A 56,652-nucleotide genomic window follows, 5' to 3' on the forward strand; every position below is an offset into this window, starting at 1 on the left:
GATCATTCTGGATGGGGACTTTAGACATAGTTCTTAAAACAGTCTTGGTCGCGTTTCGTGAATAATCACAATAAGGTTTTATATTGTTTTCATAAATTCTATTGGCTGTATTTTCTACTTCTTGTGTAAACTCCTCTCCTTTTGATCGCCAAAATGCCTGTGCAGCCCTTTTCCATTGAGCTTCTGTAATTGTAATTGCCGCGGGAAAAACACGACAACAGTTTGCACGGTTTAGCGCACTTCTAAGTATTTCTTCTGTTTCTGGAGTTTTTTGCTGCAAAGGATGAAGAGCCGCAAAATGATCAGCAAATTCTACTGAACCCTCATCATCAATTTGGACAAGATAGCAAGCCCTCTGAATACCCTTGAGAACTTCCTTAACAAGTTCTGGATGATGATTAATAACATCACGGCGGGTGATAAGAGCAGTAATTAAAACCTCATCAAATTCGGTCGTACTTCCAACATTCAACTTAACTTGGTATTCATTATTATTAAACAAAGTCTTTTCTAATCCTACAAGATCAGGAGTAAGAACTATAACACTTTCCTGTCTGTTACCTTGAGTTAAAACCTCTATTTCTGTTTTTGGAGGAACCGATTGTGTTTTTTGTGGATTAATAGTTCTAGCTATTCGATGACTTGTTGTTCCTTCTCCATAAGCAACAATTTTGTCAAATTGATCTAAGTGCTGTAAGTTTTCTACTGTATGATTATCATGATCGACTGCCCAGAATGCGGCATTGGTCAATAATGCGGCTAAAATAACAATATCTTTAGCGTCATGTTGAGCTTGATATTCAAAAATTGAAGCGGGATCAGCAATGGCAAAGACAATATCTGAGCCATTGCTATTCATAAGACGCTCAATTACCTGTTTATCTGTTTTAGCTAAATCATTAGTATAACTAAATCTATAGTTATCTAGCTTACTAGACCAGAACTTATTACTCGTGGCGTAATAAAAGGGTAAATAAACAAAGTAAAAATCAATTTGTATAATTTTAACTTCTCGATTAACTTCTTGAAGTTTTGCCATAGGTATCTCAAAAGGTAATGATTACAAATACAAAATTAAGGACTTGAAGGGGTAGAATAGCGACAATCTTTTTCCGCTTTTTCCGCAAATGTATTATCAACATATTCTCCAAAAGGTTTAGGATTTTTAATATCTCCGGCTTGAAACCTTAACTTAATTGCCTTATCCCAAGCAGTTTGCTGAGTAATAGCATTTGCGGGAATAATTTTTTCATTGACTAGCCTTTTTAATGCTTCTTCTGCCACTTTAGGATCGACTTCTGGAAAGCGTTTTTGAAGGATTGCCAAAGCAGATTTAGGCTCTTTTCTTGCTAAATCTAAACTCATTTGAATACCACAAACTACCTTCTGAGCTAATTCGGGTTTTTCCTTTAGTGATTCAGGTGTTGCCGTTAAGCCTGTAAGAGCAAAATCTCCGTATAAACTAGCTAAAGAGTAGGCGATTTTAGCACCTCCAAGAACAGATTGAGAAACATTTGGTTCTAATTCTAATGCAATATCTACTTGTTTTGCTTTTAATGCTGTCAAAAGCGTTCCGAAGGCTGTTTCACGAATGTTTGGCTTAAGCCCACCATCTATAAACATCTGTCTTTGTAGAGTATAAGCTGTTGATGGTGCGGGAAAAGTTGCAACGGAATAACCGTTTAAATCCTGCGGTTTGCTAACCTTAATTTTAGGGTTGAGTGTCACACCCCAAAATGGTACACCGTTTACAATATTACCAATCACCCTACCTGGCTGTCCCCTAGATTCTGATACCGCTACAAACGTAGGATCGGCAACACCAAAACTTGCATTACCGCTAATAACAGCCGCCCAGGTTTTTTCATCACCGCCAGTACTGATCAGAGACACATCTAAGCCTTGCTTTTGGAAGAACCCTGCATCAATGGCAATGTAAAGAGGAGCATAAATAAAAACATCACCAAATTGAGCAATTGTGATTTTTTGAATTCCGCCCGTGTTTTGGTCTTGCCAAATACCCGCGTTTTGGTTTCGCCAGAGAAGAAACGATGACACTGGAATTGCAATTAGCGCAAGAACACCAACCACCTTAACCCAAGTCTTATTGATTAACTTTGTTTCTTTTGCCTTTGTTTCGTCGCCGTTGTGAGCCATGACTAGATATGAAAAAATTCTTAGTTGATCATACCGCCGCAGAAAATATTAAATTTTGTAACATAAAAAACTAAAATATCGATAAATTTGGGATTATCTAGGATAATTTTTGCTTAATCTCTCATGAGAATATTGTCAAAAATAGGAAAATATGAGATAATGTGCCGTTAAGATATGTAAACTCACTCAATTAACACTGTTATGGAACTTAAGAAAATCTTAAGATTTGCCGATGATGTGGTTTTGGCCAAGACAAATAAGCATTTAAATGATCTGCAACGTGATATTTTAGAAGAGACTTTACAGGGTAGTAAGTACAATAAAATTGCAGAAAGACATGATTGCACCGTTAATTACGTTAGAGAAGTTGCTGCTAGTCTTTGGAAAATCCTATCTGAGGAAGTCGGAGAAAAAATAACCCAGTCCAACATTCGTACTACTTTAGAAAGAGCCAGTTATTCAATCATTTCCTCAAACTTTTCTCCTAATTCCCAAACCCATATTAATATTTGTGGCAGTGACTTAAAATCTCTCAAAAATCCCCAAGCAAAGTTAACACAAAGACCCTACCTTGACTTAGATGATGCCCCCCACCGTAGCCTTTTTTATGGTCGTACTCAAGAATTAGATACTCTACAAAATTGGATATTACAACAACATTCTCATTTTATTATAATTGCGGGTATGACAGGGATTGGTAAAACCGTCTTAGCCCTTGAACTAATTGAACAAATTAAAAATCATTTTGATATTATTATCTGGCGTGATTTACAGGACTTTCCTGAACTCAAAAATTTAGAACAGGAATTAATTGAAATTCTTGCTGATGGACTACTAGCCTCGACAACTCCAAACGAAAAAAATACCAATAATCCGCTGCGTCACCTAGCTAAACTACTTCGACAACATCGCTGTTTAATCATCTTAGATAATCTGCAATCGCTTTTACAAGATGGACAACTCGCTGGTCATTATCAAAACTCTGACTATCAAGACTTTTTCAAATTTTTCAGCAAAATTAAACAAAGTAGTTGCTTTATTGTGAATAGTTGGGAAGTTCCTCAAGATATTGTTTATCTAGCCGAGAAGTACCCTGGCGTTTCTGTTTTTCCTCTTAAAGGCTTAGGTCAAGATGCAAAAAGTATTCTCAAGGAAAAAGATTTAAATAATTAAGAAAACTGGGATGAATTTATCACCCTTTATCAAGGTAATCCTCTTTATCTCAAATTAGTTGCCACGTTACTCAATCAATTATTTAATGGTCGGGTTACAATACCTCAAACTACAACTTGTCTATTGCCAGAAGAACTACAACTGATTCTCCGAAGCCAAATTGATAGATTATCTCCCCTAGAAAAAGAAATTTTAACCCATCTGGCTGTTAACGATACTCCAAACTCTTTGATCCAATTATTCGAGATATTTCCCCAACCTAAAAACCAGATTATTAATACCGTTCAATCCTTGATTAGACGCTCATTAATTGAGAACCATTCCACCACATCAAAAAATGAAAATAATTACACTATTGCTCCAGTTTTTAAAGAATACTTTAAAACGATAAATTATTAATTTTATTTTCTTGATATCGGCGATTTATCAATCATAAAAAATTATTTCGTTAACCTACCAAAAGCCTCTCCTAAGCTTCAGTTGAATCGCCTAGACAAACTCCAGGACAACTAAATGCGATCACTCTTCATCAATTAGAATTACAAAATAATTGGCAACTCGCCAGACAACAACCCTTACAAAAAATTCAACCTTTAAATTAATGACGTTACAGAAGCTGGGTTAGTAATGATCGATGAGTTGTAGGAGTTGTCGGTGAGTGGCAACGCAGGCTAAGGCATTATGTAAAAATAAGTTGTACAACTTGGCTCTACCAAACCTGTCATGTAAAACTATCAACAACTCATGCTTGTAAAGCTTGTATACTAAGGCTTTGAGTTTTTATTAGATTGATATTTATCAACTTGAGAGCCTTGCTGTGCAGAGAGGGAGCTTGAGGAATTTTCTACAGTGTAAGTTCGGAAGAACCTACAACTTTTATGTTAAATGTAGTGTGAATCTATATTTCCTATAAAAATTTTTCAGGTTATTCTTACACAAATACTAACAAGTTGATGAAGCGGACGGGCGGGATATCTTCGGGTTATTATGCCCAGCAAAAATATCAAAGATTTCCAAAACATTACTGATTGCGCTCTCTGGCAAGATATACATTATTAAAGCGAAACCGCTTGCTTTTATTTTTTTCAATAATAATTATAGATCTAAAACAATCTATTGGCCGCCCGAAAATTCCCCCCATAATCTTGAGATTTTTTTGATCAATTGGGACTCGATCGAGGATAATTAGAAAAAGTATTTTGACTCATAACCAAATCTAATCAAGAAGCCCAGTGACGATCCCCCCGCTAGAGTTGTTTGTATTCGCCACCGTTTTGTGCGGATTTTTAGGAACATTCCTGAAAAAAAACTTAATCATGAAGATTATCGCCATGGATGTCATGAGTACGGGCGTTATCGCCTACTATGTGGTGATTTCTTCCCGTGACGGTTTATTTACTCCCATCCTCAGTACAGTTAAACAGCAAGATTACGCCGATCCTGTACCCCAAGCAGTGATTTTAACAGCGATCGTCATCGGTTTTTCCATTCAGGCGTTAATGCTGGTGGGAGTAATGAAATTAGCCAAAGATAACCCCACCCTCGACAGCAGCGAGATAGAAAAAAATAACACACCATGAATACTTTAACGATCGCTTGGATAAGTTTACCCTTTTTGATCGGCTTTATCATCTATTTATTGCCGCGATTAGACAAATATCTGGCTCTCGCCGCCACTATTATCTCTCTCGCCTATTCTCTCCTTCTATTTAGCCAATCCTCCCCCATAACCCTCAACCTACTGGATAATTATGGCGTGAAACTGGTAGCCGATCAGTTAAGTGCCTATTTTATCCTCACTAATGCCCTAGTGACGATGGCGGTGATCCTTTATAACTGGGAAAGTAGCAAAACCGCCTTTTTTTACGCCCAAGCTATCATTCTCCACGGCAGCATTAATTCTGTCTTCGTCTGTGAGGATTTTATTAGCGTTTACGTTGCCTTAGAAGTAATTAGTATTGCCGCTTTTCTGGTGATTGCCTATCCTCGCAGCGATCGCTCTCTCTGGGTTGCCCTGCGTTATCTGTTTATCAGCAATGTGGCGATGTTATTTTACCTTATTGGCGCAGTTTTAGTCTATAAAGCCAATAATTCCTTTGCTTTTGCTGGTTTAAAGGGCGCACCTCCCGAAGCCTTGGCTTTAATCTTCATGGGATTATTAGTCAAAGGGGGAATCTTTGTCTCGGGATTATGGCTACCGATGACACACTCGGAATCGGAAACCTCCGTCTCGGCGCTGATGTCGGGGGTGGTGGTAAAAGCTGGCATTTTTCCCCTCCTGCGCTGTGCTTTAATCCTAGAGGATTTGGATGGACTAATTCGGCTTTTCGGGGTGCTAACGGCGATTTTTGGCGTACCCTATATGATTTTTGAAAAGGATAGCAAGCGGATGTTAGCCTTTAGCACGATCGTGCAGCTGGGTTTTATTTTGGCTGCCCCACCGGTAAGCGGTTTTTATACCCTTACCCACGGATTAGTTAAATCTTCCCTATTTCTATTAGTGGGAGTTTTACCCAGTCGCAATTTTAAAGAATTACAGCAACAAGCGATCCCTAATTCCCTCTGGATTGCTATTGTTATCGCCAGTTTTTCCATCTCTGGATTCCCCTTATTATCCGGTTTTGGGGCGAAAGCGTTAACGATGAAAAATTTATTACCTTGGCAAGAGGTAGCCATCAATTTAGCAGCCGTAGGTACAGCGATCGCCACTGCCAAATTTATCTTTTTACCCCACGCCGGTGGCGAAAGTAAACAGAAGCTAACTATCGGTTTCTGGATAGCAATAATTCTACTCCTTGCCGCCCTATTTTTAGCCAATGCCGTCTATGTTGAAGCTTATAATATCCCCAATATTATCAAAGCTTTAGCTGTCATTGGTGCTGGGTGGTGGTTATATCTGGGAGTTTTCAAAAAGTTATCCCTAAAATTATCGCGAGCTTGGGAACAATTTGATAATCTCGTCGGTATGATGAGTATAATGTTAGTTCTATTGTTTTGGATGGTCTTAGCATGATCGGACATATAATTCTGCGTTTAACTATGTGGTTTTTACTCACCGCTAATTTTACCCCCGCTAATATCATAATCGGGGTGGCTATTGCTTTTCTTTTGCCCCGTAATTTCGCCTCTAGCGAAACTTTAGGCGATTGGTTAAAGGTAATAATTAAAGTTTTTATGGCTATTCCCCAAGCTTATAAAGAAGCGTTGGAAATTATCTTTCGTCCTCACAAGGAAGAAGAAATTATTTTCGAGAGAATTTCTGGTAAACGTTCACCCAGATTAGCTTTTTGGGATATATTTCTGATTACCTTTACCCCGAAAACTATCGTCACCGAATACAAGGAAAATGAGGGTTATGAAGTTCATGTAATTAAACGGAGTTCCCAGGGATGAATATTGTTCTCATTGCCATGATTGTCGCTTTATTAATTCCCCTTTATGAAGTGGCAAGAAATGATGACATCTGGCAAAAAATGGCCGCCTTTGCCAGTGCTTCCAGTAAATCATCGATTATTATTCTAGTGGTGTCAGTTCTGCGGGATGATTGGATGATTGGAGTGGTAGCAGTGATTATTCTCAGTGTCGGTAATGCCGGTTTTATGTTATTAGCACAAATTCTTAAACGATTGAACGAATCATGATTGACATTTTCAGTTATATCTGCATCGCTATCGGAGTTTTTTTCTGGTTTTGGGGAACGGCGCATCTTTTAGACAAGCGCTCGGTATTATATAAATTACACGGTCTATCTGTCGCTGATACTTTGGGTTCCATGGCGATTATTTTCGGGCTACTTTTGAAAGTTCCCCAAAATTGGCCTTTATTATTATTGGCAATAATTTCCCTAGCAATTTGGAACACCATGTTAGGCTACGTTTTAGCTTATACTTCTAGCGATCGAGAGTAAAATTAAAGATGAATGAAAGTTATCTCTATGTTATTGTTGCCCTCTTGCCTTTAACTGCGGCGATGGTGATGTTACAATCCAATCCCTACCAAGCTTTAGTAATTCGCGGGGTTTTAGGGGCAATAGCCGCTTTAGTTTATGCTTTATTAGGGGCAGCAGATGTGTCTTTAACCGAAGCTTTGATGGGAACCATGTTAGCCGTAACTCTCTACGCGGTGGCGATTCGTTCCTCTTTAGTGATGCGTTTAGGAGTAATTGCCGAGGAAACTGATACAGTTTTAGAACAGTTAAAAACTCAACTACAAACGGTTTTAAGTAAACGTTTTATGCGTTTAGAATTAGTTGCCTACAGTGACAAACAAGCTTTGCAACAGGCACTTAGGGATAAAGATGTTCATGCCGTCTGTATCCGTCAAGACAATCCAGAAACTATCCCCTACGAAACCACAATTAGATTACCCTATCTCTACGATATTTTTAAAAATGAATTAACGGTAGCCAACACGATTTTAACCTGTATTGAAACCCCAAAATTAGAGGAGAAACACTAATGAAATGGATTTATACTCTAGCCGCCATTGCCTTCGCTGTCAAAATGGTAATTATTCCCAATACTGCCTCCTCTATATCATCCTTAGAAATTGTTGAATCGCTGGTGCGCGACGGTGGTGTTCCTAATGCGGTTTCGGTGATTATTTTTCGTAATCGTCTTTACGATACTATCTATGAAGTGGTGGTTTTTACCATTGCCATTATGGGGGCGAATTTTCTTTTAGCCACCGAAAAACCCGCCAGTAAAATCCATCAATTTACCGACCAACCTTCAATTATTTTAGCCCGTTTAGGGTCAACAATTGCCGCTTTAGTGGGCATTGAATTAGCTATCCGCGGCCATTTAAGTCCGGGGGGAGGTTTTGCCGCTGGAGTCGCCGGAGGTACAGCAATTGGTTTAATAGCAATTACCTCGTCTCCCGAATGGATGCAGGCAATTTATCGCCGTTGGCAAGCGGCAACATGGGAGAAAATTTCCGTCTTAGTTTTTATTGTTTTAGCAGCCATTACTCTATCGGGATTTGAGTTACCCCACGGGGAATTAGGGGCGCTATTTAGTGGGGGTATTTTACCGATACTAAACATTTTAGTCGCCGTTAAAGTAGCTTTAGGTTCCTGGGCAGTAGTCCTCGTTTTTATCCGCTATCGCGGTTTATTGTGAGAGGTTAATACCTATATTTATAGCTTTAGATTAGAACTGGGGATTAACGGATGATCATAACATAACTTGATGGTTAAAAAAATGCTATAGTAATTTTGTTGCCCTCCTCAAGAATCAATAGGTATCTAATGATTCTGGTAAAAGAACTTACAATGTAAAAATTATGATTAACGTTATTCGCAGTTCTTCAGCTAAACCTGTATTTTCTCAAAGATTAGCTAAATATTTTGAGGAAAGAACAGATGTAGAGGGAACATTGTATATAGGCTGTCCTATTATTGGAATTCCCCAAGGAGGATATGCAATTGATGCTCTAGTGGAGATTTAACTTCTGTTCTATTTAGCAAAAGTGGAAAATGTTTAGTTAGATATAGTTCAATTTCATTTAACTCTTCATTATTGCCAACTTGCCAAGTTATTCTTACAGGATAATCTTGATTAATTTCTTGTAATTGATATATACGATGATGATTTTTCCAGCGATTTAAAAGACTAACTGCTTGACCAATATAAAGAATTTTATTTTGAGAATCGATAGCAAACAAAATATATTGCTGAACAATCAGGAAGTTGATTTAGATTATCTAGTTCTACTGAAGACATTGCCAAAGAATCAAGCAACATAAACCTAGTTTTATTTTATTTTTAAGATAATAATTTTGTGTAATTGCTATCAACTATAACTCATTGTTGGCTTAATTTTTTAAGGTAAGGGTTTTAAAATTGCCGTAACCTTTATAGTGTATGCTTTTTAGCGAATAAGGTAAGCAGAACAGTGGCGATTTCTTAAACTCAAAATGTTTTTTTGTACCAACAAATATTCGAGTATAACACTCAATGCTTTTGCCAGACTACATTTGAGACAATTTATCAAATTTTCGGTTCCAGAAATGAGCCAACGGTGAGCGATAAAATTCATGTCAGCGAAGAAGTCCGTCTTACTCTCTCGACTTTACCTCGATTGAAAACTATTGAAAACTTTTGCCCAAAAGCCAAGTCTATCTTGGGAAAATTGCAACCGAAAAATTATCGAGACTTAAACAAGGCTCTCGAAGAAGCTTTTAGGTCAGTCTCCAAGAAAGACACCCGTAATTGCTGCAATCTCTGTCATTATACCTCATCTGTCCGAGAAAAACTGTAAGTATTTATGAAGTAAAATTTAAAATAAATAATGTCGTAGGTTAATAGAGCTAGAATACCATATAAGATTTAAGGGAGTGTTAACGGAATTATTCTAACCTCGATACCCGACAGGACTCCACCGAGAAGTAACTATTTTTTAGAGCCAGAAAATATAATGACAGAAATTTGGGGTTCCCTATTTATTTTTTTAGTCTGTCCCATAATCGGGGGACTGCCTCTGATCGACTGGATAAATTATGTCGTAACTGGACGTAAATTATCCCAATTAGGGACTGGTAATATCGGTGTAACTGCCGCTTTTTACCATGGGGGTAAATTAGTGGGAATTTTGGCGGTAATTTCGGAAGCAGCCAAGGGAATTATCGTTATTCTCCTAACCCGTTGCTTTTTTCCCACCGGCTCCACTTGGGAATTATTAGCTTTAATTGCCTTAGTCATGGGACGCTATTGGTTAGGAAAAGGTGCAGGAACTACTAATGTTTTCTGGGGATTAATCGTTCACGATTTTGCCGCTGTTTTTCTCACCTCAATTATTAGTGGGATTAGCTTTACTATTTTTCGGGAAAAATCTACGGGTAGATTGGTAGGATTATTTTTATTAGCTTTAATTCTCACCTTGCGCCGTCCCCACGATTCAGGTTATATTATAACTGCCATTGCTTTAGCCTGTTTATTAGGGGCAATTTTTCAAAAAATCGCCGATGATTTAGACTTACCTGAAGCAAGTGTTAACAATGAATCAAAAACTATGTTTCGTTTTTTTCGTGGAGATCGATCGATCCGAACTCTTGATGACAATCTGGCAGCTTTAAAAGTGGGACAAAAGGCCGCTACTCTAGCCGATCTTAAGCGTGCCGGTTATCCCATTCCTAGGGGGTGGATTTTACCAGCAGGGGATGATCCACAACCGTTAATAGAATCTCTTAATCCTGATATTAATCATCCCTTAGTCGTGCGCTCTTCCGCTATTGGAGAAGATAGTGAAACTGCTTCATCTGCGGGACAATATACCACAATTCTTAACGTTGTTGATCGAGAAAATTTAGCGGCGGCGATTTTAAGTTGCCAAACCTCCTATAATAGTCCTAATGCTGTTAATTATCGACTCGATCGAGGTCAAGAAAACACGGCCATGGCTGTGTTAATTCAAGAACAAATTCGAGGAGTTTTTTCGGGAGTTGCCTTCAGTCGTGATCCGATTAATCCTCTCAGTTTAGATGTGGTTATTGAAGCTTTACCCGGAGATGCCACCAGAGTTGTATCGGGAAGAATCACCCCCGAAAGTTATCGAGTTAATTTAGAAGAAAATATCATCATTGGAGAGGGAGATATTCCCCCGGCTATTATTCAACAGGTAGCTAATCTTTGTCGGGAATTAGAAACCCTTAAACATGGCATTCCCCAAGATATAGAATGGACTCATGACGGACAAAAATTATGGTTATTACAGTGCCGTCCTATCACTAATTTACAGCCAATTTGGACAAGAAAAATCGCGGCTGAAGTTATCCCTGGTGTGATTCGTCCTTTGCCTTGGTCAATCAATCGTCCTTTAACCTGTGGAGTTTGGGGAGATATTTTCCGGTTAGTTTTAGACAAAAAAGCCCTCGATTTGGATTTCAATGAAACAGCGACTTTACACTATCAAAGAGCCTATTTTAATGCTTCTTTGTTAGGAACAATTTTCCGTCGCATGGGATTACCTCCAGAAAGCTTAGAATTCCTGACCAAAGGGGCAAAGTTTACCAAACCACCTTTAACGGCAACTTTGGCTAATTCCCCTGGTTTATTAAAACTTTTAGGACGGGAATTACAGTTAGAAAAAGACTTTAGCCAAGATCAAAAAAACTATTTTATCCCAACGCTCGAAAAAATTAACGCTACTTCCCTAGAAGCTTTATCTTCAGGGGAGATTTTAGAGCAAATTGAGGAGATTTTAACCGTCTTAAAAAAAGCCACCTACTATAGTATTCTTGCCCCTCTTAGCTTCGCTTTGCGTCGCAGTATTTCGCAAGTACCTTTTGAGAGATTGGATAACTCCCAAGCACCAGAAATAGCCTCAATGCGATCGCTATCTGAACTGAGAAAAAATACGCTTGATCGAGATTTTGACTCAGCTTTTTCCCTCTGGTTAGAAACCTACGGTTATTTAAGCGAAGTGGGGACCGATATTTCGATACCGAGATGGCGAGAAAATCCCCCATATCTGCTACAACTACCCTTAGATATTCCAGGCAATAATAGCCAGAAAAAAGTCAAATCTTCCCACAATGTCCAAAAAAGATTAAATATCAAAAACCAAGTGACTGAAATTTACTCCCGTCTTTTAGCTCACCTACGCTGGCATTTTCTCGCTTTGGAAACCCTCTGGTTACAGCAGCAAATATTATCAGAGACGGGAGATATATTTTATCTAAATTACTCAGAAGTTACCCAGTTAGGTCAGAATAATAAAATCGCCAATCTTAACCAGATTATCCGTCAGCGTCGTCAACAATTCCAAGAAAACTCTCAATTAACCGATATTCCCTATATCGTTTATGGACAACCACCGAAAAAAGAATTTTTAGTTTCAAATTTAACTGCCAAAAAACGCTTACAGGGAATTGCAGCTAGTGGGGGGACAGTGGAGGGACGAGTCAAAATTATGCCCACCTTACAAAATCTAGAAATTCCCCCTAATACTATTCTCGTTATTCCCTATACTGACTCAGGATGGTCCCCTTTATTATCCCAGGCTGTGGGCATTATTGCCGAGGTGGGGGGACAATTATCCCATGGTGCTATCATTGCCAGAGAATACGGAATTCCAGCGGTTATGGATGTGCATAATGCCATGAAATTGTTAAAAGATGGTCAATTAATTCGTCTCGATGGCAGTCAAGGAATTATTGAAATTCTCTAGGCATTAGGGGACAGGCTGTTCGCTATCTAATGCCAAATCCTGTTTAAGAAGAGCAGGGAAGTGGGGAATTATGAATTATGAATTATGAATTCGGGAGACCACTTCGTGCGCAACCTTCGGACGTTCGGCGAAGCTAAGTAGTTTGACAGACTTACTAACACGAAGCTCATGGGAATTATAAATTATGAATTATAAATTATGAATTATAAATTATGAATTATGAAGTGGGGTGTTGGGGGAGTGGGGTTTTAGGGTTTTAGGGTTTTAGTGGAAATTACTCTATCTCCCCATTACCCTATTCCCCCATTTCCCTATCCTCTTCTAACTGATAACTGATAACTGATAACTGACTCCTAACCCCACCAACAAACTTTTTGCCGCAAACCCTACTTAACATCTTCCCCAACAGCCAACCCCTAACGCTCCTTTTGCCGAGGTTATCTGCCATTTTCCAATAAAAACCTTCTTTCGGCGCGAACAATTGCCTCTCTAGTGGCTAAAACTGCTTCTGTATCCACCGAAAGAGAAGTCACACCCCAAGCAATCAAATCATCGATAAGTTCAGGATGCTGGACGATAGCCATGCCGCAAACGGAACAGGGGATATGTAAAACTTTTGCTTGGGTGATAATTTGTTTTAAAGCTGCCCTGACTGCGGGATGACGGGCATTAAAATATTCTGAGAAATCTTCTCGATCGCTGCCTAACAGTAATTGAGTTAAATCATTAGTACCAATAGCGATTAACTGTACGCCCGCTTGCACATAATCCCTCAATTGAAAGATTACCCCCGGTACTTCCACCATTATCCCCAATTGGAAAGAAGGGACTTGAGTGAGTAAAGCTGATTGTACCCGTTGCCGGCAAAAAATAAATTCTTCAACCCCGCGGACAAAGGGAAGCAGTAAATTAATATTGGTGGCGCTGGTGGTTTGTACCCGTCGTAAAGCTTGCAATTCTAGATCAAATAGAGTCGGATCTAAAATATAACCATGGGTTCCCCGACTGTCTTTAGCCGAATCTTGAGCATCAAAAGAACGGTAAAATAAAGGCTTAGGCTGGATACTAAGGGCAAATTGTGCGATTAAACCACTTAATCTCTCGATAAATGCTTCTTGATCCTCTGGAGTTAACCATTCTTCTAGATTACGCTGAGAAAGTAACTCTAAAATCATCCATTCTGAGCGCAATAAACCGATCCCATCAATAGGCAGTTCTCGGATTCTGACAATACTTTCAGTTTGACTGAGATTAACCATCAAACGGGTAGCAATTGCCGTCCCGTCGGTTTCTCTGGGGGGTGCTGGGGGTAAGGAAATCTGTTCCTGAGATGCCAGAGAAATAATTCCCCTCGTGCCATCTACTAAAATTATCTCCCCTGAGCGGATAATTTCTGTGGCATTTTTCACCCCGACAATGGCAGGAATGGCTAATTCCCGGGCTAAGATGGCTCCATGGCTAGTTAATCCCCCCTGTTCCGTGATCATTGCTCGAATTTGGCGTAAATGGGGCAGTTTTTTCGGAGGTAAATTAGCAGTAACCAGAATGCAATCCTGAAAATTTGCCTCTGGGGAGTCGAAATTGCTGATCACTTTTGCCACTCCCGATGCCAACCCTGGGGATGCCCCTAATCCTCTTAAGGGATAATTGGAGGTAGTGGGGGTGATTTCCTGACTGTGACAGTTGAGAATATAAATTTGACCATCCAGCATCATCAGCCATTCTATGCTGGTTAGGCTGGGTTTTTCCGCCAGTAGAGATTGAACCAGTTGACAAAGGCGATCGAGGGCGAAATTATCTAAACAGTAGCTTTCCTGTAAACTGGGTGCTAATAATTGTGGTGCAAGCAGATTACTGTCACTGTTGAGATAATAAGCGCGGCATTTATTGCCTAATTGCCGACTGCGTAATTGACCGGAGCGATCGATAATGTAGGCATCCGGTGCCACTTCTCCATTAACTAAACTGTGTCCTAATCCCCAAACTGCCTGAATTTGCCAGTTATCCTCATTAATCAACACATTTCCCGCACAATTGGCTGGTAATAACGGTTGTACCAGTAAAGATAATTGAATTTTTTCTAAACCAATTCCCATTTTTCGCCAATAAAATAGACTTCTGGCGGTGAATAACTCCGCCCAAGCTTGTTTTAGGGCATTTTCTAGATTATCTGCTTTAATTCCACTGATGGGGGCGGAAAATAAACCGAGAGTTCGTCGAGACAGATGAGCAGGTAAGGAAAAGCGCCATACTAGGCTATCCATGGATAATTGTGCCACGGCCGCTGCCAGTTCCTCTAACCAGAGAGGAGGAATTTTAGCTTGTAAAATGGCGCGCCGACTTTCTTTGGCGACTAATTGCAAAGCTTTTGCGTTATCTACGTCTAAATAGAGAGAAGATTGCGGAAAATCAGTCAGAAACGAGTCAGCATTGTTGATGCTTTCCAAAAATTCCGCAAAAATGCGGTTAAAAATGGCAAATCCCCTGATAATTGGGTATCCTCGCTGGTGTAATTCACTGGCAATAAAAGCTTTTTCCCCCACTAGGGGGCGATCAGAAGCACTAATGCGATCAAGCCAGCAAAGAATGGTCACGGGGTTTGTTAAGAATGATGGAAGGACTATAAAATCATTGTGTGATTTTTATCGCTTTTTACTTTTACCTGCTAGTTTAACTCACCATCACTATCTTGAGAATGATCTGGTGATTGGGAAGTGGGGTGTGGGGCATGGTGCGATTCGTTGGCTAGAAACTAGACAGTAAGACGTTTAGAGGATTAGCCTCTTGGTAATAACCCTAGTTCTGTCCTCTAGATGCCTAGAGTGACGGCATTTCCTGCTGCTTTAGACTTGGTACATCTGAAGTAGTGAGCCAGGAAAAAAAGCGGCATAGTCCTAAATGTGTTTTAGCTTAACTTTCTCTACATGACAACAAATCTCACAGACTATAAACATATTGCAATTGATCATCGGGGAGTACCAATAATTGCGGGTTCTACCCTGAAAGTGATTGATTTAGTTATGGCACAAATAGCCTACGGTTGCACTCCAGCAGAAATTCACATTAACCATCATGATTTAAGTATGAGTCAAATTCACTCAGCATTAGCTTACTATTGGGAACATAGAGAGGAATTAGATCAAGCTATCCAAGCTGATTGATAATTTGCCCAAAAAATGCGAGAAAAAGCTGGAGATTCTCCCTTTGTTACCCGACTTAAAGCACAGGCAATAAAGTAAGAATAGGCATTTAAAATGTATCTTAGCTTATTGCTGATCCCAATTATTTTAGTAAGTATTTAGTCATAAACTTCACTTCTATGACCTACTCTAATAATTATCCTACTCTCTCGATCAAATTCATAAATAACCCGATAATCTCCTCCTCTTAATTTGTAAAACCCTGACCATTCTCTCGTAAGAGGTAGGGGAGTTATCTGTTCAAAGTTGATAGCTAACCATTTAATTTTATTAAGAATCCTCAGTCTGATAAGTAGGTAGGTATTAAAAACTTTCAGATCCCCCCGCCTGTCGGCACCCCCCTTATCAAGGGGGGCAGGGGGGATCGAACCTAAAATCCATTTTTAATTTAATTATAACCAGCTACTTAAAATCTGTGATCAAATCTAAATCAGTTATCGACTCTGGTTCAAAAGTAACAGAATAGCTCATTTAAGATTCTATCCCATATCTTTTATCCACCTCAGCTGCGGGAACAGTCGCTCTTCCTTGTAATCTTTTTTGTTGGATTTCTAATAACTTTTCTCTAAAAGACTCCTTAACTTGTTTTCCCTCATCCGGATCACCAAAGTATTCATCTAGAGTATCATCTACTGTATTACGGATTAAACTTTGTAACTCTTGGGGAGTCATGTCTTTTATCTGCATATTTTCTCTAATTAAAAAATAGAAACATACTCAAGAAACATTGTAACAAATTGCCGAGGAAACGTAAAGGACAGGGAATATAGTCGGGAATAGGGTTAGGATTTATGCTTCTAAGGTTGAAATTAATCCTCTTTGAAAGGTTTCAATCCTGACAGGGATCTGACTGGGGAGGATGCCACCCTGCCACAACCCAAAACTGGCGCGCTGTTTGGATAGATGGTTCATCCCTTTGTTCATCATTAAAGTCAAAACGATGACAAGTCGCTCTACCTATAGGAGTTATGCCGATAATTTTTAGTCCGTCTTTTGTCCAGATAAAATGTTCTCCCCACTGCTGCACTCTGGGATTAAATAGAGAGACTTCTGTTTGAGTAGAAGGGTCAATCGCTGTGGTAAAGTTATAGTGTCGCTCGTTACAACGATGACAAGCCAAACAAAGATTGTCAGGATTATCAGTCCCCCCCAAGGACTTTGGCAATATGTGGTCAAGGGTAAAAAGGTCTGGACTCAAGTATTCTGGAGAATGACAATATTCACAAAGATATTTGGCTCGTTGTCGGACTATTCTTCGAGTTGATAGGGACACCATTGACTTTTTGTGGCAAGTTGGGCGTTAATAAGCGTAAAAACTCGCTCTAGTTCAGAAAGTCCAGCATACTCCGCTTCTTCGTCAACAGAGAGACTGTCAGTTTTCTTCTTAGCTAATAACTGCTCAAAACGAGATTGTAGCTCTGAAGTAAACCTGAATAAATAAATGTTACCAAATTCGCGGAGTTCAACCCCTTCTCTCATTAAAGACGAAGGTTGAATCATTAATTGGGGAGTCATTGGCTCTATTGATTGTTATTCCTCTTTCACCTTATCACCTTAACAAATTGCCGAGGAAATGTAAAAGAATATTGATAATATTTAACCAATTTCGGGGCAACCCCTCTTTAGTTGCCCCTGCCAAGGATAATTTATCCCCGACGACGAAGGGAAGCGGCACCCAACGCACCAACAGCGATTAAACCCACTATACCACTAGGTTCCGGGGTTGAAACCGTTGGAGTAGCAGTGATATCCCCATTAAGCGCCACAAACCCACCCCCGGCAACATTAGCAGAGTTATTAGCAATGAACCAGACATTAAGTCCAGAAGCATTCAGTCCATAGAGACGGAACTGGACCGGGCCGGTTTGGGGTGCTAAACTGCTTAGGTCAAAGCTGTAGGTATTAAGGCTATTTGTTAGGCTAACTTGTGTCCCTAAATTATTGGTGAACCCATCAACACTAGAGCGCAAGACTAAATCTAGATCCGTGTCATCATGCCGCGCATTGAGTTGCAAGTTAGTAAAATCGACTTGAAAACCCGCACCAGGTTGTACGGCAAATTCGACGTATTGGCTGGTATTAACAGTACTATTTCCATTCCACCGACCCGGCGATGTACTAACAGTAGAACCCAAGACGAAAGACTGAACCAGGCGATCTATCCCGGCGGTGTCTAACCCAGTGCTAGTTATATTCGCACCCACAGTATCCGCCGCTTTGGGATAGGATGCGGTAGCGGCATCAAATGAATTCCAACCAGCTACTATTGCCGCTTGAGCAGGAGCAACCCCGGCTAACCCCATCAGAGTCAAGGGGGTTAAAATTGTCAGTAATTTTTTCATAGATTTGATGACAGTAACAGGGCAAAATTATGATCATATTTAACGCTAGTTTTGTGCCAATATCCTACAGCCGAAGCTATCACAAAGGGGGGGTGGAAATCAAGGGTTGCTTAATCATTATTTGTTATAGTTTTTGTATTTAAGATAGTTTTAGATTATATAAATATTTTTGACTTGTTGTAAGGTTATAGCTTGCAACGCAGATAAGTGAGGTTCTACCTCTACTTATTTCTTTGACTCGTTGACTCGTTCCAAGGTTAGCTTAAAACCCCACACCCCCGAAAAACTTTTTGCCGCAAACCCTAATTATTTCCTTCGCTCCTATAGCGCCGCGCAATAACCCTCCCCACATAAATGTAAACAAGCGAACACTTGCTCTGCTCTCAAAGGATTAGGATAAAGCGATGATGCCAAGATTTTGATCTTGCTCAAAAGATAAAATAGCTTCGTAGTTATCTCTTAATAATGATTCTATAGTTTTAGTAGAGCAATTTCCCAAACGAATCCAAATTACTTTAGGCGGAAAACCTTTAAAAATTAGTAATTCATTAAAATCAGAATCTTTAGTGACAATAATATAGTCTTGTATTTTAGCTATTTCCCAGACATAATAATCAGATTCTTGGTCTAATCCCAGCAAGTAAAGATGATTAGAATCGGGATAAATATCAACTAATAGACTAACTAAGCGAGGTGATAAATTGTGATCAAAAAGTAACTTCATTAGTTAACTAAAATGGTTTGACGTTCACGCTCGGCGGCATAACTCAAACAGGCTAAAATATCCGCCTTGGTTAAGTAAGGAAAATCTTCTAAAATTTCCTCATAAGTCATTCCCGAAGCCAGATAGGAGAGAACATCATAAACAGTAATTCTCATTCCTCTAATACAAGGTTTTCCGCTCCTTTTTCCCGGTTCTATGGTAATAATATCTTTGTATGACATAATGTTGATTAACTGGTGATCAAATCTAAAATTGATGATAGCATTTCGGGGCAACCCCTCTGTAGTTGCCCCTGCCAAGGATAATTTATCCCCGACGACGAAGGGAAGCGGCACCCAACGCACCAACAGCGATTAAACTCACTATACCACTAGGTTCGGGGGTTGAAACCGTTGGAGTAGGAGTGATATCCCCATGAAGAGCCACAAACCCACCCCCGGCAACATTAGCGGAGTTTTCACCATAGAAGAAGACACCAGCAGAAGCATTCAGTCCATAGAGACGGAACTGTACCGGGCCGGTTTGGGGTGCTAAACTGCTTAGGTCAAAGCTGTAGGTATTAGAGCTAGTTGTTAGGCTAACTTGTGTCCCTAAATCACTGGTGAACCCATCAACACTAGAGCGCAATACCAAATCTAGCCGCGTTGAATCCCGCCGCGCATTGAGTTGTAAGTTAGTAAAATCGACTTGAAAACCTGCACCCGGTTGTACGGCAAATTCCACGTATTGGTTGGTATTAACAGTGCTACCTGCATTCCAAGGGTTGAGAGTCACATTACCCAACCTGAAATCTGCTGAAGTATTACGCCGATGTATCCCGGCGGTGTTTAACCCAGTGCTGGTTATATTCGCACCCACATTATCCGCCGCTCTGGGATAGGTTGCCGTAGAAGCATTAAAATGATTCCAACCAGCTACTATTGCCGCTTGAGCAGGAGTAACCCCAGCTACTAACCCCATCAGAGTCAAGGGGGTTAAAATTGTCAGTAATTTTTTCATGGATTTGATGGCCATAATAGGACGGAAATATGGTCATATTTAACGCTAGTTTTGCGCCAATATCATACAACAGAAGCTATCACAAGGGGGGGGGAGTCAAGGGTTATTTAATCATCATTTTTTATTGATTTCTGCACTTAATATATTTTTAGATTATTGACTCGTTGCAAGGTTATAGCTTGGAATGCAGATAGACTGATTAAATTTCGATATAAAATATATTGTCCTAAAGCTATTTCAAAATCTCTCATAGGTGAGGGACTTAAAAAGCTTTTGATTTCCACAACAATTTTACGTCCATTTCTTTCAGCAGCCAGAGGTTTTTCTGCTGCTAAATCAGCAAAAATTCAACATCTTTATATTTAATTTTATAAGGATCAGCTAAAATACTCCAACCGTCTTTAATTAAGGCATTTTTCACGGCTTCATGGTAAATATCTTTTGCTGGCATGGTTCTAAAAAAGTAATTTCATTAGTTATATTTAATTTTATTAACAATCCTAAGTCTGATAAAATCGGTAATCAAATTTAAATCAGTTATCGAGTCTGGTTGAAATTTAATTTTTGTTGATTCCCCCCTTAATAAGGGTACTGATCCCCCCTGCCCCCTTGATAAGGGGGGTACTGATCCCCCCTTCCCCCCTTGATAAGGGGGGTACTGATCCCCCCTTCCCCCCTTGATAAGGGTACTGATCCCCCCTTCCCCCCTTGATAAGGGTACTGATCCCCCCTGCCCCCTTGATAAGGGGGGTGTTAATCGCTGGGGGAATCTGAATTAACACCCACTTACTTAGGGGAGGATTGTTGATTACTTCCCTCTAGTTTTTTCGGCCCAAACTTTGCTGGGTAATCCCCAAACATAGATGAAACCTTCAGCAGCCTTATGATCAAATTGATCCTCGGCCCCGTAGGTAGCTAAATCGGGAGAATAGATAGAATTGACTGACTGACGACCGACCACTTTAGCGTTACCTTTAAACAGTTTCACCCGCACCGATCCCGTTACCTGTTCTTGGGTTTTGAGGATAAAAGCATCGATCGCTTCCTTTAAGGGACTGTACCACAATCCTTTATAAATTAACTGTCCGTAGGTCTCTTCAATTCCCCGTTTATACTGGGTAACATCTCCAGTTAAAGTCAAACTTTCTAAGTCCCGGTGAGCATCAATTAAAACTAATAAAGCCGGGGCCTCGTAAATTTCTCGCGATTTAATTCCCACTACCCGGTTTTCGATCATATCTAAACGACCAACACCGTGTTTACCCACTAGGTCATTTAATTGACTAATTAGCGTGACAGAATCGAGATTTTCTCCGTTTAAACTGACAGGAATCCCCTGATTAAAACCGATATCGACGTATTCCGGCTCGTTGGGAGTATCGGCGATCGCTTTAGTCATTAGATAGATTTCTTCCGGGGGTTCCGTCATTGGATCTTCCAAGGGACCGGCTTCAATACTGCGCCCCAACAGGTTACGATCGATACTAAAAGGCGAGGATTTTTTCACAGGAGACTCGATCCCGAATTTTTCCCCGTAGGCGATGGTTTCTTCCCGACTCATGCCCCATTCCCGGGCGGGAGCGAGAACTTTTAAACTAGGATTAAGGGCCATAATGCCCACATCAAAACGCACTTGATCGTTACCTTTGCCGGTGCAACCGTGAGCGACGGCATCGGCCCCGTATTTCTCGGCGGCCTCTACTAATAATTTAGCGATTAAAGGACGAGCCAAGGCGGTAGAAAGGGGATAACGATTTTCGTAGAGAGCATTAGCTTGAATTGAGGGAAAAGCGTATTCTTTGACGAATTCTTCCTGAGCATTGACCACTAAGGATTCGATCGCTCCGCAGCGCAGAGCCTTTTCTTGAATCGGTCCTAATTCGTCTCCCTGTCCTAAATCGGCCGCTAGGGTAATCACTTCTTCTACTCCCCATTCCTGTTTGAGATAGGGAATACAAACGGAAGTATCGACTCCTCCGGAATAGGCTAAAACCACTCTCTTGGCGCGTCCCATAATTTTTTCACCTAAAAACGATTAATTGATTACTCTTTTCAGTTTATTATATATCTTGGGGATTGGATGCTTCTTTTTTAATGCTTTTTTGTTTAGTTTTTGATGAAGAAACGGAATATGAAGTCATACTAAATCCGTTGAGTATATGCTAAGTAGTCGTGCAAAATAAATTTCCTAGTGAAGAAAGGCAAAAGGCGAAAGGCAAAAGGCAAGGGGGGGGTTAGATATGTGTAATTAATTTTGCTTAGGTACTTACATATCGGGACAGGCAAAAGGCTTCGGCCGTGAGTTCAGCGTTCGACAAAAGCTCACGCCGAAGTCCGAACGGCAAGAGACAAGCAGGCAAAAGGGGGGAATAGATAATTAGTTCTTAATAACTGGATTTATTACACGAGTAGAGAACCAAAACTCAACGGGCAACCAGCCACTATTTACGTTTACTGGCAGGACGACGGGAGGATTTTTTCGGAGCGGTATTTTGGGGATTATCATTAGTTTTATCTTTAAATATTGGAATAGTAAAATGAAACTGACTGCCGTTATTTTTCCCCTGGGATTCTGCCCAGATTTCGCCACCCCAACCATTAACGATCTGACGACAGATAGCTAGACCTAAACCAGTTCCCCCGGCACTGCGTCGCAGGGCCCCTTCCTCTTGGTAAAAGCGATCAAAAACCTTGTCTAAACGATTGGGTTCGATCCCGCGTCCAGTGTCAGAAATGGTTACTTCTAGAGTTTTTGGCTTTCCGGAAGCGACTTCGATCGAGACATTTCCCCCGCGACCGGTAAACTTACAGGCATTATCGAGAAGTTTGGAGAGTAATTCCACTAACCACTCGCCATCGGCTAAAACAAAGGGCAGATTAGGGGGAACAAGATTGCTAATTTTTGGATTTTCGTTGTCGAGATTGCGGGAGTGAACGTGACTGATGGCTAATTCCACACATTCCGATAAGGATAAAGCTTCGGGATTCCAATTAACCCGGCCACTTTCTAACCGAGAAAGAGTTAAAAAATCTTGGATTAATTTACGCATTCGTTCCGCATCTTTCAGGGCAGTATCAAGCATAATTTGGCGCATTTCCGCTGGCATATCCGGTTCCGAGGCCAAACTTTCTAGACAGACTTGAATGGTGGACAGGGGGGTGCGTAATTCGTGGCCGGTAATAGCGACTAAATTAGAACGAGTGCGATCGAGGGCGGCTAATTGTTCATTTAAATCCTGTAAATTAGCGTAGGCCTCTGCTTGAATGAGAGCGACTCCGATTTGAGTGGCCACCGCATCCACCAGGGCGACATCCTCGCTTTTCCAAGTGGTGGTATAGGGTCCACAGTGATGCAGTTCCAGCATTCCCAAGAGACGACTTTGGTAAAAAATCGGTACTAATAACCAAGAATAGATGGAACATTCCCGCACCAGATTTTGAATGGAATCCCCGGGAAGACGGGGATCGTGAATAGCGTCTTCGATTTTTAGGGATTCTCTCAATTCCAGCACTTCCTGAAAAATAGGATTATTTTTCAGAGGCCATTTTTGTCCTTTGATGGAAGTAATCCCGGGGTTTAAAAATTCGTGTTCGATGGTAGCGTTAATATCGGCCTCGTTACAACGATAGACCACACAGCGACAGACTCCCAATCCCTGCCCTAATTTCTGCACTGCCACCTGGAGGATATCTTCTGGATCGAGGGAACGACGGATCGCCGCTGTCACTGAGTTGATCAGTCTTTCCTTGTGTTCTTTCGATGCCAAGGAGCGATTGGCTTTCAACAGTTTATACTGTCCCGCTTGCAAATAAGTGACCAATCGCTGGACAAAGGGATCCGGTTCCTCTTGATGATCCCTGTCCGTCAGTTCACAGATCAGGTATTCTTCTTGAGCGCGCCTAATTTTTTTGGCCAGTTCGGGACGATAATCGAGAATATGATTGAAAAGAATTTGGGCGGCCTGTTGACTCAGGTGGCGATCGCTCGTCCAAATCCCCTCAAAACGACGATTATTATCCATAACTGCCTCATTTTCCCCTTCTGCTGTCAGATGGGTTCGTTCTCGACAGATTAAACAACTAGCATAATGGCGACTGATAACCACTAGATGCCATTCTTGGGCTAAACTGTCCTCCGGTTGAAAAGCGATCGTCTCGTAAATGTCAGAACTATGCTTAAAATCGGTTTCTGGAGCGGAAAGAACATAAACTTGCCCGCTTTTTTGGGCAATGCGTCGATAGCGATGGGCCTCTTGACGATAAAACCGCTCACGCTGAAAACTAGCAATCACTAACGGTTGATCGTCTTCCGCTAAAACCTGATCCTCCATAGCGTGGGATAGCGCAGTCAGGGATGCTTTGAAGTACATCTGCGATCGCCAATGGGGGAGTAACTGCAACAGTTCTGTTAAAACAGAAGTTGATCTGCTCATCGATAATCTGTCTCGAGTCGGGTGTGACTAGCAAGCGCAATAGAGGGAACTAGCAATTTTTCCCTTGACCCTATCCTACAGGCTCAAGGGGACAAGAGGTGAGATCGTGACAGCAAAAAATTTAAACTGAGTGATGCCAAAAGTGAGCGAGATTATTCTAGTTAACTATATGTTGCTGAATAAATCTAAAAACCTTGTTGGGTAAGACTTTTAGATTTTTTGTCAATCAGAAAGCGCCAGCCATTGGAGGGATCGGGGGGAAATTTTAGGGACTTTTTCTCTGAAAATTAGGTAATTTACCAGATGAAAATGGGTAAAACCCTACACCTTACACCCACGAGAAACTTTTTGCCGCAAACCCTAACTAGATGTAGGCGACTTTCATTGCCCAAAGGATCAGAGCAATGATACTACCGATAACGATAATTGACGATATCGCCACTACTGCTGGTTTATCGGCTCCCTCGAATTTCATGATGCCACGATTTAAGTCTGACATTACCCTTAACTCCTTTTCATGAGATGGATGTGGAAAGTATAAGACACTGTAAACCAGCGATACTTTTTTGTTAACATACGTTGACAATACACTCTGAGAGAATCTTCTCAAAAGGGGTTATCTCCCAAAGTCTAAAACCTTTGGTTTTAGAGACATGAACTGACGTGCTGTCCTGGTTATCGACTAAAATTAACCTTGGATGTTACGTCATCGCTCAGTTATCCTATTGGCAACTTATCAGTATAGAGAAGTTCGGCGAGGCTGACTCGATCCGTTGCTTGCTAACTGGGGTTTTGGCCTGGACTCCTCTATGCTAGACTTGCACGCACCAGTTCGTCAATCCCTGCTAAATATTAACCGATCGAGCCAATAGGTGGTGGTGCAAAATTAATTTCTTAGTCGAGAGGGGAGACTCCGAGACAGGAGACAGGGTAAGTAGTCGTGCAAAATTAATTTCCTAGTAAAGATAGGCAAAAGGCAAGAGGCAAAAGGCAAGAGGGGGTTAGATATGTGTAATTAATTTTGCTTAGGTACTTAAGTTGTTCATAATTTAAATTGCTTGTTGAGACGAAGCAGGGGGTAAGAATCCCCATCCCCCCGACTTCGGGTAAGCAAGGGGAGGATTTTCCGAGAGTAATAAAAGAGCGATAAATACGATAAAGCTTAGGCTTTCTGTTCCTGTTTAGATTTATGTAGGGGATCCATATAAATCTCTAAGCGCTTAAATACCACAGAGGAAAGGGTAGTTAAAACCAAATAAACAAAAGCGACAGCGATATAAATCTCGAAAGCTTTATAGGTAGTGGCTACCATTAATTGACCTTGCCGGAATAACTCTTCAAAACCGATTACTGCCGCTAAACTGGTATCTTTAATTAGGGTGATAAATTCATTCCCCAAGGGTGGCAACATCCGGCGAAAAGCTTGGGGAAAAATCACCTCGCGCATGGTTTGCAACGGGGACATTCCTAGACTAGAACAAGCTTCCCATTGACCATTATCGATCGATTGAATACCGCCGCGCATAATTTCAGCTAAGTAAGCCGCCACATTTAAACTTAGGGCAAATAGAGCCGCAGGTAAACGATCTAAGTCAATATTTAAGCCAATTTCTCGGAACAATCCGGGCAAACCAAAATAGATCAAGAATAATTGCACCAGCATCGGTGTTCCCCGAAAGAAATCTACATAGATACGGCAAATTATTTTTAACCATTTGTAGGGAGAAATCAGGGCAATTGCCACTAAAGTTCCACCGATTAACCCGAAAAGAAAAGACAGAACCGTTAACAGAATTGTCCAAGGAACCCCTTTCACAATCAGGTTATAGAATAATTCTCCCCAGTTAAACCTCGATTCCTGTAAATTCTTTAAAGCTGGAGCAACCAAAGGTAAGACTGGCGGTTTTTCTCCAAACCATTGCTGAAAAATAACATCGTACTGACCACTTTCTATAACTCGACCGAGAGCATCATTAATTAATTGGAGATAGGGGGAATTTTTGGGTAAAGCAATCCCGTAGAATTCCTCCGTTAATAATTCTCCGACTACCTTTACTCCTCTTAAACCCGCTTCTTTAATTGCATACAAAGTCACGGGTTTATCGTTAACTACCGCCTCAACTCGACCATTAATTAATTCCTGCAAAGCTAAGGCCGCCGAGTCAAATTGACTAACCACTGCTCCAGGTATTTTTGTTGCTTCTAAGGCTCCCGTTGTGCCAATTTGGACGGCAATTCTTTTGCCTTTTAAGTCTTCAAAATTTTTAATCGTCCGATTATCTTCCCGAACAGCGATCGCTAAACCAGCCCTAAAATAAGGTCGAGAAAAAGAAATCGCTTGGGCGCGTTCGGCGGTGATTGTCATGCCACTAATAGCGGCTTCCACTGTTCTTGCTTGTAGAGCCGGAATAATGCCATCAAAGGGTAAATTTCTAAAGTCAATGTTGAGATCAGCTTCCTTGCCAATTGCCCGCATTAAATCAATATCAAACCCAGTTAATTGTCCCCCTTGTTGAAATTCAAAAGGCGGAAAAGTCGCTTCTGTGGCAACTCGAAAAGGATTAGGAGGGGTCTGAGAAAAAGCAGGAATAACACTTAATCCGAGTGCCAAAACTAATCCTAACAAGGCAAAGATGACTCTCTGCACCGCCCGCCCTCGCCAAAGTTTAATCATTTTTTAATTGTTTCTCCTTGATTTTTTTACTCAACTAAGTTATGGGTTACATCCTACTTGCCACCCAAGACAGATGTAGAGAGACTATTTGAGTATTATGATTATTTCCTTTGATAAAATGTCGTCAAGGATACAATTTAGTAGAAACTAATCTGGATACTTTTATACAAAATGTAAAATTTTTGACGAGAGGATATTATGACCACTACCCCCCCTGTGATTGTCAGCGAAGGTTTACGCAAAAGTTACGGCTCTCTAGAGGTACTTAAAGGAGTTACAGGCACTCTTTATCAAGGGGATGTGGTATCGGTAATCGGTCCCTCTGGCTGCGGCAAAAGTACCTTTTTACGCTGTCTCAATCGTTTGGAAACAATTAACGGTGGCCGCTTGGAGGTGATGGGAATTGACATCTCTTCCCCGAAGTTAAATCAATCAGTCCTCCGCAAGTTACGCAGCCGAGTAAGTATGGTGTTTCAACACTTTAATCTTTTTCCCCATCTCACCGTTTTACAAAACTTGATGTTAGCCCCCAAGCAGGTGTTACACCACTCGGAAAATGAGGCTAAGGATACCGCAATTCATTATCTGGAAAAGGTGGGATTAGCACCAAAAGCCGATGTTTATCCCGACCAATTATCAGGAGGCCAAAAACAACGGGTGGCGATCGCTCGCAGTCTCTGCATGAAACCAGAGGTGATTTTATTTGATGAACCCACTTCGGCCCTGGATCCAGAATTAGTCGGGGAAGTGTTAAACGTTATGCGTCAATTGGCCGATGAGGGTATGACTATGGTAGTCGTCACCCACGAAATGCAGTTCGCTAAGGAAGTCTCTAACAAGGTTTTGTTCTTTAATCAAGGTGTCATCGAAGAAGCAGCTGATCCCGACACCTTCTTTAATCATCCCCACAGCGAGCGCCTACAAGCTTTTTTAAGTCGCATCCATAGTAATTAGGGTTGGCTGAATTCAGGAGGCAAAAGGCAAAAGGCAAAAGGCAAAAGGCAAAAGGCAGCTTTATACCATTTTTCTTTATTTGCGTCACAACGAATGCAAGCTTGGCAAGCATTCGAGCGTGGATGTCTGTCATGGATTTAGAAATTTGGTATTATTCTCCCCACACCCCACACCCCACACCCCACACCCCACACCCCACACCCCACACCCCACTTCCCCACTTCCTCAACAATTGTAAAGAAATATTACAATTATGCCGTTATAACAGCTTACCATCTTGACAGGGAGGAAAGACAGTGGTTATAGTAGGGACACATACCCGGGTAAACCAATTTAGTGATATGCAAGACAAGCAAAAAGTCACACTGTACCTTCCCCCTGGAGTCCATCGTCAACTAAAGATAAAAGCTGCGATCGATGAAGAATCGATGTCAGGGCTGGTGGAGAAAGCGATCGCTTTTTACCTAAAATACCCCGAAAAGGTAGAAGAAATCGAAGCCGCCGCCTATGGCAAAACCTATCAGGTTCATGTCTGTCCCGAGTGCGATGCCGCCTTAGTAATGAAAGAAGATCGGCTAAGGTCGATCAAACGCCAGCCCGCAATAGTCGGCGACGAGTTCCCGCTCGAAGTTCCCGAACCCGTTGGCGTTCAAGGAACCACAGAGGGAGAAGCAGCCTTAGTTCCCTGCTAAACTCGCAGTAGCCGAACAAGGCATCTACAGCCATCAGCCGCCCAAGGTCAAAACCGTTACCACAAATAGGGTCGATGTTATGAAAGAAGAGCTAGAAATTCTCGTCAAGGCTCAGTATCCCCTGATTTACCTCGTCACCTCCGAGGAGGAAAGGGCGGAAGAAGCCATCAGCAAAATAGCCCAACTAAATACACAACATCGACGGGTGTTTGTCTGGACTGTCACCCACGGCATGATCGAACTAGGTCAACCGCGCCAAACCAGTCAACATAATACCGTGTCGCCAGAAGCGGCGATCGAATGGGTAGTGCGTCAACGGGAAGCGGGCATCTATATATTTAAAGACCTGCATCCGTTCATCACTTCTGCTCCGGTGACTCGCTGGTTAAGAGATGCGATCGCCAGCTTTAAAGAAACTGAAAAAATCATTATTTTAATGTCTCCCCTGCAAGAAGTCCCCATAGAACTAGAGAAAGATGTGGTAGTTCTGGATTTTCCCCTGCCGGACATGGGAGAGTTAGATACAGTTCTCTCGCAACACCTAGCCAGAAATCAAAATCGTCGTACCACCACAGAAGTCCGGGAAAAACTCCTGAAAGCGGCCTTAGGTTTAACCAAAGATGAAGCCGAAAAAGTTTACCGCAAAGCCTATGTAAAAGCGAACAAACTCACGGAAGACGAGGTAGAAATCGTCCTCTCCGAGAAAAAACAACTGATTCGCCGCAACGGAATCCTAGAATATATTGAAGAGGACGAAACCATCAATGCCGTCGGCGGTCTGGAAGAACTAAAAAAATGGTTAAAACAGCGCTCGAACGCCTTTACAGAAAGAGCCAGAGGTTACGGACTCCCCCAACCGAAAGGGATGCTAATTTTAGGAGTGCCGGGCTGTGGTAAGTCCTTAATTGCTAAAACCACCTCGCGCCTCTGGAGTTTACCGCTCCTGCGCTTAGATATGGGACGGGTTTACGATGGTTCCATGGTGGGACGATCCGAGGCCAACCTGCGTAATGCCCTAAAAACTGCCGAATCCATCTCTCCGGCCATTCTGTTCATCGATGAATTAGATAAAGCTTTTGCCGGTGGTACAGGATCCGCCGATTCCGATGGGGGAACCTCTAGCCGCATCTTCGGCTCCTTCCTGACTTGGATGCAGGAAAAAACCTCGCCCGTCTTCGTTATGGCCACAGCTAACCGGATTGAACGGCTACCGGGGGAATTTCTCCGCAAGGGGCGCTTCGATGAAATCTTCTTTGTCGATTTGCCCAATTCCGAAGAAAGACAAGATATCTTTAATATTCACCTGACTAAACGACGCTCCGACATTTCTCGCTTCGATTTGGAGCAGTTAGCCAAGGTATCCGATGGGTTTTCCGGTGCGGAAATAGAACAGGCGCTGATTGCCGCCATGTATGAGGCCTTCGCCCAAGAACGCGAATTCACGCAATTAGACATTATTGCGGCGATTAAGGCGACTCTGCCCCTATCTCGCACCATGACCGAACAGGTAACTGCCCTGCGTGATTGGGCCAGACAACGCGCCCGACCTGCTTCGGCCTCCGTCGCTGAGTACCAGCGATTGGAGTTCTAACAGACTTTCGCCCGCTCCCAACGGGATGAAAGGCTAGTTCTCAGGAACTAGCAATGCCTCGAAAAGCCGCTTGGCGGCACTCTTTAACTCTCAATCTGTTGTTGTTAATTCTTAATCTACAAAGAGGAAATTCCAATGTCTCATTTCAGCACTCTCCGGACCAAAATCACCGATGCCGAAATCCTCAAAGCTTCTCTCCGCGACCTCGGCATCAGCGTGAAAACCGAAGCCGATGTTCGTGGTTACAACGGTCAACGGGTTCGCTCTGACATCGTTGCTGTTCTCGATGGCGAATATGATCTCGGTTGGTCCCGCAATACCGACGGCAGTTTCGATTTAATTGCTGACCTCTGGGGTGTGGCCAAAAAACACAATCAAACCGAATTGATCAACTCGATCAACCAAAAATACGCTGTGAACAAAACCCTATCCGAAGTGAAACAGCGCGGTCTGCAAAACGCTAACGTTAAGCTAGTCGTTCAAAGCTAAGATTTACAGCGCGTTCCCAAGCCTAGGGGTTGACCAGTTCGGTTAACCCTTTTTTCTGTCTATTCAGAAATAAGAGCAAGCTGAGATTCATTTATTTGCACAACATCTTGAAGACGAGTAATCACAAAATCACGCTCTAAATATGACAGCAAAGCTCCAGCTTTTGGCCCACGCTCTTTACCTAAGAACGATAAATAAACAGCTTTAAATGCAAGGGGTTGCTGCATTTCTAACTCTTTTGCTGTTGCAAATAAAGTTGTTTGCAATTCGTCAGCTTCCCAAACCTTAACATCTGTCAAGCTATGAGTTAGCTGTCTGAGATAAGCAACCTGCTCTTGAGTCAAGTCCCTAACTTTCTCAGGAACCCTGTCAAGATAAAGAACCAATTTCTCTTCTTCGTCAGCATAATCCGCCAACCATTTTTGGGCAACTGAAATCCTTTGATTGGCAATTTGCCAATCATATTCGTTTAAAGGCTGAGTACTACGTTTTTCAATCTCTTGACGAATATCGAGGTGAGGCACTTGCAGTAAAGAAATCAGCGTGCTGAGATCAACAGGATGGTAAGGCTTAATCACTCCATCAAGTTGAGAGTAAAACAGTGGCATTAACTCTTCAGGCAAAGCAGATTCTTGCTGGGCATCTGCTGATAAAGCTTGATACTTATCAGCTAGAGAATCGTAGTCTCTAAATAGCCTGGTTGTCGTTTCATAATTGGGCGCAAAGTTAATAACCGTCTTAGGCTGAGTTCGTAGCATTAGAAATCGAAGTAGCTCAGGAGGAAGTAACTCAGCGATTTCTTTGGCGCTTGAACCAACCCCCTTTGATGAACTCATCTTTGTGCCATTGACCAAAATGAATTCGTAGGGTGAATGGAAAGGTGGCTGTTTTCTTAGCACTTTTCGACAAATTGCATTCGCAACATCTCTAGATCCTCCTTTCTGGGAGTGATCTTTACCCGCAAGCTCAATGGTGATTCCCAATAAATCCCACTTTGCCACCCACTCAACTTTCCAAGGTAATTTACCATTGCCATCAAAAGGAGAAACCCAGCCTGAATGACCACAACCTTGAACCCAATCCGTTGCATCAGGTTTGCAAGTATAGAAAACTTCTGACCCGTTATAATCTGACACAACCGTTGTTGCAATCTTGCCGCAATTTTCACAAGCGATCTGAAAGGGATACCAGTTATCTGGCCGACGCGCTTTGCTCACCTCTAGATAGGCTTCTCTGACCAAATGAGCGTTTTTGAGGAAGGTATCAATGTAGGAATTCAAGCGACCTGAGCGGTATAGATCACGCAAGTAGTAAACCTCTGGTCTAACCCCCAAATGCTCGAAAACCTCTAGAAACTCCCCCATGAAGTACTTTGCATAATCGCTGGCACTATTGTCCGGTGAAGGGACATTGCAAAGGGGAAACCCTAAGTAAGGTGCAAACTTCTCTCGATCGAGATAATGGGGAACAGTATCAAGTGCATCATAATCATCAACACCATAGAGGAATTTCGATGATTTACCACCATGTTTTAAGGCTCGATCAATCACATCATGGATCACAACCCCTCTCAACGATCCAACATGAACTCTTCCAGACGGGGTTTTTGAATCGTTGACAACTTGGTTTATTTGTGCATCCGCAGCAATTTTGTCGGCCCAAAACATGAATTAACCTTATGTATCTACAGTCTTTACATTTTACATTCTAAGGGAATATCCAATACTTGACATACTCAGTTATCTGGAGTAGGTCGAGATGAGGTGTAAATTTTTGGCCTGGGTTCAGGGTATCGTCTTCTTTGTGCCATCTAACTTTGACCAGTTCGGTTAACCCTTTTTTCTGTCTGTGGGGTATGTTAAGAATAGTAAAATTAACTTGACAAAAATGCTCCGACCCGAAGAAAGAACTAAACTCGATCCGACGAAAGACAGCGATTTTTATGCTTTTCCCCGCTTTGTCACCCACGTGGATGAGGGTTTTATCGATCGATTAACCGCTCTCTACCGAGAGATATTATCGCCGAATACGCGCATTTTAGACCTGATGAGCAGCTGGGTGTCCCATTTACCGGAGGAGATGGAATTTGAGCATATCGAAGGTCACGGGATGAATGGGGAGGAGTTAGCCAAAAATCCCCGCTTGCATAGTTATTTTGTCCAGGACCTCAATGCACAGCCAAAATTGCCCCTAGGGGATAGTTCTTTTGATGCGGTGTTAATCACAGTGTCGGTGCAGTATTTGCAGTATCCAGAGGCGATTTTTGCGGAACTGTATCGCATTTTAAAGCCTAATGGTCTGGTGGTGGTTAGTTTTTCCAATCGGATGTTTTACCAAAAAGCGATCGCTGCTTGGCGCGATAATAGCGATTTAGGCCGGGTAGCGTTAGTGAAATCCTATTTTAAATCGGTGGCGGGATTTAGGGAAGTACAGGCGATCGTTCGTCCTGCTACTACCCCCAGTTTCCTACAAATGTTAGGAATTATGGTTGCTGATCCCTTCTATGCAGTGATAGGAAAAAAAGAATCCTCTCTAGGATTATAGTCATCGTTTGAATTCTTAATCCCTAATGCTCGCCATCCAATGCCGACTCTGACTGACCAGATTTTTTCTCTTGGTTTCACCTCTTTGAACTCTAGGCTGGGGTGAAATGGATTTTCTTTCCAAATCTGGTAATTTTTCTTGGCTGTTTCTTGTACCCTTTGCGGCAAACTTAGAAAAAGTTGACGAAACCTCTTGGTTCTGGATGACTTCATTCTTCCCCAAAGCCTTTATCTTCTGTTCTCCCCTCTTGTTCTTCTATCAGAGCTTCCTGTGCCATTGTTATTAAAGCTCCCAATTCCAGATCCTCGTTGGAAAGGCTTTTCTGCCATTTTAATTCACTTTCAATATCTTCCAGCAATTGTTGAGCAAGTTCATCTTGAAGATGCTCTGGCAGTTTCTGGATTTCTGTGAATGCTTTTTGCAATAGAGTAGTCATGTTTTGTTCATGTTTTACGCGTATTGAACTATTTTACTACTTTTTCTACTCTTGCAATCTAACGGTTTAAGTTTGTCTATAGCTTTATTGTCAACGACTTTAGGGAATAACGGGCTTCAATAAAAGGGCTTCTGAGGGCTGCTCAAGCATTAATAAGCTGTTCGTAATTTAAATTGCTTGTTGAGACGAGGCAAGAGGCAACAGTAAAAGAATTGGAGGAGATTCGGCTAATCTAAGAATAAGCAGTTTAAATAGGGTTTGCTGAATAAATGTGAAATGTAGGCAAGGTAGGGGTTTTGTGGCTTTACGAGCGAAACAGGTGCAAGATTTTTGCGTCTTCATCGGCCCGCGTCCTGTAGGGGCGAAGCATTTGGGCATAACCTATCGGTGAAACCGGAGATTTTCTATCCGAATGCTTCGCCCGTACTTTTTGCCGCAAACCCTAAATATGTCTTAGCTTACCAGCGCGTCCGCTTCGCTCTAATCTCAATCCTGTTGTGGCAACGATATCAGAGTTTTGTTTTTTACTTTTTGAACAGTCAACCAAACATTTAAACCGTCCACAACTGCTGTTGCCGTTGTGCTAGAATGGCGAAAAATTCTCGCCATTGATAATTATGTTAGCAGAGTTAGCCGCCGCCGAAATCGCTAAAATCGCCTTTGAAGCTGTTATCGGTAAATTAACGGAAGGAGCAATGGATAAAGGTGTAGAATTGTGGCAAAAAATTAAGCAAAAGTTACAAAAGGAACCCACCGCAGCCAAGGTTTTAGCGGCAGCCGAACAAACTAAATCCGAGGCGATGATTGAACAGCAAGTGGTTCCTTTTTTACAGGTAGAAATGCTCAAAGACCCCAATTTTGCCCAAGAAATCCAAATCCTAGCACAACAAATTAAACAAGTTATCAACAGTGGCAATCAAGAAAGTATCGCCATGAATGCCACAGCTTATGATAATAGTACCGTTAAAATGGTAGGAAAAATCGAGGCTGATACAGTTAATTTCTAAATCCTAATGGCTCTCTTGGGTTAGTTGGGTAAAATGTATCACTGAATACATTTTATTATTCCCTATTTGCCAGAAGAGAAGGATGAACCACAAAGGCACAAAGGACACAAAGAGTAACTAGCGATCGATTAATCAAACTTATCACAGGAAAGACAAGAGAGCCATCCTAATTTTTATCTCAAGAAAAACCCCAATTTTTCTCATGACTTCAGAAACTAATTCCAACGAGATTAATCTATCGGCAACGGCCCAGGATCAATCTAAAGTAAATTTAATTGGCAAAATCGAGACTAAAAATCTAATACTTTCCGAGGAACTTTTAAACCGATTGGAAACTCCATCGGGGGGTATTTTCAAGGGAGGAAATGCTCGAAAACGTCTCGCCTATTGGCAAGGAAGGAAGGAGGAAATCACCCAAATTAAGCAGTGGTTTACTGATCAAAATGTTGCGATGATTGGCATCAAAGGAGTTGGAGGAATTGGAAAATCTACCCTAGCCAGCAAAATTTTTGAGGAGGAAATTACCCTCGATCCTTCCCTAGGGGACGATGAAGATTTATTCCCAAAACGCTTTTGGTGGGAAGCGGGAAATCTGGGCGGATTTAGTGGTTTAGCTCGCCAACTCCTGACGGAATTTGGTTATCCTGTCCCCAAAGAAGAAATAGATTTACAGGAAGCTTTAATCAGACAATTGCAACGCCATCGCCACCTAATTATTATCGATAATCTAGAGAGTTTATTAGGGGAAGATGGTTCTTGGAATAATGAATTTTATCAGCAGTTTTTCACTGCTTGGATAGAAAAAGGTGACACCAGCAAAATTATAGTCACCACCAGAGAAAAGCCAAAAACTAAGGGTTTTAACCGTTGGATTGAGCTAAAAGGTTTGAACCCTCCTGAAGGGGCGCAATTGTTAGCAGAATCGCAAATAACAGGGGATCTAGAGAACTTTTCTCGACGGGTGGATGGTCATCCATTACTCCTGCGATTGGTGGCGGATTTAATCTTAGCAGAATTTCCGCAAAACCCCAGTTTAGAAAGGTTAGCGGATTTAGGATTAGGAAATTTATCGCAACTTTTGAGCGATCCGCAGGTGGTGGGGAGCCATCGTCAAGAGACAGTGGGAATTGCTTTAGTTTTAGATGCTAGTTTTCAGCGACTTAGCCAAAGACAGCAGGAATTATTCACTAAAACCAGCATTTATCGCCGAGAATTTGATTCTCTGGCAGCCAAAGCGGTGATGGATAATTACCCAGAGATCGCACTATCCGAGATCACGGCAGATCTGCGAGAATTACAGCGACGATCATTATTAGAAGAAAAAGAGGAAAATCGCCAGCGAATTTTTAGTTTTCAGCCTTTAGTTTGGGAATATGCACAATACAAAGCCGGCGATCAAAGGGAATTACACCAAAAAGCGATCGCCTATTATCTTTCTATTGCTCAACCCGACTCCTGGGAAATCCTCAACGATGTGCAACCTTACCTAGAAATTTTCTATCATTGCTATCAGTTAACCGAGTACGACAATGCTTTTGATATTCTCCGTGCTATCGAGGATTTTCTCACCCGACGGGGGTATTATCAAACCCTAGCCGATTATTACCTTGAATTAGTCACTGTTTACCAACAACAGGAGGAGCAAACCAACTGGAAATATACCGCATCCCTCACCAGTTTAGGCAATGTTTACTATTCCCTAGGAGAATACCAAAAAGCGATCGAGTTTCATCAACAATCCTTAGCAATCGATCGGGAAATCGGTGATCGGGGGGGTGAAGCGAAATCCTACGATAATTTAGGCAATGTTTACTATTCCCTAGGAGAATACCAAAAAGCGATCGAGTTTCATCAACAGTCCTTAGCAATCGAACGGGAAATCGGTGATCGGGGGGGTGAAGCGGCATCCTACAATAATTTAGGCAATGTTTACTATTCCCTAGGAGAATACCAAAAAGCGATCGAGTTTCATCAACAGTCCTTAGCAATCGAACGGGAAATCGGTGATCGGGGGGGTGAAGCGGCATCCTACAATAATTTAGGCAATGTTTACTATTCCCTAGGAGAATACCAAAAAGCGATCGAGTTTCATCAACAGTCCTTAGCAATCAAACGGGAAATCGGTGATCGGGGGGGTGAAGCGAAATCCTACAATAATTTAGGCAATATTTGCCAATCCCTAGGAGAATACCAAAAAGCGATCGAGTTTTATCAACAGTCCTTAGCAATCACACGGGAAATCGGTGATCGGGGGGGTGAAGCGAAATCCTACAATAATTTAGGCAATATTTGCCAATCCCTAGGAGAATACCAAAAAGCGATCGAGTTTCATCAACAGTCCTTAGCAATCGAACGGGAAATCGGTGATCGGGGGGGTGAAGCGGCATCCTACAATAATTTAGGCATTGTTTACTATTCCCTAGGAGAATACCAAAAAGCGATCGAGTTTCATCAACAGTCCTTAGCAATCACACGGGAAATCGGTGATCGGGGGGGTGAAGCGTATTCCTACAATAATTTAGGCAATGTTTACCAATCCCTAGGAGAATACGAAAAAGCGATCGAGTTTCATCAACAGTCCTTAGCAATCAAACGGGAAATCGGTGATCGGGGGGGTGAAGCGAATACTTGGTTTAATCTGGGACTTACCTACTATAAACTCAAACGTATATCGGAAGCGAAAGAAGCATTTCTTCAGTCGCGGGAATTATTTCAAGCATTGGGGTTAGCAGGATATGTTCAAAAGTGCGATGATCAAATTCGGCAATTAGAAACCCGAAAATATCCCTTAATCGTTGCTTTCTTTCTGGGGGTGATTAAGTTTCCTTTAGTTTTAATTGGGGGGATTATCGTGGCATTGTGGCGATTGTTAAAAAGATGGTTGAGGAAAGCATAATTAGGGGTAGGATGGGTTAGATATCCCTTATTTTTAACCGGAGTTTGACATCTGCTAATTTCCCCTCATAACTACCCTAAAGTGAGAAATTATAGTAATATTTCTAAGGATTACCAGAAAAGAAAGAGCGCCACGCTGCCGTGCCGATCGCTCCTCCTAAAAGAATAATTAACGTCCAAACTTGATTTTTTTGGGTTCCTTCCACCTTTTCTAGTCTTCTATCCATCCCATCGACTTTCTCAGTTAGTTTTGCTTGTCCTACCTCTAGCTTAGTGAGCCGTTCGTCGATTTTATCAAATTTCTGGTTAATATCTTGTTGTAAGGTATCGATTTTTTGGTTAACCTCCTTGATGCTGTCTTTGATTTCCTTGAGGACGGATTCAAGACTATAAGTAACGGTTTCGTTGGACATTTTGGTAACATCCCTGGGAGTAATGATAGTATAATAATTTTATTTTAATCCTAAATCTGGTTATTAGAAACTGATTACCTATTGCCTAGTATTTAGTCTTATGGTAATATTTCTAGGGATTACCAGAAAAGAAAGAGCGCCACGCTGCTGTGCCGATCGCTCCTCCTAAAAGGATAATTAACGTCCAAACTTGATTTTTTTGGGTTCCTTCCAGCTTTTCTAGTCTTCTATCCATCCCATCGACTTTCTCAGTTAGTTTTGCTTGTCCTACCTCTAGCTTAGTTAGCCGTTCGTCGATTTTGTCAAATTTCTGGTTAAAATCCTTCTGTAGGCTATCAAATTTCTGGTTAACATCTTGTTGCAAGGTATCGATTTTTTGGTTAACATCCTTTTGTAGGCTATCAAATTTCTGGTTAAAATCCTTCTGTAGGCTATCAAATTTCTGGTTAACATCCTGTTGAAAGGTATCGATTTTTTGGTTAACTTCCTTGATGCTGTCTTTAATTTCCTTGAGGACAGATTCAAGACTATAAGTAACGGTTTCGTTAGACATTTTGGTAACATCCCTGGGAGCAATGATAGTATAATAATTTTATTTTAATCCTAAATCTGGTTATTAACAACTGATTACCTATTGCCTAGAATTTAGTATTATGGTAATATTTTTAGGGATTACCAGAAAAGAAAGAGCGCCACGCTGCTGTGCCGATCGCTCCTCCTAAAAGGATAATTAACGTCCAAACTTGATTTTTTTGGGTTCCTTCCACCTTTTCTAGTCTTCTATCCATCCCATCGACTTTCTCAGTTAGTTTTGCTTGTCCTACTTCTAGCTTAGTTAACCGTTCGTCGATTTTATCAAATTTCTGGTTAAGATCCTTCTGTAGGCTATCAAATTTCTGGTTAACATCTTGTTGCAAGGTATCAAATTTCTGGTTAACATCCTGTTGAAAGGTGTCGATTTTTTGGTTAACTTCCTTGATGCTGTCTTTAATTTCCTTGAGGACGGATTCAAGACTATAAGTAACGGTTTCGTTAGACATTTTGGTAACATCCCTGGGAGTAATGATAGTATAATAATTTTATTTTAATCCTAAATCTGGTTATTAAAAACTGATTACCTATTGCCTAGGATTTAGTATTATGGTAATATTTCTAAGGATTACCAGAAAAGAAAGAGCGCCACGCTGCTGTTCCGATCGCTCCTCCTAAAAGAATAATTAACGTCCAAACTTGATTTTTTTGGGTTCCTTCCACCTTTTCTAGTCTTCTATCCATCCCATCGACTTTCTCAGTTAGTTTTGCTTGTCCTACTTCTAGCTTAGTTAACCGTTCGTCGATTTTCTCAAATTTCTGGTTAAGATCCTTCTGTAGGCTATCAAATTTCTGGTTAACATCTTGTTGCAAGGTATCGATTTTTTGGTTAACATCCTTTTGTAAGCTATCAAATTTCTGGTTAAAATCCTTCTGTAGGCTATCAAATTTCTGGTTAAAATCCTGTTGTAAGGTATCGATTTTTTGGTTCACTTCCTTCTGTAAGCTGTCAAATTTATGGTTAACATCCTGTTGCAAGGTATCGATTTTTTGGGTGACATCTCTTTGTAGGGTGTCGATTTTTTGGTTAACTTCCTTGATGCTGTCTTTAATTTCCTTGAGGACAGATTCAAGACTATAAGTAACGGTTTCGTTAGACATTTTGGTAACATCCCTGGGAGTAATGATAGTACAATAATTTTATTTTAATCCTAAATCTGGTTATTAAAAACTGATTACCTATTGCCTAGTATTTAGTCTTATGGTAATATTTCTAAGGATTACCAGAAAAGAAAGAGCGCCACGCTGCTGTTCCGATCGCTCCTCCTAAAAGAATAATTAACGTCCAAACTTGATTTTTTTGGGTTCCTTCCACCTTTTCTAGTCTTCTATCCATCCCATCGACTTTCTCAGTTAGTTTTGCTTGTCCTACCTCTAGCTTAGTTAGCCGTTCGTCGATTTTCTCAAATTTCTGGTTAAAATCCTTTTGTAGGCTATCAAATTTCTGATTAACATCCTTTTGTAGGCTATCAAATTTCTGGTTAACATCCTGTTGAAAGGTTCGGAAGCGAAAGAAGCATATCTTCAAGCGCGGGAATTATATCAAGCATTGGGGTTAGCAGCGGATGTTCAAAAGTGCGATCAGGCAATTCGGAGATTATAATTAACCAGTTGCGATCGAGTAAAAATTTGTTGCTTACCCCTTGACTTTTGCTTGTTTTAATGATGCGAATTAGCGGACTTGATTGCTTATCTCACCCGATTTTAAGCCAAAACTGGTTAAAAACCGCTATAACGTTCCTCTAACCAGGGATCGCCTCGTCGATGGTAGCCATTACGTTCCCAGAAACCGGATTGCTCTCGATCGAGAAATTCTAAACCATTAATCCATTTAGAACTTTTCCAAGCGTAGAGATGGGGAACAACTAAACGCAGCGGACCACCGTGGTCGGGGGGTAAAGGTTGACCAAACAGTTGAAAAGCGAAAAAATTATCCTCGTGCAGGAACTCCTCTAGGGTCAGGTTAGTGGTATAACCGCCATAACAGTGTTGCATGACGTGGGTAGCTTCCGGCAGCAGGTCAATTAAGGTCATAAAATCCGATACCTTAACTCCCGTCCAAGTCACATCTAATTTTGACCAACGGGTGACACAGTGAAAATCCTTGGTAAACTCCGACTGCGGTAGGGCCATAAAATCCGACCAGTTAAAAGTTTTAGTCGTGGCCACCTTTCCCCAAACCTTGAATAACCAGTTCTCGGTCTTGATTTGGGGAGTATCCCCGTAGGTAAGCACAGGAAAACCACTAGCGAGATATTGGCCCGGAGGAACTCGGTCTTTATCGGGAGATGCTGGTTTTTTAAAAAATTTGCCTAACATTGTTTGAGACTCGCGACGAAAATTCTAAACAAATCTTAAAATATGAGGGAGCGAAAAGGTTTTCCATACTTCACTCCCCACCATTAAGTTATCACACCGTCCTAGACCTTGAGGAAATTTATTCGGTGTTAACAGCGAACCACAGCCAAATTTTTCCGGTAACTGAAGACTGATAGGAATATTATTCCTCGTCTTCCCCTTCTTCTTCCTCTTTAGTGGGATAGACAAAGCTGTTAGAACGACCAGAAAGAACAGATTTACCCAAAGATAAGGCTTTTTGGGCTTCCCGCTCCGCTTGCTTTCTCCAGTGCGCTCTCCGTTGGTCGCGCTTGGCATTTGAGGTTTTCTTCTTGGGACAAGCCATAGTATTTTAACGATAGTTATAGACTCACAACCTTTCTATTCTACTCCCTATTTCCCTAATCGGCTCGATCAGCTGTTGATTATCTAAATTACCCGTTAAGACAGCAGGGGAGAAGACAGTAATACTAAATCCGTTGAGTATAGGTAACATATCAGGATAGGCACTCATGCAAGAGGCAACAGGCAAAAGGGGGAATAAATAATCAGTTTTTAATAACTGGATTTAGTATAATTCGTGGGGAGATGGGGTGTGGGGAAAAGAAAGAAATAGATTGTTTGCTTGGAGTAGAAAAGCGATTTTTTGGGTTAAAAATCCTTAAATTAAAGACTTTAAGAGCAATTTCAACCTAAAATCTCAGTTTTGCTGGAAATCTATCTATTGTGATTTTGTCCTTGAGTTTCCCAAAGATGAGCGTACTATGAGAGTAGGGGAAAAAAGATAATTTTAGCGATCGATTAACAATGACTAGGGATCTCTGTAGGATTTTATTGATAGAGGATGAGCCGACGACTGTTAAACTAATCCAAAGATTGCTGTTAAAGGCCCCCCAATGTTCCCTAGCTGAGGGGTTGACTTTTACCCTCACCCAAGCTCAGGATCTAGAGGAAACTGCCAAAAAACTAGCTGGGGAGAAATTTGATCTCATCCTCTTAAGCTTGGAAATCTCTGTCCCCCCCGGTTTAAATATCCTAGTCAAAACCAGAGAATTAGCCTCTACTATACCGATAGTGGTTCAAACCACTAGCAATGATGAAAAATTAGTCGTTAAAGCCTTTCAACTGGGGGCTGATGGTTATATTCAGTTAAATAATATCGATAGTAGTCTTTTAGTCTATCAAATTCGTGTGGCGATCGAGCGCCAGCAATATATCCTCAATCTTAAACATCAACAACAGGAAGAAGAATTTCGCGAACTGGAACAGTTAATCAAGGGAGGACAAACTAGCATCACGGCGAAAATGTTCGGTTCTGAGGCAATAAGGCAGAGTATTCCCGATATTTTCCAAGAATTAGTCCAAAATTACGGAGAATTATTAGACTTAGCTTTAGAAGAACAAGCATACAAAGTGGAACATAATCTATCGGAACGACTGCGAAGCTTGGCCGATAAGTTAGGATTCTTAAAAGCTAGTCCTCGCGATGTGGTGGACATTCATACTACCACCCTACGCCAAAAAAATCAGGATGTCACCCTAGCCAAAGCGCAGGCCTACGTTAGCGAAGGTCGTCTCATGGTTCTGGAATTGATGGGTTATCTCGTCTCTTTCTACCGTAAATACTATATCGGTCTCAGCAACATTAAACTGTTCAATAACACGCAATCATGAGTCAATATCTTCTCAAACTCTACATTATGGGTGATTCAAGTAAATCCCAGAGGGCGATCGCCAATATTTTTCGGATCTGTCGCGAGGAGTTATCTGATCTTTATACGGTAGAAATAATTGATGTTCTCGAACAGCCGCAATTAGCGGAACAGGATAAAATTCTCGTAACTCCTACTTTAGTCAAACAACTTCCCCCACCCCTACAAAGAATTATCGGCGATATGTCCAATACTCAAAAGGTTCTCCTTGGTTTGGATGTTATCCCCAAAGACTCCCATCTCAATTAGGATTCACCTAAAAATTCTTCCGGTTAGGTTTTTCCTCGCTAATAAGCTCTAATCTTGATTTTATTTGACCGCTGCACCGATATGTTTTAAAATCTGCAAAACCCTATATAGTTCTTCTCTGGAAATAAAGGGAGCAAATATCCTAGATAGGGCATAATGATGGACATTAGCTCTCAATTTGACCAATAAAATATCATCTCCATTGGTGACGAGAGCAAAGCTAGGTTTTTCTGGCCGGGGATTAGCCATCAAATAGGCCAAGGTTTGCGGTAAGGCAGTCCAAACCGATAGGGCAGTTTTTTTGTATTCTACAATTACCACCCAAAACTGATTTAACCAGACTAACACATCGATTCTACCCGATAGTATTTCTTCCCCATCATCGATGGTTAAGCTTACCGATTCCTCTGTGCGTACTCGCAAAAGCGGATCGTAAAAACCCGCAATCGCTAGTAGGGGAGAAACTAACAATAAAGTCACGGTTCCTTCTAATAACTGTCCCGCCGATCTTTGGTATAAATATCTTTGTCTTAGTTCATCCAAACTCTTTTTTTCATGGCTAGATAGAGACAGTAAATCACTTTGCCATTCGGGAAAAAATGCCCTATCTTCTGTTAAGGAGAGATTAAATCTTGTCTCAGCTAGGGCAATAGTCGTGATCGCTTCAGTAATAGCGCTCGACATAAAAATTAGCTCACCAATCTAGATAAAACTTCTCGATGAATTAAAGCTCGATCGATTAAAAAATGTTTGCGATCGCTGGTTAATCTCTCTCCATTGGCATAAAAATTAATCCAAGCATTACTAATATCATTAACTGTTTCTGGTAACTGATCTAATTCCCAACCCTGCATCGGGACTTCAGCAATTAATCGCGACACTTTCGGATCATAACTAAGGGCAAAACAACGACAATCTTCTGCTGCGGCCATAATTAAACTATGAAAGCGCATTCCGATCACCATTTCTACCCCGCGAAATAAGCCTTTTAACTGTCTTGGATCCTCTAAACTAATGATTTGATGATTTTCCCTTAATTGACGGGCTACAGCTTCACAGAGGGGCAAATCCCGTGACTTTTGAAAAGGGACTAAGAGAATAAACGCCCCCGTACTAATTTGTAAATCAATTAAAGCTTGGGTTAATTTATCTAATTTTGCCGGGGTTAATAGGGGATGGGGACGTAAATTGACGGCGATTCTTGGGGCGGGTAAATCCGATAATCCCTTGACTGATTGAGCTTCTAAAGCCCATACTGGATCGGGGGCAACAATGGGACTAATACCCCAATCGGCAACTAAATGAGCCGATATATCATCGCGCACAGTAACTAAACTACATTGTTGCAAAACTTTTTTGGTTAACCAACGGGTAAAAGGTCTATTTAATGGTCCAATTCCCTGGCCCCAAGCAATAGTTTTTAAGCCCAATAATTGAGCAAGAGCCATTAACCCACCGTAATAAATTGGACTGGCAAAACTGGTGACATCCTGCATTAAACTGCCACCACCCCAGATAAATATATCGGCTTTTTTAAGAGTTTGAAAAACTTGCCACCAATCCCGACTAGGACAGGTTTCCACTCCATAACGTTGACTGGTTTCTCTGGGATTATTTGACAAAACAATAGGTTTAATTTCTGACGGCAGCATCTGCAATAGAGACACTAATAATGCCTCATCTCCTCCGTTTCCTCTCCCATAATATCCACAAATTACTGCACGCATATATCAGTTATCAGTTATCAGTTATCAGTTATCAGTTATCAGTTATCAGTTATCAGTTATCAGTTATCAGTTATCAGTTATCAGTTATCAGTTATCAGTTATCAGTTATCAGTTATCAGTTATCAGTTATCAGTTATCAGTTATCAGTTATCAGTTAATAGTGCTTTTCACGTTACTGAGGTATCGACAAGTTTTGCCAACAAAGGGTTTAAGCTCCTTGCTCATACCTCATTCTGATGAAAACTGCTAAGTAGTCGTGCAAAATTAATTTCCTAGTAAAGATAGGCAAAAGGCAAGAGGCAAAAGGCAAGAGGGGGTTAGATATGTGTAATTAATTTTGCTTAGGTACTTATATCTATTTTATTATTCCCACTCATAACTAATAGCTTAAACCTGATCACTGGTTACTGATCACTGATCACTGATTTAGTCGTCCATTTGCCAGGGTTCGGTGATGTTTTTTTCATCAAGGATATTTTTTGCTCTTAAAATCAAGACCAATTCACCTAGTATGGTGACATCGGGGGAACTATCAAACCATTGTAAAAAGACAGAATTATCCCTCTCCACTAGATAATAATTGTTCACGTCCCATTCGGCAAAAACTCGATCGATCACTAATAACACTTCCTCGGATCTGGTGGCAATCGATCGAGGTAATTGATCACTAGGCCATAAAATAGCTACAGGATCGATCGCCTTGAGAATTGCTTGCCAACCGGGGAGAGGGACAATCGTTTGTTTATCCCCCACCGTTACCAGTCGAAAAGGTTCCTCGACGCTCAAACTTTCTGTGCATTTTATATCAGTTACCGTCACCGGAAATCTTCCTACTAAAGGAATAATTCTGGCTAATTCGTCCTCATCCTGTAAACGATGGACGGGTAGCAACGGTGCGCTACGGGTGGGAGTAACGGTAAAATCTTGTAGTAAAGACTCGATCGCCTGTCTGGCCGAGTCAGAATGGGCAAATTTCAACCCTTTAGCGATTAATTTTGCTCTTTCGGCTAAATCTCGCTTTTGTTTGCCCCGTTTCCAGCACTGATAAGCGATCGCATCTCCAGGATGACGAGTAAATTCACTGGGAATCTGGGATAAACGGGAAAAATCTTGGATAGCTTTGGCGATATCGTGTGCTTCAGCCACCTCAATCCTTTTTTCTGCCGCTAATTTCGCTGCCCCTAGTCTTTGTTCTTGGTTGAGAATCCGCAATTCGTATAGCACATCACTGCGCGGCCCGATGTAGTAACTTAACAAATCTTCAGCTGCCCCCGCTTTGATTAAACTCTCAAAAACTTGGGCAGCGACAATAATTAAATTTTGTTGGGCATTTTGAAAACCGGTTTGTTCAAAAATTAACTGGGAATCGTAGCCAGCTTTTTGCAGTTTTTGACATTTTTGCCCCCAATTCACCCAATTTCCTTCCTTATGAAGCAGCGATCGCATTAATTCGGTCGCTTCCGTTTCGCTGATTCGATCATCTGTACTGCGAGGCTGTTCTGTCATAGACAACTTGATCAAGCTACAATAACTAAAATTTATCTAATCCCTAAAAAATCTTCAATAGCAATTAAGGTTAACAGGATAGACTAGATAGTAACAGGATAGCTGACAATCACCCCCTTCGTACCTGTTAGGGCAAGTTTATCTTCAATGTCTAGATTAAGAGTTAATGGAAGCATTCCCCCCTCGTCCACAACTAACCCCAGTCAAAGGACGATGAAAACCAAGCGTCACCCCAAAGATAGCGCCTTGGGTTTAGTCTCTACCCTCAGCTTTCCGGCGATCGTCGGGACAGCGGATATGATGTTAAAATCGGCAGAAGTTACCCTCGTGGGTTACGAAAAAATTGGCGGTGGTCACTGTACGGCGATCGTGCGTGGTAATATTGCCGATGTGCGGTTAGCAGTGGAAGAAGGGGCAAAAACCGCCGCACAGTTCGGACAATTGGTATCTAAATCGGTTATTCCCCGACCAATGCCCAATTTAGAGGTAATTTTCCCAATTGGTAGCCGTTTAGCCGAAATTGCCCAAAGTCAACGGGGTTTCAGCAAACTGAGCAATATGTCGATCGGTCTCTTGGAAACCCGCGGTTTTCCTGCTATGGTGGGGGCAGCCGATGCCATGTTAAAATCGGCCGATGTGCAGTTAGCTTCCTACGAAACAATCGGGGATGGTTTGTGTACGGCCATTATCCGGGGTTCCGTCGCTAATGTGGCCGTAGCCATTGACGCGGGAATGCGGGAAGCAGAGAAAATCGGTGAACTGCACGCGGTGATGATTATTCCCCGTTTATTGGAGGATTTAGAACATACCCTACCGGTGGCCAGCTACTGGTTAGAAACCCCCGAACCTTTACCGATGTTGTTACCCAATACTGTCCGGGAAAAACAACGGGAATTAGTCGCTTTACCGGAATTGGAAAAAACCAAAATACCGATTCGTCGCCAAGAAATGCAGGAAAAAGTGTTAGAAGAAGTGATTCCCGTGGAAGTTATCACCGATGAGGACATTTATTAATTTTTATTTTCAACTTTGCTCCTGTGCTGCTAAAAGTACAGGAGCAAAAGGTTGAATTAGGATTTGCGGCAAAAAGTTTGTTGGTTGGTGTGTATTTCCCAGTAAAAAATCTTTACAGAGTCCCCCGACAGTTAAACGAATCGAATAATTATAAATTTTTGTCAAGGGGTGCGACCAGATCGAATAATCATCGGTAGAATTAGCCTAATTGTCAGGAATTTGGTTAAACAAGGTTTTTGGCAATACGCTAATCTGGCTAACACGCTTTTGGGCGTAATATAGGGAAAAGTTCTGGCGATCGCGTCTAAATAGATTGATATACCGAAAGTTTCCGTATAATATATAGTTAGCTGTACTATCCTCCCATAGAAATATCCGTTTTCAAATGACAAAACCTTGGCTCTTCGGTTTGTCTTATGCAATGGACGGGGGTTATAAGGGATGGAACCCTTATATAGAAAGGCATTTGGCGATTTTTGTCAATTGTTTTTCATCTAGAGCGAACTCATCAATTAAGTCTGTTGCCAGATAAGGATTTAGTCAATTTATGCCCCCCTATCGAACCATACCAAGTAACGAAGAGCCAAAACCTTTTGAGCTTGCTCTTTCCTTTGCTGGCGAGGATCGCGAGTATGTAGATCAGGTTGCGAATTTACTGCGAGATTCAGGTGTCAAGATTTTTTATGACCTATTTGAAGAGGCAAACCTTTGGGGAAAGAATCTTTATGACTATTTAACAGAGATTTACAAGGATAAGGCTCGTTATACAATCATGTTTATTTCGGAACACTACGCCCGAAAAATGTGGACTAACCATGAACGACAGGCAATGCAGGCGAGGGCATTCCAGGAGAACCAAGAATATATACTGCCTGCACGCTTTGATGAAACACCAATTCCTGGAGTCTTGCCAACAATTGGATACATCTCTCTAAAGGACAAAAAACCTCCTGACTTTGTTGGGATAATTAAAAAGAAACTCATTAACAGTGGTCTCTCAATCCCCTCGGAGTCAACACGCAGAGCTTTTTTTTCAGTAGATAAGGGTCTACGAATCAATCCAATATGTGGACAGATAGAGGTAGTTTCAACTGAAGGTTTGCCGATTGAACGCGCATCTTTAACGGCAATCGCAGATAACAGTACTACAAAAAGCGCCGTGACATCTTCTGACGGCAAAGCCGTGATCGAAATCCCTACTAGACGGTTATACCGCTTGCTAGTAGCTCACCCTCAGTATCCTGGTGCCTTGATTCATTCTTGGGATCCGAGCGATGACTTAAAGGTTACTTTATTGGAATCAGAAAATACTGGTTCGGTAATTTGTCAAAGCACTTGCTACATTCCTGGACTTGAAGGGCGACTAAACCCAATTTTAGATACCTCTAATCGGACTTATCTCTATGCGGACAATATTGCAATTAATGGTGGTGTTCAACAACCTGGAACATTCATTGTTGATGAGCCTTTTGAGCTTGAGGACTGTAATGGCATGGTCATGCAAGTAAGAGTATTATTCATTCAAGGAAGAACCTCATTACTTCAATACATACATCCACGCTGACACGATAGCTAAGACTCGCTTGGAGCCGTAGGGTGCGTTCCCTAAGGTGGCTCTTACTGCTCCAGCGCTCGATTTTGGGGAACGCACCATGTACATTGATTTAAATTGTGGGTTAAAGTGCGATGTGGGCTAATCTGGCTAACAGGCTTTTGGGCGTGATATAGGTAAAAGTTCTGGCGATTGCGCCTAAATGGGGTGATATGCCGAAAGTTGACCCATATCGTTAGTCTGGAGAGTGTTATGCAGAAAGCTTCCGTATAATCCCTAGTTAGACAGTCACTATGATTCGGTCGCCTAGAGAGGGGCTGTGGATTGGTTTCGCAGCCCCAACCTCCCATGGCTCCCTGCCCACCCCATTGACTTGAGACCCATACTTTTGCAAGGGTTCTCAGAGATGTGTCCCTCAGTCAGATCCCTATCCATTATAGGGATCTTTCTTAACAATTTTTGCAGTAAGCACTCCAACCCTTATCCTGACTTGATTTCAGTTTTTTCTTTGTCAGTAAGGGTGTCAACAAGGAATATTACAGATTGTTAACCGAGTCTTGAAAGCCTTGTGCCACAAAGGTTTGAAATGTTAAGAAAGATGTGACTAAAGGACAGGTCAGATCCGGGGGACGCCAGCCCAGAAATTAGGTGCTAAGCTTATCTTTGAAAATCAAGTAGAAATTACTGGAGGATGCAATCATGCCGACACTTCGAATTCTGTATATAGAATGTATAACAACAGGTACAGGTCTTTTCTGGAAAGAGAATGATAAAGCGTTCTCGAAACTTCTAGGTAACATCTTGGACGCTCAGAATAGGTTGCTAGGAACGGCTGGAGCGATAACAGGGTTGACGCCTTTGAAGGTGCTGAAAGATGCAATAAACGTGGCGGGAGACGTATGGAAGGAGGTGACCGATCTGATTGAAAGCCTCGGTCTTGACGGCTCAGATGATTTCTATATAAGTCTTTCTGACCAGGAGAGACAGCAGAAGGTATGGCCTTTACAAGAAGACTATTTTGAATTGGGTAATGAAAGACCTCGAATCACTCTTGATCTAACAATTCCATACGATAGGACGATAACAGTCTATTTTTGGGAAAGAGATACTGGAAGTGACGATGATATTCTTGGTAGTCTCTCTGTGATTAGCCATGAGCTTGCAGGGAGAGGGGGTGAACCTGACACTGCTACAGGTATATTTGTGGGAAGCAAACAAGAAAATTCCTTGTATTACATCGTATTTTCGGGCGGTGTCGCCTTAAACAGCGATGGAAAACCGTCCCCATTAGGAACATCCGCTGCTGCTCTTTCTAAGATTGGCAGCTCTTCATCAGCTCTTCAAGTAGATCTGGCAGATTTATTATCGGTAACTGCCATCAGCGGAGTGCCCGGTGGGGTGACATTGTTTGCGATCAAGGGTGATCGAAAGGTGTGGAGCCAGTATTATGATCCCCGCGTTGAGAATCCAGCATGGTCAGGATGGTTTGAGTTAGGCGGTGGCGTTTCCCCAGAAACCACAAACGTGTCTGCCGTTAGCTCATTACCCGGCGCAGCCAGTCTCTTCGTTGTCGGTTTAGATGGCCGAATTTGGAGCAAGTTCTATGATCCCAGAATTGCAGATGCTAAATGGTCTGATTGGTTCCCCCTCGGAGATAACACATTTCCACCAACATCGGTGGTAACTGCCATCAGCGGAGTGCCTGGTGGGGTGACATTGTTTGTGGTCGGCCATGACCGAAAGGTGTGGAGCCAGTATTACGATCCTCGCGTTGAAAACCCAGCGTGGTCAGGATGGTTTGAGTTAGGGGGTGGCGTTTCCCCAGAAACCACAAACGTGTCTGCCGTTAGCTCATTACCCGGCGCAGCCAGTCTCTTCGTTGTCGGTTTAGATGGCCGAATTTGGAGCAAGTTCTATGATCCCAGAATTGCAGATGCTAAATGGTCTGATTGGTTCCCCCTCGGAGATAACACATTTCCACCAACATCGGTGGTAACTGCCATCAGCGGAGTGCCTGGTGGGGTGACATTGTTTGTGGTCGGCCATGACCGAAAGGTGTGGAGCCAGTATTACGATCCTCGCGTTGAGAATCCAGCATGGTCAGGATGGTTTGAGTTAGGGGGTGGCGTTTCCCCAGAAACCACAAACGTGTCTGCCGTTAGCTCATTACCCGGCGCAGCCAGTCTCTTCGTTGTCGGTTTAGATGGCCGAATTTGGAGCAAGTTCTATGATCCCAGAATTGCAGATGCTAAATGGTCTGATTGGTTCCCCCTCGGAGATAACACATTTCCACCAACATCGGTGGTAACTGCCATCAGCGGAGTGCCTGGTGGGGTGACATTGTTTGTGGTCGGCTATGACCGAAAGGTGTGGAGCCAGTATTACGATCCTCGCGTTGAAAACCCAGCGTGGTCAGGATGGTTCCCTCTTTAAACCTATTCTTACTGGTTCGGCTACTGGGATCTGTTTTAAAACATGCCCCAGAATTTTCATGCAAGCCTCTGGTTATTACTTGATAGAGGATTTGAACTTCTGACCTCCAAGGTACCGGAGGTGTCTTTTCTCTCCCTAATGGCTTGCAGACGCCGCTGGTGCTGAGTTTGAGGTTAATGGCAGCCCCTGAGCGCGGTTGTCAGCCCTCAGTGCGATCGCCATCGCCGTAGGGTGCGTTCCCTAAGGTGGCTCCTACTGCTCCAGCGCTCGATTTTGGGGAACGCACCATGCACATTGATTGAAGCTGTGGGTTAAAGTGCGATGTGGGCTAATCTGGCTAACAGGCTTTTGGGCGTGATATAGGGAAAAGTTCTGGCGATTGCGCCTAAATAGAGTGATATGCCGAAAGTTAACCCATATCGTTAGTCTGGAGAGTGTTATACATAAAGTTGGTGTATAATTTTTAGTTATACATACATTATCTGTAGCAGAAAGTGGAAGATTTAAGTAAAGAAAAGGCACAATATGACTAAAAAGAATCAATCAAAAAGATTAACGAATCAACATAAAGAGTCTAAAGGTGTAGTTGGTATATTTGGAGATGAAGCAAAATCACACGACATAACTGTTGGAAAAATTTCACTTTTTGTAATTGAACAGCTTGAAAAGGAGTTTCCTCAATTATCTTTTCAATACAAAACGAGCATAAAAAAAGAAGAAATAAACGAAGCATTAAAGAAAATTGACCCAGAATTAGGACAAACACTTTTTGTATCAAATTCAAGTATTATACCCGATGGTGGAATAATAGAAGTAAAAGATGATAACGGTAATTGGAGAATCGTTTTAGTTTCGGAAGCTAAACATCAGGGGAAAGACATTGAAAACATCAAAGCAGGAAAACTTGTAGGAGCAAAAAATGATCAAGATTTGATGGCTGCCGGTAATGCGATAGAAAGATCCCATAAAAACATATCTGAAATCGCTAATTTGATGTTATCTGAATCTCATTTTCCCTATGTATTATTTCTAGAAGGCTCAAATTTTTTAACAGAAACTATTTCAATTAAAAGACCCGATGGAAGGGTTGTAACGCTTGAATACAATTCAGGAACGCTAAATAGATTAGATAGGTTAACTTCTGCAAATTATGGAATGCCCATTAATACCAATTTGTGTAAAAATAAGTTTGTCAAGCATAAAGATAAAACAATTATGCTTCAAGCAACTTCTATATACACACAAGGAAATGGCGAAAAACGGGATGTCAAAAAAATGTTTGATATTATGCTTGAAATTTCTAAAACCTCTCTTAAAGTATTAGGCAGTGAGATATTTAATCAGATAACCAAAAGTAAATAACTAAAACAAAGATTTATTAAATCAAAATAGGTTGAAAATGGTAAGAAATGCAACAAACGAATTATTACAAAAAGCTAAGAAATCAAAAAGCGACGAGTTTTATACACAGCTTTCAGATATAGAAAGCGAATTACAGCATTATAAAAGTCATTTTGAAAATCAAGTAGTTTATTGCAATTGCGATGACCCCCGAATTAGTAACTTTTTTAATTATTTTACCTCAAATTTCAAGGAATTAGGTCTTAAAAAAATAATAACATCTTGTTATAGAGAGCAAGTAAAAAATTTATTTAATACAGAAGAAGATGAAAAAGGTTTTTTCTTTGAATATACAGGTACAGAAGGCGAAAAAAACAAACCAAGTTCAACTGACCTAGTTTACTTTAATGGAGATGGTGATTTTCGTAGTTCGGAAAGCATTGAACTATTAAAGCAGTCCGATATTGTTGTTACCAATCCCCCATTTTCATTATTCAGAGAGTATGTAGCTCAATTGGTTAAATACGATAAAAAGTTTTTGATAATTGGAAATATTAATGCAATAACCTATAAAGAAATTTTCAAACTTATTAAAGAAAACAAGGCGTGGTTAGGAATAAATCTTGGTAGAGGTATTTCAGGTTTTATTGTACCTGAACACTATGAACTATATGGAACAGAAACTCGAATAGATAACTCTGGTAATAGAATAATCTCACCGAACAATTGTTTATGGCTTACTAATTTAGATAATTTTAAGCGGCACGAAGATATAGAACTTACAAAAAGATATTTTGGCAACGAAGTTCAATATCCAAAGTATGACAATTATGATGGAATTAATGTTAATAAAACACAAGACATACCAATAGACTATAAGGGATATATGGGGGTGCCAATAACATTTTTACATAAATTTAATCCCGAACAATTTGAAATAATTAAATTCAGGAAAGGGAATGATGATAAAGATTTATCAGTAAATGGTAAATGTCCGTATTTTAGAATACTAATCAAGAATAAACGAATACAAACTGAATATATTGATTTAACTGACCAAGAAAGATAAGGTATAACAAATCGTTGCATCTGACATTTTTCCGCTACGATCCAAAATGTAGGTGAACTCGATCATTATGCTCCAAAGCTAGTGCGATGCCGAAGGCACTGCGTAGCAGTACGCAATCTTGTAGGGTGCGTTCCCTAATGTGGCTCCTACTGCTCCACTAATAGATTTTGGGGAACTCACCATGCACATTGATTGAAACTGTGGGTTTAAGTGCGATGTGGGCTAATCTGGCTAACAGGCTTTTAGGCGTGATATAGGGAAAAGTTCTGGCGATTGCGCCTAGATGGGTTGATATGGCGAAAGTTGACCCATATCGTTACTCTGGAGAGTGTTATACATAAAGTTGGCGTATAATATGTAGTTAGAACCTCTTAAATAGTGGGTCTGCAAGCTCAATGAAAAAAGGACAAAAATTTTCCGACTACAAATCCGAAGCTGAGGCGTGGATCACACTCGCCACAGGTGAGTATTACCCAGATATTCTTCCGGACGCTTGCCGATTATATGAGCCAGTTCTAGTCGAGTTTGGGCTATTGCTAAAGACATCGCATTCTTCCACTAACTTTTTCACCTCTATTATGGACACGAGGAATCAGTGGATGCGCACGCAGCTTTGCCGTGTATTTAAGAAGTACGTTAGCCCACAAACACCAGTGGAAATGTTAAAACGAAAAACAGACGCAGATAAAATATGCGCTCAGTTTGGTGATGCTTTCAGGAATATTGTCGAAGTCCAACAAAAATTTGACAGTCGCCCCATGCCCGACGAAGCTTTATGCGCAGTACTTTGGGAATACAAGGATCGCGGTAAAAAAGGCTATGACTTAACTGAAAGGTTATTCGATGTTCTGCGCAGCCAGCATATCGGGTTGGTTGTTACGGGCCCTGAAAGAGCGGGTAAAGATGTACTGCTAGAAAATGTTTTTAATGATTACCCGAAGCCAGATCGTCCAGTAGATTTCGTTATCAGTGAAGGCGAGAAAGTGCTTGCTATTGGTTTGGCGCGCTACGACTCAGATCGCGGTGGCGCACAGGAGGATGATCGCACGGGTCAATATCGTGAAGTTGCCCAAGAGATTCTTGGCTATGCAGACAGTCATGGATTGCCACATATCAAAGTAATTTATGTGAATGACGGCCCAGGCCTCTTACTTGGTTCTATGTGGAATGATTACGCTTACATCGAAGATCAATGGCCAGACCGAGTAAAGGTGGTCACGCTGCGCATGGTTCCAGAACGCATCACATCTGAATGGTTGAGGTCTTAAGTATGGCGGTTCCAATTCCAGGCATGGGAAATCGTACAAAAGGAGAAAGGGTGTCGCCTGTGGACACTAATGGTTTTCGCCTAGAGTACCCCGGAAAAAAGGCACAAGAAGATATTCTTGCGCTTCCCGCAGGACACTACTCGCCAAATTCGGCATATTCAGGCGGCGATAATAGGCTTTACCACGCGGACAACTTGGCTGTACTTGCGGCTTTAGCTAAGGATGAAGCCGTAAGCGGAAAAGTGAAACTTGTTTACATCGATCCTCCATTTGCAACGGCATCATCCTTTGAGTCAAGAAAACAAAACCATGCTTATGACGATCATCTTGTTGGACCTGATTTTGTTGAAACGTTACGCGAACGCCTAATTTTAATTCACCGTTTGTTGGCCGATGATGGTTCGCTATACCTTCACCTTGATGAAAGAATGATTTTTCATTTTCGCGTCGTCTTAGATGAAATTTTCGGAGAGAAAAATTTCCGAAATTGCATAACGCGCAAGAAGTGCAATCCTAAGAACTACACGAGAAAGACATACGGAAATGTAGCCGACTACATTCTTTTCTACACAAAGAGCGATAACTATGTATGGAACCGACCAATTGAACCATGGGATGAAGTTAAATCAGTAAAGGAGTATCCATGCCTTGATCCCGATGGGCGCAGATACAAAAAAGTACCCGTCCATGCTCCCGGTGTCCGTAACGGGGAAACAGGTGGGGAGTGGAAAGGCAGGCTGCCGCCACCCGGAAAGCATTGGCAATATAAACCGTCAACCCTAGATGAGATGGATGCCCGTGGAGAGATTTATTGGTCGCCAACGGGAAACCCGCGCCGAAAAATCTATCTTGAAAATAGCGCTGGAATTCCAGTGCAAGACATTTGGATGGACTTTCGTGACGCGCATAATCAAAACATTCATATAACCGGCTATCCAACGGAAAAGAATCCTGCACTTCTTTCTAGAATTATTGAAGCATCATCAAATCCCGGTGATCTTGTCCTAGATTGCTATGCAGGGTCTGGAACCACATTAGTGGTGGCATCAGAGCTTGGGCGAAAATGGATTGGTGTTGATCGTAGCCAGGAGGCTATTACAACAATATTGCATAGGATGGCTAATGGCTCGGATCGTATGGGTGATTTTGTCAATGATAAATCCAAAAAAGCTTCATTGCCATTATTCAGCATTGCCGACTTCACACTTTTTGAAGAGGCTGCGGAAGAAAACATTCAGCCTAAAGATGTTGACATTACATCGCCAAACGGGGTTCTAACAATTCGTTCCAGCGGACGCGCTAAAGCGCGCCGCTGAACTTATCCGTTATGCTAAACCAATAAGCTGTAGTGCGATACCGAAGGCACTGCGTAGTGCGATGCCGAAGGCACTGCGTAGCAGATCGCAATCTTGTAGCCGTAGGGTGCGTTCCCTAATGTGGCTCCTACTGCTCCAGCGCTCGATTTTGGGGAACGCACCATGTATATTGATTGAAACTGTGGGTTTAAGTGCGGTCGCCGATCTTAATAAGCTACATTAACAACAATACTTAAAGAGAAGGCTTAAAATGGTTAAATCAACTTTGTACACGACAGCAAAAGTCCTACCGGGAAATAGAATTGAAATTGAATCTCCAGATCTGACTGTAGGACAAACTGTTGAGGTGGTTATTTTGGTTGAAGAAGTTAGTTCTGATTATTCCACCACCGAAGATATATCTCCATCCTTAAAACAGCGTCTTGCTTTTCTGAAGTTACCAATGACTGAACGGAGGAATCTTCTCAAAAGTCAGGCTGATATAATGCTCTCTCACTATCAACAAGATTCTGAATGGCAGCAGTTAATGGCAGGTGACATCATTGACTATTAACCCTGAGCTGCCAAAACGTGGAGAAATTTGGTTAGTCAACTTCGATCCTACTATGGGTGCAGAAATCAAAAAAGTGCGTCCTGCTGTCGTCAT

General features: G+C 41.6%; 60 protein-coding genes and 1 pseudogene (2 of these 61 cut by a window edge). 32 read left to right on the forward strand and 29 right to left on the reverse strand.

The window, feature by feature from the left end:
* Both ACE3JL_RS04230 and ACE3JL_RS04235 read right to left on the reverse strand, forming a co-directional pair.
* Nucleotides 1-1,039 carry the 5' portion of a hypothetical protein gene (locus ACE3JL_RS04230; protein WP_271988640.1) on the reverse strand. 479 nt of this gene lie to the left of the window's left edge, so 1,039 of the gene's 1,518 nt are visible here — the first part of the coding sequence; it begins with the start codon at nucleotides 1,037-1,039; its stop codon lies beyond the left edge, outside the window.
* A gap of 35 nt (nucleotides 1,040-1,074) precedes the next feature.
* Nucleotides 1,075-2,157: an ABC transporter substrate-binding protein gene (locus ACE3JL_RS04235; protein WP_375328911.1), complete on the reverse strand. Its 1,083-nt coding sequence runs from the start codon at nucleotides 2,155-2,157 to the stop codon at nucleotides 1,075-1,077.
* A 201-nt stretch (nucleotides 2,158-2,358) separates the two neighbouring features.
* Here ACE3JL_RS04235 and ACE3JL_RS04240 point away from each other — a divergent pair, with 201 nt between their 5' ends.
* The 12 genes from ACE3JL_RS04240 to ACE3JL_RS04295 all read left to right on the forward strand — a co-directional run bounded on the left by ACE3JL_RS04240 (nucleotide 2,359) and on the right by ACE3JL_RS04295 (nucleotide 12,498).
* Nucleotides 2,359-3,330 (forward strand): NB-ARC domain-containing protein, encoded by a 972-nt coding sequence (locus tag ACE3JL_RS04240; protein WP_375328912.1) that lies wholly within the window; start codon nucleotides 2,359-2,361, stop codon nucleotides 3,328-3,330.
* A 123-nt stretch (nucleotides 3,331-3,453) separates the two neighbouring features.
* Nucleotides 3,454-3,729 (forward strand): hypothetical protein, encoded by a 276-nt coding sequence (locus tag ACE3JL_RS04245; RefSeq protein ID WP_375328913.1) that lies wholly within the window; start codon nucleotides 3,454-3,456, stop codon nucleotides 3,727-3,729.
* Nucleotides 3,730-4,562: 833 nt separating this feature from the next.
* On the forward strand, nucleotides 4,563-4,910 hold the full coding sequence (locus ACE3JL_RS04250; protein ID WP_159249111.1) for an NADH-quinone oxidoreductase subunit K: 348 nt from the start codon (nucleotides 4,563-4,565) through the stop codon (nucleotides 4,908-4,910).
* Entirely contained in the window at nucleotides 4,907-6,343 is a 1,437-nt protein-coding gene (locus ACE3JL_RS04255; protein ID WP_375328914.1) for a cation:proton antiporter, read from the forward strand. The genes ACE3JL_RS04250 and ACE3JL_RS04255 overlap by 4 nt, the downstream gene beginning before the upstream one ends.
* On the forward strand, nucleotides 6,340-6,723 hold the full coding sequence (locus tag ACE3JL_RS04260) for a Na+/H+ antiporter subunit E (RefSeq protein ID WP_271992597.1): 384 nt from the start codon (nucleotides 6,340-6,342) through the stop codon (nucleotides 6,721-6,723). The genes ACE3JL_RS04255 and ACE3JL_RS04260 overlap by 4 nt, the downstream gene beginning before the upstream one ends.
* The gene (locus tag ACE3JL_RS04265) at nucleotides 6,720-6,971 is read left to right on the forward strand and encodes a hypothetical protein (protein WP_002771873.1); all 252 of its coding nucleotides are present in this window, start codon (nucleotides 6,720-6,722) and stop codon (nucleotides 6,969-6,971) included. The genes ACE3JL_RS04260 and ACE3JL_RS04265 overlap by 4 nt, the downstream gene beginning before the upstream one ends.
* Nucleotides 6,968-7,237 carry a monovalent cation/H(+) antiporter subunit G gene (locus ACE3JL_RS04270; RefSeq protein WP_002752066.1) on the forward strand — a complete coding sequence of 90 codons (270 nt, stop codon included), beginning with the start codon at nucleotides 6,968-6,970 and terminating at the stop codon, nucleotides 7,235-7,237. Before ACE3JL_RS04265 ends, ACE3JL_RS04270 begins: the two co-directional genes overlap by 4 nt.
* A gap of 8 nt (nucleotides 7,238-7,245) precedes the next feature.
* Nucleotides 7,246-7,788, forward strand: coding sequence for a DUF4040 domain-containing protein (locus ACE3JL_RS04275; protein WP_375328915.1), 543 nt, complete (start codon nucleotides 7,246-7,248; stop codon nucleotides 7,786-7,788).
* Nucleotides 7,788-8,450: a Na(+)/H(+) antiporter subunit B gene (locus ACE3JL_RS04280; RefSeq protein WP_271992600.1), complete on the forward strand. Its 663-nt coding sequence runs from the start codon at nucleotides 7,788-7,790 to the stop codon at nucleotides 8,448-8,450. Before ACE3JL_RS04275 ends, ACE3JL_RS04280 begins: the two co-directional genes overlap by 1 nt.
* Before the next feature lie 163 nt (nucleotides 8,451-8,613).
* Nucleotides 8,614-8,778 (forward strand): hypothetical protein, encoded by a 165-nt coding sequence (locus tag ACE3JL_RS04285; protein WP_271992601.1) that lies wholly within the window; start codon nucleotides 8,614-8,616, stop codon nucleotides 8,776-8,778.
* Between the two features lie 477 nt (nucleotides 8,779-9,255).
* Nucleotides 9,256-9,591, forward strand: coding sequence for a hypothetical protein (locus ACE3JL_RS04290; RefSeq protein WP_271992603.1), 336 nt, complete (start codon nucleotides 9,256-9,258; stop codon nucleotides 9,589-9,591).
* 156 nt (nucleotides 9,592-9,747) lie between these two features.
* Complete coding sequence (locus ACE3JL_RS04295; RefSeq protein ID WP_375328916.1) at nucleotides 9,748-12,498, forward strand: glycerol-3-phosphate acyltransferase; 2,751 nt, start codon at nucleotides 9,748-9,750, stop codon at nucleotides 12,496-12,498.
* Between the two features lie 437 nt (nucleotides 12,499-12,935).
* On the opposite strand, the gene ACE3JL_RS04300 is transcribed toward ACE3JL_RS04295, so the two are convergent.
* Complete coding sequence (locus tag ACE3JL_RS04300; protein WP_375328917.1) at nucleotides 12,936-15,092, reverse strand: putative PEP-binding protein; 2,157 nt, start codon at nucleotides 15,090-15,092, stop codon at nucleotides 12,936-12,938.
* A 37-nt stretch (nucleotides 15,093-15,129) separates the two neighbouring features.
* On the opposite strand from ACE3JL_RS04300, the gene ACE3JL_RS04305 reads away from it, so the two are divergent.
* Together ACE3JL_RS04305 and ACE3JL_RS04310 are read left to right on the forward strand one after the other, a co-directional pair.
* The gene (locus ACE3JL_RS04305) at nucleotides 15,130-15,261 is read left to right on the forward strand and encodes a hypothetical protein (protein WP_375328918.1); all 132 of its coding nucleotides are present in this window, start codon (nucleotides 15,130-15,132) and stop codon (nucleotides 15,259-15,261) included.
* 161 nt (nucleotides 15,262-15,422) lie between these two features.
* Nucleotides 15,423-15,659 carry a DUF433 domain-containing protein gene (locus ACE3JL_RS04310; protein WP_375328919.1) on the forward strand — a complete coding sequence of 79 codons (237 nt, stop codon included), beginning with the start codon at nucleotides 15,423-15,425 and terminating at the stop codon, nucleotides 15,657-15,659.
* 137 nt (nucleotides 15,660-15,796) lie between these two features.
* On the opposite strand, the gene ACE3JL_RS04315 is transcribed toward ACE3JL_RS04310, so the two are convergent.
* The 13 genes and pseudogenes from ACE3JL_RS04315 to ACE3JL_RS04375 all read right to left on the reverse strand — a co-directional run bounded on the left by ACE3JL_RS04315 (nucleotide 15,797) and on the right by ACE3JL_RS04375 (nucleotide 26,870).
* Nucleotides 15,797-16,075, reverse strand: coding sequence for a type II toxin-antitoxin system RelE/ParE family toxin (locus tag ACE3JL_RS04315; RefSeq protein ID WP_334311270.1), 279 nt, complete (start codon nucleotides 16,073-16,075; stop codon nucleotides 15,797-15,799).
* A gap of 94 nt (nucleotides 16,076-16,169) precedes the next feature.
* Nucleotides 16,170-16,385, reverse strand: a complete 216-nt coding sequence (locus ACE3JL_RS04320; protein ID WP_271992607.1) for a hypothetical protein — start codon at nucleotides 16,383-16,385, stop codon at nucleotides 16,170-16,172.
* Between the two features lie 142 nt (nucleotides 16,386-16,527).
* The gene (locus ACE3JL_RS04325; protein ID WP_271992610.1) at nucleotides 16,528-16,974 is read right to left on the reverse strand and encodes an HNH endonuclease; all 447 of its coding nucleotides are present in this window, start codon (nucleotides 16,972-16,974) and stop codon (nucleotides 16,528-16,530) included.
* A complete protein-coding gene (locus tag ACE3JL_RS04330) occupies nucleotides 16,947-17,213 on the reverse strand; it encodes a hypothetical protein (RefSeq protein WP_052278253.1) in 267 nt (88 codons plus the stop codon). Before ACE3JL_RS04330 ends, ACE3JL_RS04325 begins: the two co-directional genes overlap by 28 nt.
* A gap of 131 nt (nucleotides 17,214-17,344) precedes the next feature.
* A complete protein-coding gene (locus ACE3JL_RS04335) occupies nucleotides 17,345-18,040 on the reverse strand; it encodes a PEP-CTERM sorting domain-containing protein (protein ID WP_375328920.1) in 696 nt (231 codons plus the stop codon).
* A gap of 391 nt (nucleotides 18,041-18,431) precedes the next feature.
* Nucleotides 18,432-18,764: a DUF5615 family PIN-like protein gene (locus ACE3JL_RS04340; RefSeq protein WP_271992614.1), complete on the reverse strand. Its 333-nt coding sequence runs from the start codon at nucleotides 18,762-18,764 to the stop codon at nucleotides 18,432-18,434.
* Nucleotides 18,764-18,985, reverse strand: coding sequence for a DUF433 domain-containing protein (locus ACE3JL_RS04345; protein WP_002750124.1), 222 nt, complete (start codon nucleotides 18,983-18,985; stop codon nucleotides 18,764-18,766). The genes ACE3JL_RS04340 and ACE3JL_RS04345 overlap by 1 nt, the downstream gene beginning before the upstream one ends.
* Before the next feature lie 85 nt (nucleotides 18,986-19,070).
* Nucleotides 19,071-19,763, reverse strand: a complete 693-nt coding sequence (locus ACE3JL_RS04350) for a PEP-CTERM sorting domain-containing protein (RefSeq protein ID WP_271992624.1) — start codon at nucleotides 19,761-19,763, stop codon at nucleotides 19,071-19,073.
* 191 nt (nucleotides 19,764-19,954) lie between these two features.
* A pseudogene (locus tag ACE3JL_RS04355) lies at nucleotides 19,955-20,214 on the reverse strand (element excision factor XisH family protein); the annotation flags it as partial.
* A 357-nt stretch (nucleotides 20,215-20,571) separates the two neighbouring features.
* Nucleotides 20,572-21,777 carry an argininosuccinate synthase gene (locus tag ACE3JL_RS04360; protein WP_046663067.1) on the reverse strand — a complete coding sequence of 402 codons (1,206 nt, stop codon included), beginning with the start codon at nucleotides 21,775-21,777 and terminating at the stop codon, nucleotides 20,572-20,574.
* Between the two features lie 427 nt (nucleotides 21,778-22,204).
* On the reverse strand, nucleotides 22,205-24,196 hold the full coding sequence (locus ACE3JL_RS04365; protein WP_271992616.1) for a DICT sensory domain-containing protein: 1,992 nt from the start codon (nucleotides 24,194-24,196) through the stop codon (nucleotides 22,205-22,207).
* A gap of 364 nt (nucleotides 24,197-24,560) precedes the next feature.
* Complete coding sequence (locus ACE3JL_RS04370; RefSeq protein WP_002736350.1) at nucleotides 24,561-24,695, reverse strand: hypothetical protein; 135 nt, start codon at nucleotides 24,693-24,695, stop codon at nucleotides 24,561-24,563.
* A gap of 663 nt (nucleotides 24,696-25,358) precedes the next feature.
* Nucleotides 25,359-26,870: an ABC transporter permease subunit gene (locus tag ACE3JL_RS04375; RefSeq protein WP_271992618.1), complete on the reverse strand. Its 1,512-nt coding sequence runs from the start codon at nucleotides 26,868-26,870 to the stop codon at nucleotides 25,359-25,361.
* A gap of 198 nt (nucleotides 26,871-27,068) precedes the next feature.
* Between ACE3JL_RS04375 and ACE3JL_RS04380 the strand changes: the two genes are divergently transcribed.
* The 4 genes from ACE3JL_RS04380 to ACE3JL_RS04395 all read left to right on the forward strand — a co-directional run bounded on the left by ACE3JL_RS04380 (nucleotide 27,069) and on the right by ACE3JL_RS04395 (nucleotide 30,596).
* A complete protein-coding gene (locus ACE3JL_RS04380) occupies nucleotides 27,069-27,824 on the forward strand; it encodes an amino acid ABC transporter ATP-binding protein (RefSeq protein ID WP_271992620.1) in 756 nt (251 codons plus the stop codon).
* A 341-nt stretch (nucleotides 27,825-28,165) separates the two neighbouring features.
* Nucleotides 28,166-28,516 (forward strand): hypothetical protein, encoded by a 351-nt coding sequence (locus tag ACE3JL_RS04385; protein WP_036395550.1) that lies wholly within the window; start codon nucleotides 28,166-28,168, stop codon nucleotides 28,514-28,516.
* 79 nt (nucleotides 28,517-28,595) lie between these two features.
* Nucleotides 28,596-30,107, forward strand: coding sequence for an AAA family ATPase (locus tag ACE3JL_RS04390; RefSeq protein ID WP_375328921.1), 1,512 nt, complete (start codon nucleotides 28,596-28,598; stop codon nucleotides 30,105-30,107).
* 135 nt (nucleotides 30,108-30,242) lie between these two features.
* Complete coding sequence (locus ACE3JL_RS04395; RefSeq protein WP_002731874.1) at nucleotides 30,243-30,596, forward strand: DUF1257 domain-containing protein; 354 nt, start codon at nucleotides 30,243-30,245, stop codon at nucleotides 30,594-30,596.
* 59 nt (nucleotides 30,597-30,655) lie between these two features.
* On the opposite strand, the gene lysS is transcribed toward ACE3JL_RS04395, so the two are convergent.
* The gene (gene lysS, locus ACE3JL_RS04400) at nucleotides 30,656-32,263 is read right to left on the reverse strand and encodes a lysine--tRNA ligase (RefSeq protein WP_375328922.1); all 1,608 of its coding nucleotides are present in this window, start codon (nucleotides 32,261-32,263) and stop codon (nucleotides 30,656-30,658) included.
* A 220-nt stretch (nucleotides 32,264-32,483) separates the two neighbouring features.
* On the opposite strand from lysS, the gene ACE3JL_RS04405 reads away from it, so the two are divergent.
* Nucleotides 32,484-33,140, forward strand: a complete 657-nt coding sequence (locus ACE3JL_RS04405) for a class I SAM-dependent methyltransferase (RefSeq protein WP_002756909.1) — start codon at nucleotides 32,484-32,486, stop codon at nucleotides 33,138-33,140.
* On the opposite strand, the gene ACE3JL_RS04410 is transcribed toward ACE3JL_RS04405, so the two are convergent.
* Entirely contained in the window at nucleotides 33,098-33,352 is a 255-nt protein-coding gene (locus tag ACE3JL_RS04410; protein WP_061430124.1) for a hypothetical protein, read from the reverse strand. The genes ACE3JL_RS04405 and ACE3JL_RS04410 overlap by 43 nt on opposite strands.
* The gene (locus ACE3JL_RS04415; protein ID WP_375328923.1) at nucleotides 33,349-33,576 is read right to left on the reverse strand and encodes a hypothetical protein; all 228 of its coding nucleotides are present in this window, start codon (nucleotides 33,574-33,576) and stop codon (nucleotides 33,349-33,351) included. Before ACE3JL_RS04415 ends, ACE3JL_RS04410 begins: the two co-directional genes overlap by 4 nt.
* Before the next feature lie 617 nt (nucleotides 33,577-34,193).
* On the opposite strand from ACE3JL_RS04415, the gene ACE3JL_RS04420 reads away from it, so the two are divergent.
* Nucleotides 34,194-34,583 (forward strand): hypothetical protein, encoded by a 390-nt coding sequence (locus ACE3JL_RS04420; protein ID WP_375328924.1) that lies wholly within the window; start codon nucleotides 34,194-34,196, stop codon nucleotides 34,581-34,583.
* A gap of 451 nt (nucleotides 34,584-35,034) precedes the next feature.
* Nucleotides 35,035-37,479, forward strand: a complete 2,445-nt coding sequence (locus ACE3JL_RS04425; protein ID WP_375329582.1) for a tetratricopeptide repeat protein — start codon at nucleotides 35,035-35,037, stop codon at nucleotides 37,477-37,479.
* Between the two features lie 103 nt (nucleotides 37,480-37,582).
* On the opposite strand, the gene ACE3JL_RS04430 is transcribed toward ACE3JL_RS04425, so the two are convergent.
* The 7 genes from ACE3JL_RS04430 to rpmF all read right to left on the reverse strand — a co-directional run bounded on the left by ACE3JL_RS04430 (nucleotide 37,583) and on the right by rpmF (nucleotide 41,165).
* On the reverse strand, nucleotides 37,583-37,891 hold the full coding sequence (locus ACE3JL_RS04430; RefSeq protein ID WP_002750254.1) for a DUF1515 domain-containing protein: 309 nt from the start codon (nucleotides 37,889-37,891) through the stop codon (nucleotides 37,583-37,585).
* 112 nt (nucleotides 37,892-38,003) lie between these two features.
* Nucleotides 38,004-38,444 carry a DUF4164 domain-containing protein gene (locus ACE3JL_RS04435; protein WP_375328925.1) on the reverse strand — a complete coding sequence of 147 codons (441 nt, stop codon included), beginning with the start codon at nucleotides 38,442-38,444 and terminating at the stop codon, nucleotides 38,004-38,006.
* Between the two features lie 112 nt (nucleotides 38,445-38,556).
* Entirely contained in the window at nucleotides 38,557-38,931 is a 375-nt protein-coding gene (locus ACE3JL_RS04440; protein WP_375328926.1) for a DUF4164 domain-containing protein, read from the reverse strand.
* 112 nt (nucleotides 38,932-39,043) lie between these two features.
* Complete coding sequence (locus tag ACE3JL_RS04445) at nucleotides 39,044-39,583, reverse strand: DUF4164 domain-containing protein (RefSeq protein ID WP_375328927.1); 540 nt, start codon at nucleotides 39,581-39,583, stop codon at nucleotides 39,044-39,046.
* Between the two features lie 112 nt (nucleotides 39,584-39,695).
* Entirely contained in the window at nucleotides 39,696-40,010 is a 315-nt protein-coding gene (locus ACE3JL_RS04450) for a DUF4164 domain-containing protein (protein WP_375328928.1), read from the reverse strand.
* Between the two features lie 191 nt (nucleotides 40,011-40,201).
* The gene (locus ACE3JL_RS04455) at nucleotides 40,202-40,801 is read right to left on the reverse strand and encodes a sulfite oxidase-like oxidoreductase (RefSeq protein WP_271988270.1); all 600 of its coding nucleotides are present in this window, start codon (nucleotides 40,799-40,801) and stop codon (nucleotides 40,202-40,204) included.
* Nucleotides 40,802-40,982: 181 nt separating this feature from the next.
* Entirely contained in the window at nucleotides 40,983-41,165 is a 183-nt protein-coding gene (rpmF, locus tag ACE3JL_RS04460) for a 50S ribosomal protein L32 (RefSeq protein WP_004161392.1), read from the reverse strand.
* A gap of 461 nt (nucleotides 41,166-41,626) precedes the next feature.
* Here rpmF and ACE3JL_RS04465 point away from each other — a divergent pair, with 461 nt between their 5' ends.
* A complete protein-coding gene (locus tag ACE3JL_RS04465; RefSeq protein ID WP_271988269.1) occupies nucleotides 41,627-42,493 on the forward strand; it encodes a response regulator in 867 nt (288 codons plus the stop codon).
* On the forward strand, nucleotides 42,490-42,780 hold the full coding sequence (locus ACE3JL_RS04470; protein ID WP_002752661.1) for a circadian clock KaiB family protein: 291 nt from the start codon (nucleotides 42,490-42,492) through the stop codon (nucleotides 42,778-42,780). Before ACE3JL_RS04465 ends, ACE3JL_RS04470 begins: the two co-directional genes overlap by 4 nt.
* Before the next feature lie 60 nt (nucleotides 42,781-42,840).
* Here ACE3JL_RS04470 and ACE3JL_RS04475 read toward each other — a convergent pair whose 3' ends face one another.
* From ACE3JL_RS04475 to raf1, 3 genes are all read right to left on the reverse strand, one after another.
* A complete protein-coding gene (locus ACE3JL_RS04475; protein WP_271988268.1) occupies nucleotides 42,841-43,464 on the reverse strand; it encodes a type I restriction endonuclease subunit R in 624 nt (207 codons plus the stop codon).
* A 5-nt stretch (nucleotides 43,465-43,469) separates the two neighbouring features.
* Nucleotides 43,470-44,507: a polysaccharide pyruvyl transferase CsaB gene (gene csaB, locus ACE3JL_RS04480; RefSeq protein ID WP_375328929.1), complete on the reverse strand. Its 1,038-nt coding sequence runs from the start codon at nucleotides 44,505-44,507 to the stop codon at nucleotides 43,470-43,472.
* 426 nt (nucleotides 44,508-44,933) lie between these two features.
* Nucleotides 44,934-46,013 (reverse strand): RuBisCO accumulation factor 1, encoded by a 1,080-nt coding sequence (raf1, locus tag ACE3JL_RS04485; protein WP_190359661.1) that lies wholly within the window; start codon nucleotides 46,011-46,013, stop codon nucleotides 44,934-44,936.
* A 213-nt stretch (nucleotides 46,014-46,226) separates the two neighbouring features.
* Between raf1 and ACE3JL_RS04490 the strand changes: the two genes are divergently transcribed.
* From ACE3JL_RS04490 to ACE3JL_RS04530, 9 genes are all read left to right on the forward strand, one after another.
* A complete protein-coding gene (locus ACE3JL_RS04490; protein WP_036402228.1) occupies nucleotides 46,227-47,027 on the forward strand; it encodes a BMC domain-containing protein in 801 nt (266 codons plus the stop codon).
* 547 nt (nucleotides 47,028-47,574) lie between these two features.
* A complete protein-coding gene (locus ACE3JL_RS04495) occupies nucleotides 47,575-48,591 on the forward strand; it encodes a toll/interleukin-1 receptor domain-containing protein (RefSeq protein WP_375328930.1) in 1,017 nt (338 codons plus the stop codon).
* A 687-nt stretch (nucleotides 48,592-49,278) separates the two neighbouring features.
* On the forward strand, nucleotides 49,279-51,012 hold the full coding sequence (locus ACE3JL_RS04500; RefSeq protein WP_375328931.1) for a hypothetical protein: 1,734 nt from the start codon (nucleotides 49,279-49,281) through the stop codon (nucleotides 51,010-51,012).
* Between the two features lie 525 nt (nucleotides 51,013-51,537).
* Nucleotides 51,538-52,374: an EcoRI family type II restriction endonuclease gene (locus ACE3JL_RS04505; protein WP_375328932.1), complete on the forward strand. Its 837-nt coding sequence runs from the start codon at nucleotides 51,538-51,540 to the stop codon at nucleotides 52,372-52,374.
* A 37-nt stretch (nucleotides 52,375-52,411) separates the two neighbouring features.
* A complete protein-coding gene (locus ACE3JL_RS04510) occupies nucleotides 52,412-53,422 on the forward strand; it encodes an adenine-specific methyltransferase EcoRI family protein (protein ID WP_375328933.1) in 1,011 nt (336 codons plus the stop codon).
* 395 nt (nucleotides 53,423-53,817) lie between these two features.
* On the forward strand, nucleotides 53,818-54,690 hold the full coding sequence (locus ACE3JL_RS04515) for a bstEII (protein WP_375328934.1): 873 nt from the start codon (nucleotides 53,818-53,820) through the stop codon (nucleotides 54,688-54,690).
* A 2-nt stretch (nucleotides 54,691-54,692) separates the two neighbouring features.
* On the forward strand, nucleotides 54,693-56,006 hold the full coding sequence (locus ACE3JL_RS04520; RefSeq protein WP_375328935.1) for a site-specific DNA-methyltransferase: 1,314 nt from the start codon (nucleotides 54,693-54,695) through the stop codon (nucleotides 56,004-56,006).
* Between the two features lie 250 nt (nucleotides 56,007-56,256).
* Nucleotides 56,257-56,559, forward strand: a complete 303-nt coding sequence (locus tag ACE3JL_RS04525) for a hypothetical protein (protein ID WP_375328936.1) — start codon at nucleotides 56,257-56,259, stop codon at nucleotides 56,557-56,559.
* Nucleotides 56,540-56,652 carry the 5' portion of a type II toxin-antitoxin system PemK/MazF family toxin gene (locus ACE3JL_RS04530; RefSeq protein ID WP_375328937.1) on the forward strand. The gene runs 262 nt beyond the window's last position, so only the first 113 of its 375 coding nucleotides appear in the window; the start codon lies at nucleotides 56,540-56,542; its stop codon lies beyond the right edge, outside the window. Before ACE3JL_RS04525 ends, ACE3JL_RS04530 begins: the two co-directional genes overlap by 20 nt.

The sequence above is a fragment of the Microcystis sp. BLCC-F210 genome (genome assembly GCF_042134685.1).
Taxonomy (GTDB): Bacteria; Cyanobacteriota; Cyanobacteriia; order Cyanobacteriales; family Microcystaceae; genus Microcystis; species Microcystis aeruginosa_D.

Coding starts and splice junctions, on each gene's coding strand:
- ACE3JL_RS04255 (WP_375328914.1), top strand. CDS start 4,907: ATGAATACTTTAACGATCGCTTGGATAAGTTTACCCTTTTTGATCGGC.
- rpmF (WP_004161392.1), bottom strand. CDS start 41,165: ATGGCTTGTCCCAAGAAGAAAACCTCAAATGCCAAGCGCGACCAACGG.
- ACE3JL_RS04295 (WP_375328916.1), top strand. CDS start 9,748: ATGACAGAAATTTGGGGTTCCCTATTTATTTTTTTAGTCTGTCCCATA.
- lysS (WP_375328922.1), bottom strand. CDS start 32,263: ATGTTTTGGGCCGACAAAATTGCTGCGGATGCACAAATAAACCAAGTT.
- ACE3JL_RS04370 (WP_002736350.1), bottom strand. CDS start 24,695: ATGTCAGACTTAAATCGTGGCATCATGAAATTCGAGGGAGCCGATAAA.
- ACE3JL_RS04345 (WP_002750124.1), bottom strand. CDS start 18,985: ATGTCATACAAAGATATTATTACCATAGAACCGGGAAAAAGGAGCGGA.
- ACE3JL_RS04415 (WP_375328923.1), bottom strand. CDS start 33,576: ATGACTACTCTATTGCAAAAAGCATTCACAGAAATCCAGAAACTGCCA.
- ACE3JL_RS04495 (WP_375328930.1), top strand. CDS start 47,575: ATGCCCCCCTATCGAACCATACCAAGTAACGAAGAGCCAAAACCTTTT.
- ACE3JL_RS04385 (WP_036395550.1), top strand. CDS start 28,166: ATGCAAGACAAGCAAAAAGTCACACTGTACCTTCCCCCTGGAGTCCAT.
- ACE3JL_RS04390 (WP_375328921.1), top strand. CDS start 28,596: ATGAAAGAAGAGCTAGAAATTCTCGTCAAGGCTCAGTATCCCCTGATT.
- ACE3JL_RS04270 (WP_002752066.1), top strand. CDS start 6,968: ATGATTGACATTTTCAGTTATATCTGCATCGCTATCGGAGTTTTTTTC.
- ACE3JL_RS04410 (WP_061430124.1), bottom strand. CDS start 33,352: ATGAAGTCATCCAGAACCAAGAGGTTTCGTCAACTTTTTCTAAGTTTG.
- ACE3JL_RS04505 (WP_375328932.1), top strand. CDS start 51,538: ATGACTAAAAAGAATCAATCAAAAAGATTAACGAATCAACATAAAGAG.
- ACE3JL_RS04325 (WP_271992610.1), bottom strand. CDS start 16,974: ATGGTGTCCCTATCAACTCGAAGAATAGTCCGACAACGAGCCAAATAT.
- ACE3JL_RS04375 (WP_271992618.1), bottom strand. CDS start 26,870: ATGATTAAACTTTGGCGAGGGCGGGCGGTGCAGAGAGTCATCTTTGCC.
- ACE3JL_RS04425 (WP_375329582.1), top strand. CDS start 35,035: ATGATTGGCATCAAAGGAGTTGGAGGAATTGGAAAATCTACCCTAGCC.
- ACE3JL_RS04470 (WP_002752661.1), top strand. CDS start 42,490: ATGAGTCAATATCTTCTCAAACTCTACATTATGGGTGATTCAAGTAAA.
- ACE3JL_RS04365 (WP_271992616.1), bottom strand. CDS start 24,196: ATGAGCAGATCAACTTCTGTTTTAACAGAACTGTTGCAGTTACTCCCC.
- ACE3JL_RS04380 (WP_271992620.1), top strand. CDS start 27,069: ATGACCACTACCCCCCCTGTGATTGTCAGCGAAGGTTTACGCAAAAGT.
- ACE3JL_RS04340 (WP_271992614.1), bottom strand. CDS start 18,764: ATGAAGTTACTTTTTGATCACAATTTATCACCTCGCTTAGTTAGTCTA.
- ACE3JL_RS04525 (WP_375328936.1), top strand. CDS start 56,257: ATGGTTAAATCAACTTTGTACACGACAGCAAAAGTCCTACCGGGAAAT.
- ACE3JL_RS04520 (WP_375328935.1), top strand. CDS start 54,693: ATGGCGGTTCCAATTCCAGGCATGGGAAATCGTACAAAAGGAGAAAGG.
- ACE3JL_RS04445 (WP_375328927.1), bottom strand. CDS start 39,583: ATGTCTAACGAAACCGTTACTTATAGTCTTGAATCTGTCCTCAAGGAA.
- ACE3JL_RS04465 (WP_271988269.1), top strand. CDS start 41,627: ATGACTAGGGATCTCTGTAGGATTTTATTGATAGAGGATGAGCCGACG.
- ACE3JL_RS04240 (WP_375328912.1), top strand. CDS start 2,359: ATGGAACTTAAGAAAATCTTAAGATTTGCCGATGATGTGGTTTTGGCC.
- ACE3JL_RS04320 (WP_271992607.1), bottom strand. CDS start 16,385: ATGCAGATAAAAGACATGACTCCCCAAGAGTTACAAAGTTTAATCCGT.
- ACE3JL_RS04260 (WP_271992597.1), top strand. CDS start 6,340: ATGATCGGACATATAATTCTGCGTTTAACTATGTGGTTTTTACTCACC.
- ACE3JL_RS04515 (WP_375328934.1), top strand. CDS start 53,818: ATGAAAAAAGGACAAAAATTTTCCGACTACAAATCCGAAGCTGAGGCG.
- ACE3JL_RS04440 (WP_375328926.1), bottom strand. CDS start 38,931: ATGTCTAACGAAACCGTTACTTATAGTCTTGAATCCGTCCTCAAGGAA.
- ACE3JL_RS04430 (WP_002750254.1), bottom strand. CDS start 37,891: ATGTCCAACGAAACCGTTACTTATAGTCTTGAATCCGTCCTCAAGGAA.
- raf1 (WP_190359661.1), bottom strand. CDS start 46,013: ATGACAGAACAGCCTCGCAGTACAGATGATCGAATCAGCGAAACGGAA.
- ACE3JL_RS04275 (WP_375328915.1), top strand. CDS start 7,246: ATGAATGAAAGTTATCTCTATGTTATTGTTGCCCTCTTGCCTTTAACT.
- ACE3JL_RS04335 (WP_375328920.1), bottom strand. CDS start 18,040: ATGAAAAAATTACTGACAATTTTAACCCCCTTGACTCTGATGGGGTTA.
- ACE3JL_RS04395 (WP_002731874.1), top strand. CDS start 30,243: ATGTCTCATTTCAGCACTCTCCGGACCAAAATCACCGATGCCGAAATC.
- ACE3JL_RS04310 (WP_375328919.1), top strand. CDS start 15,423: ATGACAACAAATCTCACAGACTATAAACATATTGCAATTGATCATCGG.
- ACE3JL_RS04420 (WP_375328924.1), top strand. CDS start 34,194: ATGTTAGCAGAGTTAGCCGCCGCCGAAATCGCTAAAATCGCCTTTGAA.
- ACE3JL_RS04330 (WP_052278253.1), bottom strand. CDS start 17,213: ATGACTCCCCAATTAATGATTCAACCTTCGTCTTTAATGAGAGAAGGG.
- csaB (WP_375328929.1), bottom strand. CDS start 44,507: ATGCGTGCAGTAATTTGTGGATATTATGGGAGAGGAAACGGAGGAGAT.
- ACE3JL_RS04510 (WP_375328933.1), top strand. CDS start 52,412: ATGGTAAGAAATGCAACAAACGAATTATTACAAAAAGCTAAGAAATCA.
- ACE3JL_RS04265 (WP_002771873.1), top strand. CDS start 6,720: ATGAATATTGTTCTCATTGCCATGATTGTCGCTTTATTAATTCCCCTT.
- ACE3JL_RS04235 (WP_375328911.1), bottom strand. CDS start 2,157: ATGGCTCACAACGGCGACGAAACAAAGGCAAAAGAAACAAAGTTAATC.
- ACE3JL_RS04280 (WP_271992600.1), top strand. CDS start 7,788: ATGAAATGGATTTATACTCTAGCCGCCATTGCCTTCGCTGTCAAAATG.
- ACE3JL_RS04435 (WP_375328925.1), bottom strand. CDS start 38,444: ATGTCTAACGAAACCGTTACTTATAGTCTTGAATCTGTCCTCAAGGAA.
- ACE3JL_RS04285 (WP_271992601.1), top strand. CDS start 8,614: ATGATTAACGTTATTCGCAGTTCTTCAGCTAAACCTGTATTTTCTCAA.
- ACE3JL_RS04405 (WP_002756909.1), top strand. CDS start 32,484: ATGCTCCGACCCGAAGAAAGAACTAAACTCGATCCGACGAAAGACAGC.
- ACE3JL_RS04500 (WP_375328931.1), top strand. CDS start 49,279: ATGCCGACACTTCGAATTCTGTATATAGAATGTATAACAACAGGTACA.
- ACE3JL_RS04360 (WP_046663067.1), bottom strand. CDS start 21,777: ATGGGACGCGCCAAGAGAGTGGTTTTAGCCTATTCCGGAGGAGTCGAT.
- ACE3JL_RS04475 (WP_271988268.1), bottom strand. CDS start 43,464: ATGTCGAGCGCTATTACTGAAGCGATCACGACTATTGCCCTAGCTGAG.
- ACE3JL_RS04490 (WP_036402228.1), top strand. CDS start 46,227: ATGAAAACCAAGCGTCACCCCAAAGATAGCGCCTTGGGTTTAGTCTCT.
- ACE3JL_RS04350 (WP_271992624.1), bottom strand. CDS start 19,763: ATGAAAAAATTACTGACAATTTTAACCCCCTTGACTCTGATGGGGTTA.
- ACE3JL_RS04455 (WP_271988270.1), bottom strand. CDS start 40,801: ATGTTAGGCAAATTTTTTAAAAAACCAGCATCTCCCGATAAAGACCGA.